Origin of the sequence: Actinacidiphila sp. bgisy167 (assembly GCF_965342175.1) — a bacterium.
Taxonomy (GTDB): Bacteria; Actinomycetota; Actinomycetes; order Streptomycetales; family Streptomycetaceae; genus Actinacidiphila.
The window spans coordinates 1-46770 of record NZ_CBDRBL010000053.1; the positions used below are offsets into that span (position 1 = coordinate 1).

At 73.6% G+C, this 46770-nt stretch carries 46 protein-coding genes; 21 read left to right on the top strand and 25 right to left on the bottom strand.

Annotation, left to right across the window (positions count from 1 at the left end; genetic code table 11):
* Nucleotides 1–267: 267 nt before the first annotated feature.
* Nucleotides 268–1050 carry a glucosamine-6-phosphate deaminase gene (gene nagB, locus ACRWND_RS20000; RefSeq protein WP_431951248.1) on the top strand — a complete coding sequence of 261 codons (783 nt, stop codon included), beginning with the start codon at nt 268–270 and terminating at the stop codon, nt 1048–1050.
* A 107-nt stretch (nt 1051–1157) separates the two neighbouring features.
* Here nagB and ACRWND_RS20005 read toward each other — a convergent pair whose 3' ends face one another.
* Nucleotides 1158–2219: an NAD(+)/NADH kinase gene (locus ACRWND_RS20005; RefSeq protein WP_431951250.1), complete on the bottom strand. Its 1062-nt coding sequence runs from the start codon at nt 2217–2219 to the stop codon at nt 1158–1160.
* A gap of 218 nt (nt 2220–2437) precedes the next feature.
* Here ACRWND_RS20005 and ACRWND_RS20010 point away from each other — a divergent pair, with 218 nt between their 5' ends.
* The gene (locus ACRWND_RS20010; protein WP_431951252.1) at nt 2438–2947 is read left to right on the top strand and encodes a cupin domain-containing protein; all 510 of its coding nucleotides are present in this window, start codon (nt 2438–2440) and stop codon (nt 2945–2947) included.
* A 79-nt stretch (nt 2948–3026) separates the two neighbouring features.
* Complete coding sequence (locus ACRWND_RS20015) at nt 3027–4406, top strand: hypothetical protein (RefSeq protein ID WP_431951254.1); 1380 nt, start codon at nt 3027–3029, stop codon at nt 4404–4406.
* A gap of 378 nt (nt 4407–4784) precedes the next feature.
* Here the strand turns inward: ACRWND_RS20015 and ACRWND_RS20020 are convergent, their stop codons facing one another.
* Entirely contained in the window at nt 4785–5066 is a 282-nt protein-coding gene (locus tag ACRWND_RS20020) for a helix-turn-helix domain-containing protein (protein ID WP_431951256.1), read from the bottom strand.
* A gap of 64 nt (nt 5067–5130) precedes the next feature.
* On the opposite strand from ACRWND_RS20020, the gene map reads away from it, so the two are divergent.
* Nucleotides 5131–5898 carry a type I methionyl aminopeptidase gene (gene map / locus ACRWND_RS20025; RefSeq protein WP_431951258.1) on the top strand — a complete coding sequence of 256 codons (768 nt, stop codon included), beginning with the start codon at nt 5131–5133 and terminating at the stop codon, nt 5896–5898.
* On the opposite strand, the gene ACRWND_RS20030 is transcribed toward map, so the two are convergent.
* The gene (locus ACRWND_RS20030; RefSeq protein WP_431951338.1) at nt 5885–6784 is read right to left on the bottom strand and encodes a MerR family transcriptional regulator; all 900 of its coding nucleotides are present in this window, start codon (nt 6782–6784) and stop codon (nt 5885–5887) included. The genes map and ACRWND_RS20030 overlap by 14 nt on opposite strands.
* Nucleotides 6785–6910: 126 nt before the next feature.
* On the opposite strand from ACRWND_RS20030, the gene ACRWND_RS20035 reads away from it, so the two are divergent.
* Nucleotides 6911–8434 (top strand): dienelactone hydrolase family protein, encoded by a 1524-nt coding sequence (locus tag ACRWND_RS20035; protein WP_431951260.1) that lies wholly within the window; start codon nt 6911–6913, stop codon nt 8432–8434.
* A gap of 3 nt (nt 8435–8437) precedes the next feature.
* Here the strand turns inward: ACRWND_RS20035 and ACRWND_RS20040 are convergent, their stop codons facing one another.
* The 5 genes from ACRWND_RS20040 to ACRWND_RS20060 all read right to left on the bottom strand — a co-directional run bounded on the left by ACRWND_RS20040 (nt 8438) and on the right by ACRWND_RS20060 (nt 14606).
* A complete protein-coding gene (locus ACRWND_RS20040) occupies nt 8438–8890 on the bottom strand; it encodes a universal stress protein (RefSeq protein ID WP_431951262.1) in 453 nt (150 codons plus the stop codon).
* A 644-nt stretch (nt 8891–9534) separates the two neighbouring features.
* On the bottom strand, nt 9535–11478 hold the full coding sequence (locus ACRWND_RS20045; RefSeq protein WP_431951264.1) for an amino acid transporter: 1944 nt from the start codon (nt 11476–11478) through the stop codon (nt 9535–9537).
* Nucleotides 11479–11647: 169 nt separating this feature from the next.
* Nucleotides 11648–12736 carry an alcohol dehydrogenase catalytic domain-containing protein gene (locus tag ACRWND_RS20050; RefSeq protein ID WP_431951266.1) on the bottom strand — a complete coding sequence of 363 codons (1089 nt, stop codon included), beginning with the start codon at nt 12734–12736 and terminating at the stop codon, nt 11648–11650.
* Between the two features lie 170 nt (nt 12737–12906).
* Nucleotides 12907–13713, bottom strand: a complete 807-nt coding sequence (gene ppk2, locus ACRWND_RS20055; protein ID WP_431951268.1) for a polyphosphate kinase 2 — start codon at nt 13711–13713, stop codon at nt 12907–12909.
* A gap of 92 nt (nt 13714–13805) precedes the next feature.
* Nucleotides 13806–14606 carry a hypothetical protein gene (locus tag ACRWND_RS20060; RefSeq protein ID WP_431951270.1) on the bottom strand — a complete coding sequence of 267 codons (801 nt, stop codon included), beginning with the start codon at nt 14604–14606 and terminating at the stop codon, nt 13806–13808.
* 389 nt (nt 14607–14995) lie between these two features.
* On the opposite strand from ACRWND_RS20060, the gene ACRWND_RS20065 reads away from it, so the two are divergent.
* On the top strand, nt 14996–15967 hold the full coding sequence (locus ACRWND_RS20065; RefSeq protein WP_431951272.1) for an aldo/keto reductase: 972 nt from the start codon (nt 14996–14998) through the stop codon (nt 15965–15967).
* Nucleotides 15968–16067: 100 nt separating this feature from the next.
* On the opposite strand, the gene ACRWND_RS20070 is transcribed toward ACRWND_RS20065, so the two are convergent.
* The 3 genes from ACRWND_RS20070 to ACRWND_RS20080 all read right to left on the bottom strand — a co-directional run bounded on the left by ACRWND_RS20070 (nt 16068) and on the right by ACRWND_RS20080 (nt 20150).
* On the bottom strand, nt 16068–16637 hold the full coding sequence (locus ACRWND_RS20070; RefSeq protein ID WP_431951274.1) for a hypothetical protein: 570 nt from the start codon (nt 16635–16637) through the stop codon (nt 16068–16070).
* Between the two features lie 1138 nt (nt 16638–17775).
* Nucleotides 17776–19173 (bottom strand): FAD-binding oxidoreductase, encoded by a 1398-nt coding sequence (locus ACRWND_RS20075; RefSeq protein ID WP_431951276.1) that lies wholly within the window; start codon nt 19171–19173, stop codon nt 17776–17778.
* Nucleotides 19174–19577: 404 nt separating this feature from the next.
* Complete coding sequence (locus ACRWND_RS20080; protein WP_431951278.1) at nt 19578–20150, bottom strand: dihydrofolate reductase family protein; 573 nt, start codon at nt 20148–20150, stop codon at nt 19578–19580.
* A 525-nt stretch (nt 20151–20675) separates the two neighbouring features.
* On the opposite strand from ACRWND_RS20080, the gene ACRWND_RS20085 reads away from it, so the two are divergent.
* From ACRWND_RS20085 to ACRWND_RS20120, 8 genes are all read left to right on the top strand, one after another.
* Complete coding sequence (locus ACRWND_RS20085; RefSeq protein ID WP_431951280.1) at nt 20676–21938, top strand: NAD(P)/FAD-dependent oxidoreductase; 1263 nt, start codon at nt 20676–20678, stop codon at nt 21936–21938.
* Between the two features lie 172 nt (nt 21939–22110).
* On the top strand, nt 22111–22710 hold the full coding sequence (locus ACRWND_RS20090) for a sulfite oxidase-like oxidoreductase (RefSeq protein WP_431951282.1): 600 nt from the start codon (nt 22111–22113) through the stop codon (nt 22708–22710).
* The gene (locus ACRWND_RS20095; RefSeq protein ID WP_431951284.1) at nt 22680–23435 is read left to right on the top strand and encodes a ferredoxin reductase; all 756 of its coding nucleotides are present in this window, start codon (nt 22680–22682) and stop codon (nt 23433–23435) included. Before ACRWND_RS20090 ends, ACRWND_RS20095 begins: the two co-directional genes overlap by 31 nt.
* A 206-nt stretch (nt 23436–23641) precedes the next feature.
* Entirely contained in the window at nt 23642–23797 is a 156-nt protein-coding gene (locus tag ACRWND_RS20100) for a hypothetical protein (RefSeq protein WP_431951286.1), read from the top strand.
* A gap of 24 nt (nt 23798–23821) precedes the next feature.
* The gene (locus tag ACRWND_RS20105; RefSeq protein ID WP_431951288.1) at nt 23822–23977 is read left to right on the top strand and encodes a hypothetical protein; all 156 of its coding nucleotides are present in this window, start codon (nt 23822–23824) and stop codon (nt 23975–23977) included.
* Nucleotides 23978–24125: 148 nt separating this feature from the next.
* On the top strand, nt 24126–25736 hold the full coding sequence (mdlC, locus tag ACRWND_RS20110) for a benzoylformate decarboxylase (RefSeq protein WP_431951290.1): 1611 nt from the start codon (nt 24126–24128) through the stop codon (nt 25734–25736).
* A gap of 22 nt (nt 25737–25758) precedes the next feature.
* A complete protein-coding gene (locus ACRWND_RS20115; RefSeq protein WP_431951292.1) occupies nt 25759–26499 on the top strand; it encodes an SDR family oxidoreductase in 741 nt (246 codons plus the stop codon).
* A 221-nt stretch (nt 26500–26720) separates the two neighbouring features.
* Nucleotides 26721–27236: a CGNR zinc finger domain-containing protein gene (locus ACRWND_RS20120; RefSeq protein ID WP_431951294.1), complete on the top strand. Its 516-nt coding sequence runs from the start codon at nt 26721–26723 to the stop codon at nt 27234–27236.
* Nucleotides 27237–27426: 190 nt separating this feature from the next.
* Here the strand turns inward: ACRWND_RS20120 and msrA are convergent, their stop codons facing one another.
* Together msrA and msrB are read right to left on the bottom strand one after the other, a co-directional pair.
* Nucleotides 27427–27939, bottom strand: a complete 513-nt coding sequence (gene msrA / locus ACRWND_RS20125) for a peptide-methionine (S)-S-oxide reductase MsrA (RefSeq protein WP_431951296.1) — start codon at nt 27937–27939, stop codon at nt 27427–27429.
* A gap of 1 nt (nt 27940) precedes the next feature.
* The gene (gene msrB, locus ACRWND_RS20130; RefSeq protein ID WP_431951298.1) at nt 27941–28408 is read right to left on the bottom strand and encodes a peptide-methionine (R)-S-oxide reductase MsrB; all 468 of its coding nucleotides are present in this window, start codon (nt 28406–28408) and stop codon (nt 27941–27943) included.
* A 168-nt stretch (nt 28409–28576) separates the two neighbouring features.
* Between msrB and ACRWND_RS20135 the strand changes: the two genes are divergently transcribed.
* From ACRWND_RS20135 to ACRWND_RS20145, 3 genes are all read left to right on the top strand, one after another.
* Nucleotides 28577–29254 (top strand): RNA polymerase sigma factor, encoded by a 678-nt coding sequence (locus ACRWND_RS20135; RefSeq protein WP_431951300.1) that lies wholly within the window; start codon nt 28577–28579, stop codon nt 29252–29254.
* Nucleotides 29251–29466 (top strand): hypothetical protein, encoded by a 216-nt coding sequence (locus tag ACRWND_RS20140; RefSeq protein ID WP_431951302.1) that lies wholly within the window; start codon nt 29251–29253, stop codon nt 29464–29466. Before ACRWND_RS20135 ends, ACRWND_RS20140 begins: the two co-directional genes overlap by 4 nt.
* Before the next feature lie 413 nt (nt 29467–29879).
* A complete protein-coding gene (locus ACRWND_RS20145; RefSeq protein WP_431951304.1) occupies nt 29880–30479 on the top strand; it encodes a GNAT family N-acetyltransferase in 600 nt (199 codons plus the stop codon).
* Nucleotides 30480–30599: 120 nt separating this feature from the next.
* Here ACRWND_RS20145 and ACRWND_RS20150 read toward each other — a convergent pair whose 3' ends face one another.
* On the bottom strand, nt 30600–31280 hold the full coding sequence (locus ACRWND_RS20150) for an LAETG motif-containing sortase-dependent surface protein (RefSeq protein ID WP_431951306.1): 681 nt from the start codon (nt 31278–31280) through the stop codon (nt 30600–30602).
* A 166-nt stretch (nt 31281–31446) separates the two neighbouring features.
* Here ACRWND_RS20150 and ACRWND_RS20155 point away from each other — a divergent pair, with 166 nt between their 5' ends.
* Complete coding sequence (locus tag ACRWND_RS20155) at nt 31447–32643, top strand: HEAT repeat domain-containing protein (protein ID WP_431951308.1); 1197 nt, start codon at nt 31447–31449, stop codon at nt 32641–32643.
* Here ACRWND_RS20155 and ACRWND_RS20160 read toward each other — a convergent pair.
* The 8 genes from ACRWND_RS20160 to ACRWND_RS20195 all read right to left on the bottom strand — a co-directional run bounded on the left by ACRWND_RS20160 (nt 32622) and on the right by ACRWND_RS20195 (nt 37723).
* A complete protein-coding gene (locus ACRWND_RS20160; RefSeq protein ID WP_431951310.1) occupies nt 32622–32837 on the bottom strand; it encodes a VOC family protein in 216 nt (71 codons plus the stop codon). The genes ACRWND_RS20155 and ACRWND_RS20160 overlap by 22 nt on opposite strands.
* The gene (locus ACRWND_RS20165) at nt 32834–33133 is read right to left on the bottom strand and encodes a hypothetical protein (protein WP_431951312.1); all 300 of its coding nucleotides are present in this window, start codon (nt 33131–33133) and stop codon (nt 32834–32836) included. Before ACRWND_RS20165 ends, ACRWND_RS20160 begins: the two co-directional genes overlap by 4 nt.
* 65 nt (nt 33134–33198) lie before the next feature.
* A complete protein-coding gene (locus ACRWND_RS20170) occupies nt 33199–33372 on the bottom strand; it encodes a hypothetical protein (RefSeq protein ID WP_431951314.1) in 174 nt (57 codons plus the stop codon).
* Nucleotides 33369–33539 carry a hypothetical protein gene (locus tag ACRWND_RS20175; protein WP_431951316.1) on the bottom strand — a complete coding sequence of 57 codons (171 nt, stop codon included), beginning with the start codon at nt 33537–33539 and terminating at the stop codon, nt 33369–33371. Before ACRWND_RS20175 ends, ACRWND_RS20170 begins: the two co-directional genes overlap by 4 nt.
* A 34-nt stretch (nt 33540–33573) precedes the next feature.
* Nucleotides 33574–34383: an ABC transporter ATP-binding protein gene (locus ACRWND_RS20180; protein ID WP_431951318.1), complete on the bottom strand. Its 810-nt coding sequence runs from the start codon at nt 34381–34383 to the stop codon at nt 33574–33576.
* Entirely contained in the window at nt 34380–35519 is a 1140-nt protein-coding gene (locus ACRWND_RS20185; protein WP_431951320.1) for a FecCD family ABC transporter permease, read from the bottom strand. Before ACRWND_RS20185 ends, ACRWND_RS20180 begins: the two co-directional genes overlap by 4 nt.
* Nucleotides 35516–36520 (bottom strand): FecCD family ABC transporter permease, encoded by a 1005-nt coding sequence (locus ACRWND_RS20190; RefSeq protein ID WP_431951322.1) that lies wholly within the window; start codon nt 36518–36520, stop codon nt 35516–35518. The genes ACRWND_RS20185 and ACRWND_RS20190 overlap by 4 nt, the downstream gene beginning before the upstream one ends.
* A 144-nt stretch (nt 36521–36664) precedes the next feature.
* Nucleotides 36665–37723: an ABC transporter substrate-binding protein gene (locus ACRWND_RS20195; RefSeq protein ID WP_431951324.1), complete on the bottom strand. Its 1059-nt coding sequence runs from the start codon at nt 37721–37723 to the stop codon at nt 36665–36667.
* A gap of 206 nt (nt 37724–37929) precedes the next feature.
* On the opposite strand from ACRWND_RS20195, the gene ACRWND_RS20200 reads away from it, so the two are divergent.
* The 3 genes from ACRWND_RS20200 to ACRWND_RS20210 are packed head-to-tail and all read left to right on the top strand — an operon-like array spanning nt 37930 to nt 40663.
* Nucleotides 37930–38379, top strand: a complete 450-nt coding sequence (locus tag ACRWND_RS20200) for a MarR family winged helix-turn-helix transcriptional regulator (RefSeq protein WP_431951326.1) — start codon at nt 37930–37932, stop codon at nt 38377–38379.
* Entirely contained in the window at nt 38376–40127 is a 1752-nt protein-coding gene (locus ACRWND_RS20205; protein WP_431951328.1) for an MFS transporter, read from the top strand. Before ACRWND_RS20200 ends, ACRWND_RS20205 begins: the two co-directional genes overlap by 4 nt.
* Nucleotides 40103–40663 (top strand): cysteine hydrolase family protein, encoded by a 561-nt coding sequence (locus tag ACRWND_RS20210; protein WP_431951330.1) that lies wholly within the window; start codon nt 40103–40105, stop codon nt 40661–40663. Before ACRWND_RS20205 ends, ACRWND_RS20210 begins: the two co-directional genes overlap by 25 nt.
* Here the strand turns inward: ACRWND_RS20210 and ACRWND_RS20215 are convergent.
* The 3 genes from ACRWND_RS20215 to ACRWND_RS20225 all read right to left on the bottom strand — a co-directional run bounded on the left by ACRWND_RS20215 (nt 40626) and on the right by ACRWND_RS20225 (nt 46220).
* On the bottom strand, nt 40626–41246 hold the full coding sequence (locus tag ACRWND_RS20215; RefSeq protein WP_431951332.1) for a hypothetical protein: 621 nt from the start codon (nt 41244–41246) through the stop codon (nt 40626–40628). The two genes, ACRWND_RS20210 and ACRWND_RS20215, sit on opposite strands and share 38 nt — an antisense overlap.
* Before the next feature lie 206 nt (nt 41247–41452).
* The gene (locus ACRWND_RS20220) at nt 41453–42040 is read right to left on the bottom strand and encodes an N-acetyltransferase family protein (RefSeq protein ID WP_431951334.1); all 588 of its coding nucleotides are present in this window, start codon (nt 42038–42040) and stop codon (nt 41453–41455) included.
* A 103-nt stretch (nt 42041–42143) separates the two neighbouring features.
* A complete protein-coding gene (locus ACRWND_RS20225) occupies nt 42144–46220 on the bottom strand; it encodes a discoidin domain-containing protein (RefSeq protein ID WP_431951336.1) in 4077 nt (1358 codons plus the stop codon).
* Nucleotides 46221–46770 lie beyond the last annotated feature (550 nt).

The window sequence follows — 46770 nt, forward strand, 5'->3', positions numbered from 1 at the left end:
GCCGGGCGGGCCCGCGCACCTCCCGGCGCCCCTCGCGGATACGGATCCGCCGTCCTTGGGACACCGTCCGCACCTCCGCTCGTGCCCCGCCGTACGCCCGCGTCCTGCGCGCCTGTCCCTGCTTGCTACCACCGGCGGCGCACCCGGCAACGCGGCGCGCCCGGCATTCGCCCGAAGGCACCTGGGCGGCGGTGGCTCCAGTGTGCGCGCGGCTGGTAAATTGGTCTAAACCAGTTAGGTACTTCTCACCAGATCGGCGGTCCTGAAGTGGAAGTCGTCATCGTCCCGGACGCCACGGCGGGTGGCGAACTCATCGCGGGCGCCATAGCGGACCTGCTGCGCCGCAAGCCCGACGCCCTGCTCGGCGTCGCCACCGGATCGACCCCGCTCCCGGTCTACCGAGCCCTGGCCGGACTGGCCGGACAGGGCGCGGTCGACGTCTCGCGCGCCCGGATCTGCCAGTTGGACGAGTACGTCGGCCTGCCCGCCGGGCACCCGGAGTCCTACCGCTCCGTCGTCCTGCGCGAGGTCGTCGAACCCCTCGGCCTCGCCGAGGAGTCCTTCATGGGACCCGACGGCACGGCGTCGGACATCGTCGAGGCGTGCGCGGCGTACGAGCGCACGCTGGCGGAGGCCGGGGGAGTCGACCTCCAGCTGCTCGGCATCGGCACCGACGGCCACATCGGCTTCAACGAGCCGTGCTCCTCCCTGGCCTCGCGTACCCGGATCAAGACGCTGACGGAGCAGACCCGCAAGGACAACGCCCGCTTCTTCGACCGCCCCGAGGAGGTGCCGCACCACGTCATCACGCAGGGCATCGGCACCATCCTGGAGGCCCGTCACCTCGTGCTGCTCGCCACGGGAGAGGCCAAGGCGGAGGCGGTCGCCCTCGCGGTCGAGGGCCCGCTGGCGTCGGTCGTCCCCGCCTCCGCGCTGCAGATGCACCCGCACGCGACCGTCGTCGTCGACGAGGCGGCCGCCTCCCGGCTGAAGCTGGCCGGATACTTCCGGGCCACCTATGCGGCCAAGCCCGCCTGGCAGGGACTGTGACCCCTCCCGGGCAGGGTCGGTGAGCCGCCGGGTCACGCGCCCGGCGCGTGCGCGGTCCCTGCCGGCGCCCGTCCACGGGCCGGTGGGGACGGCGCGCTGCTGCGGGCTCAGCGCCGGCCCGCAGGCGGCAGGCGCAGGTTCCGCAGGTCGGGCGGAACGGGGGCGGAGGGCCGGTACAGCGGTGGGGCCACCCCGTCGGCGACCGCGGCCGGCGCGTCACTGAGCCGGAAGCGGTCGCGCAGCCGCCCGTAGAAGTCGGTCGGCCCCAGCCGGATCAGTCGCAGCCGGTGCTGCGCCTTGTACACCGCGACCCAGTCGCCGGGATCGAGGACCCCCCTCAACTGGCCGTCGATGCTGACCGCGACACGTCCCGAACGGGGCAGCACGCGGACCGCCACGACCTCGTCGGGAGCCGCCACCAGGGTGCGGTCGAAGGCCATGTGCGGCGCGACCGGCGTGAAGACCAGCGCGTCCATGTGCGGGGAGAGCACCGGGCCCCCGGCGGCGAAGCTGTACGCGGTGGAGCCCGTCGGGGTGGCCGCCACGATCGCGTCCGCGGAGTAGCACGCGAACAACCGGCCCGCCAGATACACCGCGAGGCTGGCCTGACGGTCCCGGGCGAGCTTCTCGAAGACCACGTCGTTGACCGCGTTGACGGCCATCGGCACGCCCCAGCCCACGTCCTCGGGGTCGCTGGGCCGGACCCGGGGCGGCGGCAGCGCGGGCCCGCGCCCGTACCGCAGCAGTGAGTCGATGCCCTCGGGTATCTCCAGCGGCCGCGACGCCCGCATGGTGAGCGTCATGCGGTCCTCGACGGCGGCCCGGTCCTCGTGGACGCAGTCGAGCGCCCGCTCCACGTCCTCGGTGCACACCTCGGTCAGGAAGCCGACGCGCCCCAGGTCCACGCCCAGCACGGCCGCCCCGCACGCCGCGGCCACCCGCGCGCCGCGCAGGAAGGTCCCGTCGCCGCCCAGGGTCACGATCAGATCCGGATAGCCGGCGGCGGCCGCCTCCTCCCGGCCGCTGTACCGGGGCCGGTCCTTGCGCCATACGTCGATCTCCATCACGGGGACCCCGTGCCGGGCGCCCCACCGCTGCACCGCCGCGGCGGCCCCGCTCGCGTCCTCGCGCGCCCCGTGCACGACCATCCCGATCCGGCCCACTGGCATCCCGGCCTCCACGCGGCGTCCGCTCCGGCGTCCTGCACCTATCGTCCGCCTGCCCGGTGCGCGCGTCGCGGCGAGGGGACGGCTCCCCACGCCGCCCCGCCGCTCACGCCCCGCCGTGCGGGGGCACGCGCCGCGGAGTACGGTTCGGCTGTTCCACAGGAGCCGGGGAGTCAGGGAGCCAGGGGGCTCAGGGAGTCAGGGAGTCAGGGAGGACGAACGTGGAGACCAAGCCCGCGCCGGGTGTCCTCGCCCAAGTGGCGGACCTGATCGGCCGCACGCCCGTCGGACAGCGCGGAGCACTGTGGCGCCTCGGCGCGGACCGCCGCCAGCTCGACGCGAACGTCATCCGCCTTCCGGCGGGCACCGAGGTCCAGCCGCACGTCGAGGCGGACCTGGACGTCCTGCTGTACGTCGTCGACGGCGGCGGGCACCTCTCCGTCGACGGCGGCGGGCACCAGACGACCCTGGCGCCCGGCGCCCTGGTCTGGCTGCCCCGCGGCACCTGCCGCGCGCTGTACGCCGGCGCCGCGGGGCTGACCTACCTCACGGTGCACGCCCGCCGCCCCGGCCTGACCGTCTCCGCCCCGGCCCCGGCCCCGGCCCCCGCCACCGCCGAGGGCGACGCCGCATGCCTGCTGCATCGCGTGTGCCCGGAGTGCGGCCGCCTGTCCGGCGAGAGCGACGCGCTGTACTGCTCCCGCTGCGCCAGCGCCCTGCCGCCCCGCTGACCCGGGGCGCCGCGGGCGGCCGGGGACCGGCCGGCCGCCCGTTTCCCGCGTCCGCCCGATCTGGGTTAGCGTCGTAAGCATGAGGACCGTCCGGCGGCTCCTCCGCCTCATGCCGGTACTCGCCGTGATCTGCGGCGTCCTGAGCCTCGTCGTCGCGACGGGCCCCGGGGCACGGGCCGCGAGCGGCCTCGACACGGTGGCCGCGGCCCTGCGCGAGGGACCCGTCTACGTCGACCCCCGGGCACGTGACGTGCTGCCGCCGGCCGAGGCGACCGCCCTCGCCGCACGCATCGAGAAGGCGGACAAACCGGTTTTCGTCGCCGTCCTCCCCGACACCGAGCAGTTCCCCGCCGCCACCCTGCTGACGGACCTGCGGACCAAGGTCGGCATCACCGGCGTGTACGCTGTCGCGCTCGGCGACCGCTTCGACGCGGGTGCGGATCCCGTCGTGATGCCGCGCAACGCCGTCGAGAACCTGGCCGCCGCCGTGCGCCGTTCCGATCCCGGCGATCCCGCTTCGATGGTCACCGCCTTCGTGGACCAGGCGCTGCCGCAGGCCTCCGGCCGTGCCCCGGCCTCATGGGGCGACGGTTCCGTCGGCGACGGCCAGGGCGGCGGGGCCGGTGTGCTGGTGGCGCTGGCCGTCCTCGTCCTGGTCGGGGCCGGCGGGGCCGTTCTGATGTCGCGGCGGGCCAGGCGGCGCCGGGAGGAGCAGGACCGGGCCCGGCTCGACCAACTGCGCCCGGTGGTGGACGAGGACATCACCGCCTTCGGCGAGGAGCTGAGCCGGATCGGCTTCGACCCGGGCGGCGCGGCTGCCGACGACGCCATGCGCGAGGACTACGCGCGGGCCCTGGACGCCTACGACGCCGCGAAGACCGCCATGGACCGCGCGCGTTCCCCCGACGATGTGGAGCGGGTCAGCCGGGCCCTGGAGGAGGGGCGCTTCGCGCTCGCGACCCTGGACGCGCGGATGACGGGCGGGCCGTTGCCCGAGCGCCGTCCTCCGTGCTTCTTCGACCCCCGGCACGGACCCTCGGTCGAGGACGCGCCGTGGACCCCCGAGGGCGGCGGGTCCGAGCGGATCGTACCGGTGTGCGCGGCCGACGCGGCCCGGCTCGCGGACGGCCTGGAGCCCATGGCGCGCCAGGTCGGCACACCCCGCGGCCCCCGTCCGTACTGGGAGGCGGGCCCGGCCTACGCCCCCTGGGCCCAGGGCTACTTCGGAGGCGGGATGCTGCCCGGCATCCTCCTGGGGACCCTGCTCGGCAGCTCCTGGGGAGGCCAGGCCCCCTACGCGTACGGCGACGGCCATGCGGGCGGATACGGCGGCGGGCCGGACGGCCAGGGCGGCGACTACTCGGGCGCCGACTTCGACCCCGGCGACTTCGGCGGGGGCTTCGGTGACGGCGGCGGGTTCGGCGGGTTCGGCGACGGCGGGGGCTTTGGGGGCAACTGAGCGCGGCGCCACGCGAGGCAGTGCCGGGCTGGTTGCGTCAGGCGGTCGAAAGGCGTCCTGCGGCCGCCGGGCGACTGACGGCCGACCGGTGGTGGCCGAGAAGACGGGCCGGGGTCAGCCGCGAGTGCCTTGCCGACTCCCACCGGCCGCCATGCGCTCCCACCCCGGCGGAGTGTGTCACCGCAGGCGTCGACCGGTGCGCGCGGTGCCCGGCGATGTGAGTCAGCGCCGCGAATGCCGAGGTGCGGGGGGCCCCGGCTGAAGGCTTGGGGCCCGCCCCGGCGCGGCACCGCCCCGCCGCACGGTGCGGGGCCGGCACCGACCGCGCCGGTGGACGGGCCCCGGGGTCCCCACCCGGGAGTGGAGCCCCAGCGCGACCTACGCGGACAGGGCCCCGACCTCGACCGCGGCGTCGGCCTCCGGGACGCAGGCGAAGGCGAGGTCGTCCAGGGAGATGTCCAGGGCCGCGGCGAGGGCGGCCACGGTGAAGAAGGCCGGGGTGGGAGCGCGGCCCGTCTCGATCTTGCGCAGGGTCTCGGCGGAGACGCCGGCCGCTGAGGCGACCTCCACCATGCTGCGGTCGCCGCGGGCCTGTCGCAGCAGCGCACCGAAGCGCTCGCCGCGTCGCCGTTCCCAGGGGGTCAGAGGAGTGCGCACCATGTCCGTGATACTAATACCGGTATAAGAATTGGGTGCCCTCAGGGGGCGGGACGGAGCCATGGGCATGGTGGAGATCAAGACGGAAGCCGCGCTCGCGGCCATGCGCGAGGCGGGGCGGGTCGTGGCTCGTGCGCTCGCCGCCGCCCGCGAGGCGGCGCGCGTCGGTGTGTCGCTGCGGGAACTGGACGAGGCGGCCCGCGCCGTCCTGGACGCGGCGGGCGCGCGGTCGCCCTTCCTCGGCTACCGGCCGTCGTTCGCCCCCACGCCGTTCCCCGCCGTGATCTGCACCTCGGTCAACGACGCCGTCGTGCACGGCGTCCCGACCGCCTACCGGCTGCGCGACGGCGACCTGGTGAGCGTCGACTGCGGCGCCGAACTGGACGGCTGGACCGGCGACGCCGCCATCAGCTTCACCGTCGGCACGCCCCGGCCCGCCGACCTGCGCCTCATCGAGGCCACGCGCAGGGCCCTCGACGCGGGGATCGCCGCCGCGACCGTCGGCAACCGCGTGGGCGACATCTCGCACGCCATCGGCACCGTGGCCCGCGCGGCCCGGTGCGGCATGCCCGGGGACTTCGGCGGGCACGGCATCGGCCGCCGGATGCACGAGGACCCCGATGTGCCCAACCAGGGCCGGCCGGGCCGCGGCTACCGCCTGCGGCACGGGCTGACCCTCGCCATCGAGCCGATGTTGATGGCCGGGGGACGCGGCGACTACCGCACGGCCCCCGACGGCTGGACGCTGCACACCCAAGACGGCAGCCGCGCCGCCCACTTCGAGCACACCGTCGCCGTCACGGAGGAGGGCCCGCGCATCCTCACCGCGCTGTGACCTGTCGCTCGAGCGCGCCGCGCAGCCAGGTGTGAGCGGCGCCCGGGGTGGGCCGCCCCGGGCCCCTCAGCTCCCCCACGAGCTGCCAGTAGCGGTCGATCCGGGGCTCCGCGGCGAGCAGGCCGCTCAGCCGACGGCGGAAGTCGGGCGTGTCACGCGCGCCGAACGACCGCGCGTGGGCGCTGACGAAGCAGTCCAGCGCCTCGCCCGCACCGGGTTCGCGACCGGCCAGGACGTCCGGCGCGGCGAGTTCGTACGCCTCCTCGAGGCCCTCGTACAGCACGGCCGGACGGGGGCCCGCGTCAGGCCGGTGCGCCGCCAGCCCCCGCAGGGCGCCCGGCGGGCAGGAGGCCGAGGCGAAGGCGTGCAGCCGGGCGAAGGCCAGCACCTGCGCCGGGGCGGGCTCGTCCGGCGGCGGTGGCACGGCGAGTTCGAGGATCCGGCCCAGCAGGGGGGCCGGCAGCCGCGCGGGCTGCAGCCAGCGGCGCCAGAAGCGGGCCATCGCGTCCGTGGTGGGCGGTGCGGAGACGGCCCCGACGAGCTCCAGCCGCTCGGCCCGCTCCTCGGCCGTGCAGTCCTGCAGCAGCCGCACGGCTGCCTCCCGCCAGCGCAGGGCGGCCAGTTGAGAGCCGAGGGTCCGCAAGTGGCCCGCGACGACGTCCTCCAGGGCGTCCTCCCGATCCAGGGCCCGCCCCACGTCGGACACCGGCAGGTCCAGGGCACGCAGGGAGCGGATCAGGCGGAGTCGTTGGAGCGCCTCGGGGGAGTAGCGGCGGTGGCCGCCCGCGCTGCGGGCCGACTCGGGCAGCAGCCCGCGGTCCGAGTAGAAGCGGGCGGTCTTGACGGAGACACCGGCCCGCTCGGCCAGCTCACCGATGCTCAGCATGTCCTCGCTCGACCTGTCGTCGGCTTCCACGGCTTGAACCTCCCTTTGGGGGAGCTCCTACCGTAGCGGCGAGCGCGGACGGCCGACCCGGCCGTGCCGCGGACCACCGCGTGCGGGGAGGCATGCATGACCGTTTTTGTACTCGTCCCCGAGGCCCACACGGGCGGCTGGGTGTGGGAGGACGTCGCCGGCCTGCTGACGGAGGCCGGCGCCGGCGTCCGTCCGGTGACGCTCACCGGCATGGCGGGTTCCGGCCGCCCGGCAGGGCCCGGCACCGACCTGGAGACCCATGTCGAGGACGTCCTCCGGGTCGTCGACTCCCTGGACACGGCGGACGTGGTGCTCGTCGGCCACGGCTACGGCATCCACCCGGTGGTCGCCGCCGCCGACCGGCGGCCCGGACGCGTCGCCCGGGTCGTCCACCTGGACGCGGGCATGCCCCGGGACGGCGACGCGCCGCTGCAACTGGTGCCCGACCAGGAGCTGCGCGCCCGCCTGACGGCATCGGTCACCACGGCCGCACCCGGCGGGGACGCGGGGCCCGTCGCCCCGCCACCGCTCGGTGCGTGGGAGCGCTGGGGCAGCACCGCGGGCGTGCCCGCCGCCGCGCTCGCCCGCCTCGCCGCGGACGCCGCGCCCCAGCCCATCGGGACGCTCACCCGGCCGCTGCGCCTCACCGGGGCGCCCGCCGGCCTGCCGACGACCGGCGTCCTGTGCACCGGCAACGGCTCGAGCATCGCCATGGTGGAGGCGCTGGTGGGCATGGGGCACCCCGAGCTCCAGGTGCTCACCGACCCCCGCGTCACCTTCTTCGAACTCGCCACCGGGCACTGGCCGATGCTCTCCGCCCCGGGCGAACTCGCCGACGTCCTGCTGAAGGCCGCCGCCGGGGACGGTCACCGGATCGCCACGACGGGCGAGTTGCCCGCGCACCTGCGGCCGTTCCTGCTCGACCTGCCCGAACGGCCCCGCGAGCGCCGCGAGCGGGTCGACCTGCACCTCCCGGAGCCGGCCGCCGGCGGCGCGCCCCGCCCCGCCGTGGTGCTCGTCCACGGGGGCCCGGTGCCGGCCGGGGCCCGGCCGGCACCGCGCGACTGGCCGGCCTTCGTCGGTTACGGCCGCCTCGCGGCGGCCATGGGAGCGGTCGGTGCGGTCGTCGACCACCGGCTGCACTCCCTCGGCGACTTCCCGCGCGCCGCCGAGGACCTCGTCGAGGCGGTCGAACTCGTCCGCGCCGATCCGCGGGTCGACGCCGACCGCGTCGCGCTGTGGTTCTTCTCCGCCGGCGGTGTGCTGACCGCGGACTGGTTGGCGGCGCCCCCGCACTGGCTGCGCTGTGTGGCGGCCACCTATCCCGTCCTGGCGCCGCTCCCCAACTGGGGCCTGGCCGAGTCCCGTTTCCGGCCGGCGGCCGCGGTGCGCGGCACGGGGGCGCCGCCCGTCGTCCTGACCCGGGTGGGACGGGAGCGGACGGAGATCGCGGCAACGGTCGACGAGTTCCTCTCGGCCGCCAAGGACGCGGGCGCGGACGTGGAAGTGATCGAGGTGCCCGACGGCACCCACGGCTTCGAGACGACCGATCGCGGCCCGGCGGCGCGCGAGGCCGTGGAGCGCGCCATGCGCACCGTCCTCGCGCACCTGCGGCGCTGAGGCTCAGAGCCCGGCGGGCAGCCGGGACGGCGGTACGACGAGCACCGGGCAGGCCGCGTGCGCGACGCAGTAACGTGCCACCGAACCGCGCAGCGCACGCGGCAGCACGCCGCGCGACCCGGTGCCGACGACCAGCAGGTCCTCGCCGCGGGCGGCGGCCTTCACCAGCACGTGCCCGGCGGGCCCGCGCCCGGTCCCGGCGCGGAAGTCCGGCATCCCGGGCGGAGCGTCGGCGCCGAGGGCCTCCTCCAACGCGATGCGCAGGCGCTGACGCGCATCCTGCTCCCAGTCGAAGGGCGGCCGGGGCGGAAGCGGCGCCCGGCGGTACTCACATCCCTCGGGGGGCGGCTGCCAGGCCAGGACCGCCACGAGCCCTGCCGACCGGGACCGGGCCTCCGCGACCGCCCGGTGCAACGCGGCCAGACTGCCGGGGGAACCGCTCAGGCCAACGACCACGCGCCCGCCCGTGCCGCCGGGGGCGCCCCGATGGGGCGACTCGATCACCGACTGCCTCGTCTCTCGCCGTACGACCAGGTGCGGCGGCCCAGGGGTCGGCGGCCGGCCGGCGCGTCCCGGCCGCATCGGGCGCCGCGCCCCGCGGCGCCGCCGATCGGCCCGCCGAGCCGGGCCCCCACACGTACCCTCCCGGAACGCGTGACGGCGGGGCGGGCGCGACGCGCACCCGCTCCTGGGACGCGAGTGCGGCGCCCCAGCCACCGCCCGTGGGCGTCCCGCGGCATCAGCCGCCGGGACACAGCAGGGGACGCGGGGACCGGCCGCCCGTTTCCCGCGGTCGTCCCGTCCGGGCGCGGCACGAGCACGGCCGGGGCCGGCCGCAGCGCCGCACGCCTTGGGGAGAGCGTGCCCGGGGCCGCGTTTCGGGCAGCACCGCCAGGCACACGAAGGCGGTGGTCCGACCCGGCTCGCGCCATGGGGCGGACAAGCCGATGGCGCCCACCGGGTGTGCCCCGCCGCCCGGGCCGGGGAGTCGTTCGCCGTTCCATGGAGCCGACCGTAGGCGGCGCGGCACCCGCCGGGCGCGGCCCTGACGTTCTCCTGACGCCTGCGGGCGGCGTCCTTTCGCGCCTTTGACCCGGCGGTCAGCCGACGTGGACGCGGGGTCTGCGGCCGCGGTCGGGCTCCGCCTCGCGCAGCACCTCGCGTGTGACCGGGGCGACCTCGCCCTGCCCGAAGAGGAAGAAGCGCAGGAAGTTGGCGAAGGGGGTGCCCTCGGTCCACTCGAAGTAGATGTGCGGGCGCTGCCCGGTGGTGTCGCGGACGTGCAGCAGGAACGCCGCGAGCGCGTTCGGGACGGACGAGCTCTCCAGGGTCAGCACGCGGTAGCGGCCGTGCAGCACCTCGCCGCGCACTATCAGGCCCGCCTCGAACTCGGACGGGTCGGCGACGGTCACCTCGACGAAGACGAAGTCCTCCTCGGCCGGCAGGTCGTTGTCGGACCGGATCTGCTTGATCTTGTCCCGGTACTCGGCGGCGTCCCGCCGGTCGGGCTCGTTGGCGATGAACCGGATCGTGCGGTGGGAGACGTCCCGCACGAAACGCTCGGCCATGTCGTCCACGCTGATGCCGGTGATGCGCAGTTCGAAGGCGCGGGCGAGCCGCGACAGCAGCGAGATCACCATGATGCCGACGATGAAGCAGGCGCCGATCTTCACGCCGTCCGGACGCTCGAAGACGTTCACGACCGTCGTGTAGAGGAAGACGGCGGAGATCACCCCGAAACCGATCGTCCAGTTGCGCTGACCCGCCTTGCGGGCGGCGATGGTCACCGCGATCGCCGCGGAGGAGATGAGCACCAGGACACCGGTCGCGTACGCGCCGCCCTGGGCGTCGACATCGGCGTCGAAGATCCACGTGACCAGGAAGGCGACGAGGGTGAAGACCAGCACCATCGGCCGCACCGCCCGCGCCCAGTGCGGCGCCATGCCGTAGCGCGGCAGGTAGCGGGGCATGAGGTTGAGGAGGCCGGCCATCGCCGAGGCGCCGGCGAACCACAGGATGCAGATCGTCGACACGTCGTAGACGGTGCCGAAGGCGTTGCCCAGGTATTCGTGCGCGAGGTAGGCCAGCGCGCGGCCGTTGGCCTTGCCCCCCGCCTCGAACTCGTCGGCGGGGATCAGCAGGGTGGTGATGAAGCTGGTCGTGATCAGGAAGCAGCTCATGATGACGGCGGCCGTGGTCAGCAGCTTCTTGGTGCCGCGGACGCGTCCCGCGGGGCGCTCCTCGGTGTCGGAGGGGTCGCCCTTGACGTGCGGCATCACCGCCACACCGGTCTCGAAGCCGGACAGGCCCAGTGCGAGCTTCGGGAAGACCAGCAGCGCCACGCCGACCATCACCGCGACGTTCCCGTGCTCGGCGGTCAGGGCATGCGACCAGTCGGTCACCACGTGCCCGGCCGTGGCCACGTGCCACAGACCGACGGCCACGACGGCCGCGTTGAGTACGAGGTAGACGCCGACCAGGGCGACCGCGACTCCGATCGCCTCCAGGAAGCCCTTCATGAAGACCGCGCCCAGCAGCGCGACCAGCAGCAGGGTGATCAGCATCTGCTTGCCCTGCAGCGCGCTCGCCAGGTGCGGGTTCTCGACCAGGTGGGTGGAGGCGTCGGCCGCCGACAGCGTGATCGTGATGAGGAAGTCGGTTGCCGCGAAGCCCAGCAGCGTCAGGACGAAGAGCTTGCCCTTCCAGAACGACAGCAGCCGCTCCAGCATGGCTATGGAGCCTTCGCCGCGCGGGCTCTCCTCGGCCACCCGGCGGTAGACGGGCAGGGCGCCGGCCAGCGTCACGACCACCAGCACGACCGTGGCCACCGGTGAGAGCAGGCCGGCCGCCAGGGCCGCGATGCCGGGCTGGTAGCCGAGGGTGGAGAAGTAGTCGACGCCGGTCAGGCACATCACCCGCCACCAGCGCTGCCCGTGGCCTGGCCGTTCCGGGGCCGCCTGTCCGCCCTGCTGGTGCCGGGCCATGTCGGACAGACCCTCGAGCATCCACGCACGCAGGCGGCCCGCAGGGACGGGGGAGGTCATCGGGGCTCCTGACGTACGCGACTGGTTCCGGCCACCACGAGATGGCCTGGTCAGCGTACGCACGGGCCGGCGCCCCATCTCCCGTGAAGCCGTCCGGACGCCGTCAGGATTTCGTCAAGACTGGCGGCCGCGTCCCTGACGTTCTTCTGACGCGTCCGTTACGCCTCCCTTATGCCGCGCTTCGCGCGGAACCCGCCCACGGCACGATGACGTCGTGGTGGGGTCCGCCCAGAACGACCTTGAGCGCGCCGGTGTCGGCCGCCGACGCGAAGACGTCGTAGGCCTCGGCGATCTCGTGCAGTTCGAAGGTGTGCGTGACGAACGCACCGGTCGGCAGCTTCCGGGCCTCCAGCAGACGCAGCAGGGTGGGCGTGGAGTACGTGTCGACCAGACCCGTGGTGATGGTGATGTTGCGGCTCCACAGCTCCTCCAGGTGGAGGGTGACCGGCTCGCCGTGCACCCCCGCGTTCGCCACCCGGCCGCCGGGCCGGACCATCCGGGCGCACATCCGGAAGGTCTCCGGCAGCCCCACCGCCTCGATCACCACGTCCGCGCCGAGCCCTCCCGTGAGGTCGGCGACCAACTGCTCCGGCTGCTCGCTCGCCATGACCACGGCGTCCGCGCCCAGGTTCTTCGCCGCCTGCAGCCGGGCCGCCGCCACGTCCACGGCGATCACGGTGTGCGGGGAGCACAGCTGGGCGGTCGCGACGGCGGCCAGCCCGATCGGGCCGCACCCGACCACGGCGACGGTGTCCCCTGGCCGGACCCGTCCGTTGAGCACGCCCACCTCGTAGGCGGTGGGGAAGACGTCCGACAGCAGGACCGCGTCGTGCCCGTGCACGTTGTGCGGGAGCGGGTACAGCGAGGTGTCGGCGTACGGCACGCGCACGTACTCCGCCTGCGCGCCGTCGATGAGATGTCCGAGCACCCAGCCGCCACCGTCCAGGCACTGCCCGTAGGCCTGCTCACGGCAGAACCGGCAGCGTCCGCACCCGGAGACGCAGCTGACGAGGACCCGGTCGCCGGGCCGGACGCAGTCCACGTCCGCGCCCGTCTCGACGACCTCGCCCACGGCCTCGTGGCCGAGCACCGTTCCGGGGGCGACGTCCGGCACATCGCCCTTGAGGATGTGCAGGTCGGTGCCGCATACCGCGGCGGTGTCGACACGGACGATGGCGTCGCCCGTGTCCTGCAGGACCGGATCGGCCACCTCCTGCCAGGCGGCCTGTCCCGGACCCTGGAAGACCCATGCCTTCATGGCGTTCCGCTCCTTCTGGCTGAAAGGTGTCCCCCTCCCAGCGTGAGCGCGGCCTGCGGCCCGCGCACCCGGCGCCGTGGACTTCTGCCTCGGCGCCGGTGCGGGTGCGGGGTGCCTGGGCCGTCCGGAGTGGTTCGTTCGAGTCCTTCGGGCGCGGTCCGGGGGCGGCGTCAGCGCAGGTCCGCCGTGTGGTCCGGGACGTAGGTCTGCTGGTCGCGGGGTGGGCGCCGGTAGCCGGTCGACTCGGGGCGGGGCGGGAGCTCGACGGCCGGGAGCGGGACCTCCTCGTACGGGATGCTCGAGAGGAGGTGGGCGATCATGTTGATGCGGGCGGCGCGCTTGTCGTCGCTCGGGACGACGAACCAGGGGGCCTCGGGGATGTCGGTGTGCACGAACATCTGGTCCTTGGCCTGCGAGTACGCCTCCCACCGGGTGATGGACTCCAGGTCCATCCCCGACAGCTTCCACCGGCGGGTCGGGTCCTGCAGTCGGGCCCTGAACCGCTGCTCCTGGACGGCGTCGCTGACGGAGAACCAGTACTTGCGCAGGATGATGCCGTCCTCGATGAGCAGCCGCTCGAAGATCGGGCATTGGTGCAGGAACCGCACGTGCTCCTCGGGGGTGCAGAAGCCCATCACGTGCTCGACGCCGGCGCGGTTGTACCAGCTCCGGTCGAACAGCACGATCTCCCCGCCGGCCGGCAGGTGGTCGACGTAGCGCTGGAAGTACCACTGGGTGCGCTCGCGTTCGGTCGGCGCCGGGAGCGCGGCGATGCGTGCGACGCGCGGGTTGAGGTGCTCGGTCACCCGCTTGATCGTGCTGCCCTTGCCGGCCGCGTCGCGGCCCTCGAAGACGACGACGAGCCGGTGCCCGCCGGCCCGCACCCACTCCTGCAGCTTGACCAGCTCGACCTGCAGCCGCAGCAGTTCGCGCTCGTACACGCCGCGCGGCAGGCGGTCCCGCTTCGTGTCACCCATGCCCGGCGCCCTCGCTTCCCTAGGACGCCCACGGTACGGCTCCCGGGCCGGCCCGACACGGCGGGCGGCCCACACGGGCGGTGCCCGGCGGCTCAGCGGGCCGGGGCTGCGCCCCCCGGGGCTCCGGCTGTGTGCCCCGGAGCGGTCGCGGGGAACGGCAGCCAGGGGGCGAGGGCGTGCCCGCCGCCTTCCCCCTGGGGGAGGAATCCGGAGGGCCGCGGCTGCCCGGCGTCGGCTCGGTGCGGCGCGGTCCGCGGGGCGGAGCTCGCCGGGCTCTCCGCGGCCTCGGCGCCCGGAGGCGCGGAGGTGTGCGGTGCGCTCGTCGTGGGGGTCGGGGTGGGGGGCGGGGTGGTCGCCGGAGGGGTGGGGTCCGGTGTGTGCGGCGGCGGTGGCGTGGTGGGTGCGGTCGGCGGGGTGACGGTGTGGGTGGGCTTCGGGGTCGGCGTGCTCGCGGGCGGCTTCGGATGGGCCGGTTCGATGTGAGGCGGCTTCGCGGCGGTCTTCGTCGGCTTCGGATCGGGCTTCGGCTTCGGTTGCGGCTTCCGCGTCTCGGTCCCGGGCCCGGTCTTCGGCTGCGCGGTCGCCTTCGACGGCGTCTTCGCCGGGGCCGGGCGCTTCGCGGGCGCCGTCCCGGCGTCCTTCTTCTTCGCCTCGGGAGCCGCGTCGCGGTGGCCGCTGTCGGCCTCGAGCAGTCCGTGGTCCGGTTGCGCGGAGGCGCTCGGGACGGTGGAGGCGACATGGGCCGGGGACGAGCCGGACGAGCCGGCGGTGTCCGACCCGGACTGCTGGAGTGCCCATGCGGTCCCGGCGAAGGCCGCTGCGGAGGCGACGGCCGTCGCGGACAGCTTGAGCCGCAGGGAACGCCCACGGCGGTGCTTGGCCTGGCTGCGCATGTGAGACGAGGACCCTTTCGGCTAGCCCCGCCCGGAATGCCGGCTGCCGCGCTGCGCGGCCGGGGCCGGATACGTGGACTCTGCGCGAGCATTCCCGCCCGCGCAAGGGCCTGACCGGCGCAGTCATAGGAAGCGGAACTCGAGGTTCCGGGAAGTTGCAGGTCAGGGCCATGGCGCATGGGCGCAAAACCGGTCATGTGACATCGCACACGCTGCTTATGGGACTGAAGTCCCATAAGGGGCATACCGGACTCCATCCACTTGGATGCACAATGCAAGTATGTGGTGTGCGTCGCACGAGGATCCGTCGACGTGAAGATCCACAAACTTGCATACTCAGAACGCCGTACGGCAACCGAACCACCACACCAGCACGCGGAGGCATGGACGTGGAGTACACGAAACTCGGCAAGACCGGTCTGGACGTCTCGCGGATCTGTCTGGGGTGCATGAGCTACGGCACGCCGGACCGCGGCAACCACCCATGGACGCTGGACGAGGACGCCGCCCGCCCGCTCATCCGCCGAGCCGTGGAGGCCGGCATCAACTTCTTCGACACCGCCAACGTCTACTCCGACGGCACCAGTGAGGAGATCGTCGGCCGGGCCCTCGCCGAGTACGCGTCCCGCGAGGAGATCGTGCTGGCCACCAAGGTGCACGGCCGCATGCGTTCCGGCGCCAACGGGGCGGGCCTGTCCCGCAAGGCCATCCTCACCGAGATCGACGCGAGCCTGCGCCGCCTGGGGACGGACTACGTGGACCTCTACATCATCCACCGCTGGGACCCGCACACCCCGATCGAGGAGACGATGGAGGCCCTGCACGACGTGGTGCGCGCGGGTAAGGCGCGGTACATCGGCGCGTCCTCCATGTACGCCTGGCAGTTCTCCAAGGCCCAGTACACGGCCGAGCGCCACGGCTGGACCAGGTTCGTCAGCATGCAGAACCACTACAACCTCCTCCACCGCGAGGAGGAGCGGGAGATGCTGCCGCTCTGCGCGGACCAGGGCGTCGGGGTCACCCCCTGGAGCCCTCTCGCCCGGGGGCGGCTGACCCGCGACTGGGACGCCGGCAGCGCCCGGCAGGACACCGACGGGTTCGGCAACACCCTCTATCTCGAGGAGGACCGGGTGATCGTCGACGCCGTGGCGTCGATCGCGGCCCGGCGCGGGGTGCCGCGGGCGCAGGTCGCCCTGGCCTGGGTGCTGGGCAAGTCCGTGGTCACGGCGCCCATCGTCGGCGTCGGCAAGGAGTCGCACCTGGAGGACGCGGTCGCCGCGCTGGATGTGCGCCTCACCGACGCGGAGGTGAAGGAGCTGGAGAGTCCGTACCGGCCGCACGCCGTCGTGGGCTTCTCCTGACAGGCCGCGGGCACGCGCCTGTCAGCTCGGGCGCCGGGTGCCCGAGCGGACAGGGCAGGGCCCGGCACACCGAGGTGCGCCGGGCCCTGCCCTGTCGCAGCTACCACCAGATGACGACGTATCCGTTGCCGCCGGTCTCGCCGACGCCGCCCGCACCGCCCGAGCCTCCGGTGCCCGCGGCCGTCGGGGCCGTCGAGGCCGGTTGGACGATGCCGTCGACCGCCGGTTCGCCTCCCGGTCCCGCCGGAGCGGTCCCGGGCGTGCCGCCGGCTCCACCGCCGGCGCCCTGCCGGGTCGTGCCCAGCCCGGGGCAGATGCCCGGGCCGCCGGCGCCGCCGGCCAGGACCTGCCCGCCCGCACCGCCGGACGCGGTCACCACATCGCCGAGGCCGTTGTCCACGGTGGTGCTCGTCCCCGCCGCCCCGGGCCCGGGCGCGGGCGCTCCCGCACCTCCCGTGCCGACGTTCACCGTGACCTGGGTGAGCGGCTGGACGGGGAGGACGCACCAGGCGAAGCCGCCACCGCCACCACCGGATCCACTGGTGATGGTGTCGCCACCCGAACCGCCTCCGCCGGCGCCCCACGCCTGGACGAAGACCGAGGTGACCCCTGGGGGCGGTACGAACAGGCCCTCGGTGACGAAGTCCACCAGGCCGTGTTCCGGAGCCACTCCGGGAGGTCCGGGAGGTCCGGCGGGACCGGGGGCGCCCGGTGCACCGGGGTCGCCCTGCGGTCCGGCGGGACCGGGGGCACCCGGTGCGCCGGGGTCGCCCTGCGGTCCGGGAGGCCCGGCGGGACCGGGGGCACCTGGTGTGCCGGGAGGCCCGGCGGGTCCGGCCGGCCCCTGCGGACCGGCAGGCCCGGGCGGGCCGGGCGGACCGGGGATCACCGGGCCGCCGTGGTGATGGTGGCCGGGGCGGCTGGGGCAGTACCCGGGGAAGGAGGGGAAGCGGAAGCACGGGTCGGAAAGACCGGTTTCCTTGCCGGGGTTCACGGCGGCGGACTCGCCGCCTTCGGCGCCTCCCGCGTACGCGGCACCTGTCAGGGCACTGGACGCCAGGGCCATGCTTGCGGCCACCGTCCACATCCGCATCCCGCCTCGACGCCGCTCACGCACCGCCTGAGGCACGGCTATTCGGGACAACACGTCACCTCCTAGAAGGGGCCCGCCGGGGGCGGCAGACGCCGCTCACCAAAGGAAAGGGCTGTCGGAGACAGCGGCGAGCCCACAGCAAGAATCGCCCTGTGTAGCGAAGTGTGCACATTGAGTAGCCGAGCGGGTGACGTCAGTCCTCCCGGGCGCCCCGGTTCGCCCGCGGCAGGCCGGAGTCCGACTCGGCGCGCCGCGGCGTGTCCCAGCGCGTGCTCTTGTTCCGTACCCTGTCCCGGCGCCTGCGCCGTCCCGGCGCCTGCGCCGTCCCGGCGCGGCCCGATCACACCTCGTGCAGCCGGCGGCGCGGCGCAGCCCAGGCACCGGCACTCTCGGCGCCGCGGCCCTGGGCGGACCCGTTCGGCTTCCGCAGGGCATGCACCTCGCCCCGCAGGACGTGCATCTCGCGGCGCGTGTCGGCACCGGCCCGCGGGGGCCACCGTGTTCCCGGTGATCGGCAGGTCGTGGGACTCACCGTGGTCGATCTCGACCCGCTCGCCGGTGAAGCCGAGCAGGACGGGGCGGTCGGCGAACCACTCGTTGTCCTGGACGTCCAGGACCAGCCGGACAGGGGTCGATACGGGTCAACGGACGGCCGACGAGGGCACGCGGTCGTCCCTCGATCCCGAAGCCGGACACCCCTGGTGTTCTCAGAAGGTCACGAGACGGCGGGTGGGATGTTCTGGTTGGCGCGGAAGAAGTTGTGAGGGTCGTACGTCTCCTTGACCGCGGCCAGCCTGTCGTAGTGATCTCGGTAGGTGCCCTCGACTCGGCCGGCGGTCTCGTTCTCGCCGAGGAAGTTGATGTAGGCGCCGCCCATGGAGTGGGGGTGCAGGTCGGTCCAGTAGTCGACGCTCCATTGCCGGATGAGGCCCGCGTTGGCGGGCTCGGGGTCGATGCCGGCAATGACGCCGGACCACACGGCGTCCCGGTAGGCCCAGGCCGTGTCGTCGGAGTCGACGCGGCGTGCCGCCCCGTCCACCGGGTAGAGGTGCATGGTGGTGAGCCCGGTGGGCAGGTTCGGGCCGAACTTCTCGTGTACGGCGATGGCCTCGTCCGTGATGGCGTCGAAGAAGTCGCCTCGCCAGTACCACTGCAGCCCCTTGGGCATCAGTCCGTCGAACATGCTCTGCAGGGACGGGTAGGGCATGGGCGTGGTGAAGTGGAACGCCGGCGGCCCTGGTTCGTCGACGACGGTCAGGGTCTCCTCCAGACGGTCCCCATCGAGGTCGCCCGTGAAGCACCACACCACGCCGCACACCTTCCTCCCGTGGATCTGCTCGGGGAAGGGCGGTACGGGCGGCACGGTCAGCAAGGCGAAGAAGCCGGAGAGGGTTTCGGGTGCGGCGGGCAGGAACTCCCGGTACCACTGGAGTACTTCGCGCGTGTGGTCGACGGGCCACAGGGTCAGCGCGACGCCCACGGTGTCCACGGGGTGCAGCCGGAAGGTGAACGTGGTGACCACACCGAAGTTGCCCCCGCCGCCGCGCAGCGCCCAGAACAGGTCGGGATGTTCGTGCTGCGACGCGGTGACGTAGGTGCCGTCCGCGAGGACCACGTCGGCGGAGAGCAGGTTGTCGATGCTCAGCCCGTACCGGCGGGTCAGATGTCCGTGGCCGCCGCCGAGGGTGAGACCGCCGATTCCGGTGGTCGATATGGTCCCGGTGGGAGTGGCCAGGCCGAAGGCGTGGGCCGCGTGGTCGAGGTCGCCCTGCCGGCTTCCGCCGCCCACGCGCGCGGTGCGCGTCGCGGGGTCGACGTGCACCCAGCGCATCGGGGTCAGGTCGAGGGTGATTCCGTCGTCGAGCACACACAGCCCCGGACCGCTGTGACCGCCGCCGCGCACCGCGAGTTCGAGCCCGGTGTCCTTAGCGAAGGCCAGGACGGTCCGGACGTCCGCCACGTCGACACAGCCGGCGATCGCCGCCGGGCGCCGGTCGATCATGGCGTTGTAGACACGGCGGGCCTCTTCGTAGCCGGGGTCCCCCGCCACGGCGACGGGCCCGCGCAGCGTCTCTCGCAGGCCTTGGAGAGCCTGCCCGTTGATACCGCCCATGACCAACACCCTCACTGATGCGTGTGCGGGGCTGACGGGGATCGCGACGCGAGCGGCCGACGGGGAGCGCGACGCGCGCCTGTGGGCGCCTGCGCCACGGACTGGCACGGTGCGTCAACTCCGCTGGTTCCATTGTTCGCCTGCCCCGCACCCCCCGCATGTCGGGTTCCGGCCCGGACGATGTGTCGGGCCGTGGAGCTCACCCTCGGTGACGCCTGGGGTACGGACTGTCCGGGCGTCGGTGTTTTCGGTCTCACCTCCTGGACCGCGCAGACACGGCGGTGTGACAAAGAGGCAAGGGATGTGCCCGATCGGCAAGGAGCCCAGGTCCGGCGCCGGGTCCATGCCCCCGTGGACGCGGCCCGTGGCTCACGTCGGCAGGGACCCGGGGGCGGGCGCGTCCGTCAGCGGACGACGTCGAAGACGTTCTTCTGCAGGCCGTTGGCGTAGGCCTCGTGTTCGACCAGCCTCAGCTTCTGGGCGTCCTTGTCCGTGGTGCTGAACAGACGTGTGCCCGCGCCGAGCAGGAGCGGGAAGACGAGCAGGTGGTAGCGGTCGATCAGGCCGGCGTCGGAAAGCGCTCGGTTCAGGGCGGCGCTGCCGTGGACGATGATCGGCCCGCCCTCGGTGTCCTTCAACGCGGCCACGTCGTCGAGCGATCGCAGGATCGTCGTCTCGCCCCAGTTCGGCACGAGGTCGTCCTCGGTGAGACTGGTGGAGACGACGTATTTCGGCATGATCTTGTAGTCGGCGAACTCCGCCATGTCCGGCCACACGGGGCTGAACGCCTCGTAGCTGACGCGGCCCATCAGCATGGCGGCGGCCTCCTTCTGCTCCCGCCCCTTGATCTCGAAGGCCTCGGGCAGGAACTCGATGTTCTTGAAGGTCCAGCCGGAGTTCCGGTAACCGCTCTCGCCACCCGGGGCCTCCACCACGCCGTCGAGCGACATGAAAGCGGTGCTGATCAGAGTGCGCATCGTCGTCTTCCCTCGGTGTCTCGTGTCAGGTTCTCGGCGATCGGTCCGTGCTACGCCGTCACGGTCGCGTCGCGGCGTGCTCGCCATCATGGCTGACTGCCGGTCGCGCGGGAACTCATCGGCCGCGCGCCGCAGGATTCGACGGGAGCGGTGTTCCGACGGCACGGACCGCCGTCGGGGCGTCGGCCGAGGGCAGGCCGCAGGTGGCGACCTGACGGGGGTTCACGCCGTGCGCCGCCACGAGAACGTCTCGCGAGACCCGCGGAACTCGACCGGTGGCGGGCGGCCCTGCCGCCCGCGGTGGCGGCGAGCGAGCGCTGGGTGATGCTCCGGCGGGCGCCGGGCGGGATCCGGAACGTCGTGCGGAAGCGAAGAGGCGCGAGCGCAACCGCAGGATGTCTGGCCCCGGCCCGGCGCGGGGCGCCCCTTCGGCGGTGTGTTGCGGGGGGCGTTCCGGGGCGCCAGCCGCGTAGCGTGAGGGCGGTCGGCCCGTATCAGGGTGTACGCGGACGAAAGGCATGGACCATGCTGCAGGAACGCGGTGGCCGCTGCGACGTGATCGTGGTCGGGGCGGGCGCCGCCGGGCTGGCGTGCGCGGCGGACCTCGCCGTTGCCGGGTTGGCGGTGCGGGTGCTGGAGGCCTCGGACGCCGTCGGTGGCCGGATGCGCACCGACCGGCACCGCGGCTTCCTCCTCGACCGCGGCTTCCAGGTTTTCAACACCTCCTACCCGCAGGTGAAACGGCGCCTTGAGCTGGCGCCGCTGCGGCTGCGGCCGTTCACCCCGGGTGTCCTGGTGCACACCTCCCGGGGGAGGCTGCGCTTCGCGGACCCGACCCGGCCGCCGTACGCGTTGGCAGATCTGCTCCCCGGTCGGCTCGCGTCGGGACGCGACCTGGCCGCCCTGGCCGTCCTGAGCGCCCGCGACATGGTGCTTCCCGCCGCACGGCTGCGCGCGGGCCCCGACACCACGACGCTGACCGCGCTGGCCGCCGCGGGCATCTCGTCCGAGCTGGTGGAGACCCTGTTCCGGCCTTTCCTGTCCGGGGTCTTTCTCGAGGACCAACTGGAGACCTCCAGCCGCTTCTTCCACTTCGTCTGGCGCAGCATGCTGCGCGGCACCCTCGCCCTGCCCGCCGAGGGGATCGGCGCCGTGCCCGCGCAGCTGGCCGGGCGGCTGCCGGAGGGCACGGTGTCCACGCAGGCCCCGGTGCGCGAGCTGACCGGTGACGGGGTGCTGCTGGAGGACGGCACGGATCTCGCCGCGCCCGTCGTGGTGGTGGCCACCGGACCTGGGGCGGCGGTGAGGCTCCTGCCCGGGCTCACTGCGCCGCCGACGAGGACGGTGACGACCTTCTACCACGCCGCGAACCGGTCGCCCCTCGCCGAGCCGACGCTGATGGTGGACGAGCGCCGGCGCTTCCTGAACACCGTGGTCCTCACCGAGGTGCAGCCCGGGCTGTCCCCGGACGGCCGCGCCCTTGTGGCGACCTCGGTGCTCGGAGTGCCAGGAACCGACGACGAGCCCGCGCTGACCGCGGCGCTGTCGGAGGCGTACGGCACGGACGCCGCCGCCTGGGAGCCGTTGCACCGCCGCACCGTGCGGGAGGCCCTGCCGGCGATGCCGGCGCCGCTCGCGATGACCCGCACGACCCGCTTCGCGCCGGGGCGCCATGTCTGCGGCGACCACCGGGCGACCGGGTCGCTCCAGGGCGCGCTGGCCTCGGGCACGCGGGCCGCCCGGGAAGTGCTGGCGGACCGCCGCCGGGCGGCGACGCGGCTGCGCTGAGCGCGGGGGTCGCGCCGCGCGGCGCGCCCCGCTCGCGGGGACCGGGCGCCAGGCCCGCCGGCTCCGGTGGACCGGACGGCGCCGGTCCGCGATGCTGAAGTTCCGCATGTTCCGCACGTTCCGCGTCCACGGGCGAGCCGGGGGCCGGCGAGAAGAAGAAGGGCGGCGCGGCATGCCGATCATCTCGCGCGGATTCCACGGCCGGCGTCCCACCTCGGGCAACAAGCTCCCGCCGGGACAGTACGAGACCTTCGACTTCCCCGTCCTGTCGGCCGGCCCCACCCCGCGGATCACCCATGAGGACTGGGAGTTCACCGTCACCACCGAGGACGGCACCCGCCACCGGTGGAACTGGGCGCAGCTGACGGCGCTGCCCGCGCAGACCCCGACGGTCGACCTGCACTGCGTGACCAAGTGGTCGAAGTTCGGCACCCACTGGCGCGGCGTGTCCCTGGACACGCTGCTGGCCGAGGTGGAGACCGCCGCCGAGTACGCGCTCGTCCACTCCTACGGCGGCTACACCACCAACCTGCCCCTGGAGGACCTGCTCGACGGACAGGCGTGGATCGCCTACGAGTACGACGGCGAGGAGCTCGACCCCGAGCACGGGGGCCCGGCCCGGTTGCTGGTCCCGCACCTGTACCTGTGGAAGTCGGCGAAATGGGTCCGCGGCCTCCGGCTGCTGCTGGACGACGAGCCGGGCTTCTGGGAGAGCGTCGGCTACCACGACTACGGAGACCCATGGCGCGAACAGCGGTACCAAGGCGACTAGGCGACCGTCTGCGCTGGCTCGCCGCCGAACTGGTGGCACGGCGCCACGAGTCCGCGGCCGCGCGGACGCTGGTGTTCGACGTGCCCGGCTGGCCGGGCCACCTGCCCGGCCAGCACGTCGACGTCCGGCTCACCGCGGAGGACGGCTACAGCACCCAGCGCAGCTACTCCCTGGCGTCCACGGCCGACGGCGACCGGATCGAACTGACCGTCCAGCGGGTCGAGGAGGGCGAGGTGTCGCCCTATCTGACCGACGACCTCGCCGTCGGGGACGCGATCGAGCTGCGCGGGCCGGTCGGCGGCTGGTTCGTGTGGCGCCCCGAGCAGACCGAACCGGTGCTGCTGGTCGCGGGCGGTTCCGGGCTGGTCCCGCTCATGGCGATGGTGCGCGCCCGCGCCGCGGCGGGCAGCCGAGCGCCGTTCCGCCTGCTGTACTCCGTGCGCACGCCCGAGGACCGGTTCTACACAGACGAGATGGAGCGTGGCGCGCCCGGCCTCGACACGACGTACCTCTACACCCGGTCGGCACCGGACGGCGGTGCCCGCCCCGCGGGCCGGATCCAGGCGCGCGATCTGGCCGAGTGGGGCTGGCCCGCGGACTTCGAACCCGCCTGCTACGTGTGCGGACCCACCGGCTTCGTCGAGACGGCCGCGGGACTGCTGGTGGCCCTCGGCCACCACCCGGACCGGATCCGCACCGAGCGCTTCGGTCCCAGCGGGGGGTGACCCCGGGGCGGCGCCGTCGGCCCCGAGCGCGCCCGGCCCCGCGCGTCGCGTTCGCAGGGCCGCTGGGTGGTAATCCCGTTCCCAGGTCCACCTGGGCCCGCCGGGTCTGCGATGAGGGGCGGTGCGCCCGCTGTTCCAACGGATCGAAGGGCGGCGGTCCGGGACACGGCCCCCGCGCAGACCAGGAACGAGGAGAGCGCTTTCCGATGCTTGCCACCGTCGCCCCCGAGGACCGATGGTTCGTGGGATTGCGGTTCCGTACGGCCCAGGGGGCCGTGCGCAGCCACTACTACGTGGTCGGCGAGGCCGCCGACGCCGAGGACGCGGTGCGGACCGCGTCGGACCGCGCCGCCGACGCGTAGGAGCGCGCGGCGCGGGAGAATGCGGTGATCGACGGCGTCGAGGTGCGCCGGCTGCGCTGGAACCCCCTGGGCTGGGCTTACCTCACCGCCTCGGACAGGGACGCCGGCGCCTCGCTGCGCCTGGCGCGCGAAGGGTGGCGGACCGCTGAGTCCGGGGGCACGCACCACCCGTTGGGATGATCGGACAGTGCGACATGTCCGATGTGCCGGGTGGGCGCGAGGGAAGCGTCTAGCGTCACGGAGACGGCGACGTGTGAGATCCCGCGACCGGTGGGCGCCGTCCGCTTCGGACCCGAACCCAACCCTGTCCACGGGAGCAGTGCGCACCATGAGCGAGCGGTCCACCGTCCACGACGTGACCTACGATCTGCTGCGGTCACTGCGGCTGACCACGGTCTTCGGCAACCCCGGATCGACCGAGGAGCCGTTCCTCCAGGACTTCCCCGACGACTTCACCTATGTGCTGGCTCTCCAGGAGGCCTCCGTCATCGCCATGGCGGACGCCTACGCCCAGACGACCCGCCGCCCGGCGCTGGTCAACGTGCACTCGTCGGCCGGCCTGGGGAACAGCGTCGGCAATCTGGTCGCCGCCTACCACGGACACACCCCGCTGATCGTCACCGCGGGCCAGCAGCACCGCGAACTGGTCATCGGCGAGCCCTATCTGGCCAACCGCGAGGCGACGACTCTGCCCAGGCCGTGGGTGAAGTGGTCGTACGAGCCCCTGCGGGCCGAGGACGTGCCCGAGGCCTTCATGCGCGCCTACGCCACGGCGCTGCAGCCGCCCGCGGGACCGGTGTTCCTCTCCGTCCCGCTCGACGACTGGAACCGGCCCCTGACCGGCCCCGCGGTCGTGCGCGGGGTCAGCACGGCGTACGCGCCGGACCCGGAGCGGCTGCGGGCCTTCGCCGCCCGCATCACGGCGAGCCGGCGACCGGCGCTGGTCTTCGGGCCCGAGGTGGACCGCGCCGGCGGGTGGCACGCCGCGGTGGCGCTCGCCGAGCGGTTGCGGTGCGCGGTCTACAGCCCCCCGCTCGCGGACCGCGCGTCCTTCCCCGAGGACCACCCGCTCCACCAGGGTGCGCTCGGCATGTCGGTGCGGGCCATCGGCGAACGGCTCACCGGCCACGACCTGGTCGTGGTCGTCGGGGCCGACGTCTTCCGGTACTACCCCCACGTCCCGGGCGAGATCCTGCCGCCCGGGACCGAACTGCTGCACCTCACGTGCGACCCGGCGGTCGCCGCGGCGGCCCGGGTCGGGGACAGCCTGCTGGGCGACACGCGGATGTCGCTCGAACTGCTCACCGAGGCGGTCGCGGACGGCGCCGACCGCGAGCCGCCCGAGCCCATGCCGCGCCACCGGAAGCCGGCGCCGACTCCGAGCGGCCCGCCGACGCCCGCCGAGGTCTACGCGGCACTCGCCGAGGTCCGCCCGGAGCACGCCGTGTTCGTCAACGAGTCCACCTCGACCATGGCCGAGCACGCCGCGTGGCTGCCCGCCGTGGAGCCCGAGTCGTTCTACGCCACGCCCAGCGGCGGCATCGGCTGGGCCCTGCCGGCGGCCGTGGGCGTCGCTCTCGGCGACCGGGACCGCGGGGTCAGGCGCCCGGTGGTGGCGCTGATCGGGGACGGCTCCTTCCAGTACTCGGTGCAGGGGCTGTGGACGGCCGTGCAGCAGGGGCTGCCCGTCGTCTACGTCGCGATGCGCAACGGCGAATACGCGATCCTGAAGTCCTTCGCCGACCTGGAGGAGACCCCGGGCGTGCCCGGGCTGGACCTGCCGGGTCTGGACATCGCCTCGGTCGCGCGGGGCTTCGGCTGCCGGGCGGCCGAGGTGACGAGCACCGCGGAGCTCGCACGGGAGTTCACGGCCGCTCTGGAGGCCGGGGTCGCCTCCGTCATCGTGGTGACCACCCGGCCGCAGAAGATCACCTTTTGACGAGCCGGGAAGGGACGCCGCGATGGATCTGGGATTCCGGGACCACGTCTACGTGCTGACCGGAGGCACCCGGGGACTCGGCCGTGCCGTCGCGGAGGTGCTGACCGCCGAGGGCGCCCGGGTGGTGGTCACCGGGCGCAGCGCCGCCTCGGTCGCCGAGGCGGCCCGGGACCTCGGCGGTGACGCCCGCGCCCTCGGCGTGGTCGCGGACAACGCCGAGCCGGGGTCCGCCGTCCAGGTCGTGGGGGCGGCGCTCCGGCACTTCGGCCGACTGGACGGCGCCCTCGTCAGCGTGGGCGGGCCGCCCGTGGGCACGGTGATGGAGGTCGACGACCAGGTGTGGCGGGACGTCTTCGAGACGACGTTCCTGGGCGCGGTGCGCATGGCCCGGGCCGCCGCGCGCGCGTTCACCGGCGCGGGTTCGATCGCCTTCGTCCTGTCGTCCTCGGTCCGCGAACCGATCCCCGGGCTGGCCCTCTCCAACGGCCTGCGGCCGGGGCTCGCCATGGTGGCCAAGACGCTCGCCGGCGAACTGGGCGGGTCGGGCACCAGGGTGAACGGGCTGCTGCCCGCGCACATCGACACCGAACGCGCCAGGGAAGTGGCCGCGCTGACCGGTGGCGGCAGCCCGGAGAACGCGCTGCGCCGCACGGGACGGCCCCTGGAGTTCGCGACGGCCGCGGCTTTCCTCCTCTCGCCGGCCGCGAGCTACCTCACCGGCGTGATGCTGCCCGTCGACGGCGGCCAGCTGCGTGCGCTGTGACCTCCCCGCCGACCGCGGCGCGGGGTGGGGTGCCCGATGATCCGGGCGTGGCCTGTGGGAAGGAAGCGGGTGCGGGCGGGGGCCGGGGCTCCGCGCCTCACACGGCCCCGCGCGGCGGCGCTCGACCTCGCCCGGGACCGCGGTCGCGCACTGCCGTCACGCGCGGGCGTAACCTGCCAAGGTGTGATGACAGGTTACCCAAGGGAGGGTGGGGTGCCGGCATGGCGGACGATACGGCGGACGACGATCTCCTGCTGGAGCTGCTCAACACGACCCCGGTCGCCGACGGGACCCAGGTGGACGAACTCGCCGACCCCGAGGCCGGCCGCCGCTGGCTGCGCGCCCACGGCGGCTCGGGAACGGCGCAGGAGCTACGCCACCTCCTGGAGGCGCGCGACGCGCTGCAGCGCGTCGTACGCGGGGACGGGCAGCCCGCCGACCTGCAGAAACTGTTGGCGGGGGTCGCCCGGACGCCGAGGGTGGCTCCGCACGGCATCGACTGGGTGCTGGAGGCACCCAGTGACCGCGTGCCCGCCGTCCGGGCCGTTACGGCCTGGGGTGTGCTCCAGGAGAGCAGGCCCGGACGCCTGCGGCCCTGCGCCAACGACGAGTGCCGGCTGTTCCTGCTCGACCGCAGCAAGGCCAACACCGCGCGATGGTGCTCCATGGCCGCCTGCGGCAACCGGATGAAGGCCCGGCGCCACCACCGGCGCGCCCGCGCCGCGGCCGCCGGCTGACATACCCCGGCTCACGTACCGCCGGCTCACGTACCCCGCCTGACGTACCCCGGCTCACGTACGCCAGCTGACGCGTGACGGCTGGAACACCTCGGCCGTCACGCGACGGCGGCCCGGGGCCGTGGACCCCTGGCCGCCGAGGGCCGCCGCACCGCCCGAGCCCGTCGCCAGGGCGGCGCGACCGGGCAGGTCAGCCCTTCGCGCGGACGGGCAGCCGCCAGTTCGGCCGCGGGAAGTGGCAGGTGTACCCCTCCGGGTAGCGCTCCAGGTAGTCCTGGTGCTCCGGCTCGGCCTCCCAGAACGGCCCGGCGGGCTCGACCTCGGTGACGACCTTGCCGGGCCACAGGCCCGAGGCGTCGACGTCGGCGATGGTGTCCTCCGCGACGTGCTTCTGCTCGTCGTCCACGTAGAAGATCGCCGAGCGGTAGCTCATGCCGATGTCGTTGCCCTGGCGGTTCCTCGTCGTCGGGTCGTGGATCTGGAAGAAGAACTCCAGCAGCGCCCGGTAGTCCGTCTTCTCGGGGTCGAAGAGGATCTCGATCGCCTCGGCGTGGGTGCCGTGGTTGCGATAGGTCGCGTTGGGCACGTCGCCGCCCGTGTAGCCGACGCGGGTCGCGACCACTCCGGGCTGCTTGCGGATCAGGTCCTGCATGCCCCAGAAGCAGCCGCCCGCGAGCACGGCCCTCTGTGTCTGTCCTGCCATGTCAATCCTCCGAATCGGTCCTGTCACCATTGTCGAACAACCCGAGGTAGGCCCCGTAACCTTCCCGCTCCAGGTCGTCGGCGTGGACGAAGCGCAGCGAGGCGGAATTGATGCAGTAGCGCAGGCCGCCGGTCTGCCGGGGGCCGTCGGGGAAGACGTGCCCCAGGTGGCTGTCGCCCACGGCCGAGCGGACCTCAGTGGCCGACAGCCCGTAGCCCGGGTCCGGCCGCTCCACGACGTGGGTCCGGTCCAGCGGCCGGGTGAAGCTCGGCCAGCCGCTGCGGCTGTCGTACTTGTCGACGGAGGCGAACAGCGGCTCCCCGGAGACCACGTCGACGTAGATCCCGGGCTCCTTGTTGTCCAGGTAGGCGCCCGTGAAGGGGCGCTCGGTGCCGTTCTCCTGTGTCACCCGGTACTGCTCCGGTGACAGTCGCGAGACGGCCTCCGGATTCCTGTGGTAGCCGGTCACGGTCCCTCCTTGCTCGCGGCTCTCTGTTTTCCGTACGCCCATTGGTGACGGGGGACGCGCGGGTCTTACCTCCCGTACACGGCCGGTTTCCCGGGGCCGGGGACCGGGCCGGTCGGGGCCGGCGCGGCCGTGGGGGTGGGGGCGGGGGGCCGCGTCTAGGATCGCTGCATGGGTCCCGCGGAGAACGACGGCCGGGCCGGCGAAGGCCGCCGGGGCGACCGGCCCATGGACGCGGAGTCCGCGCAGTGGGTTCGGGCGCTGTCGGCGGACGGCGAGGCGTACGAGGAGGCGGCCGCCCGGCTGCACGCGCTGCTGCTGCGGATCGCGTACGCGGAACTGCAGCGGCGCGGGTCGCGGCACGGCATCGCCGGGCCGGAGCTGGACGACATCGCCCACCAGGCCGCGGCTGACGCCGTGCTGTCGATCACGCGGAAGATCGGCGCTTTTCGCGGTGACAGCCGCTTCACGACCTGGGCCTACAAGTTCGTCGTGAACGAGGTGTCGAGCAAGCTCGGCCGGCACTTCTGGCGGACGGCCGGCGTGCGGCTCGACCCCGAGGCGTGGGAGCGGCTTCCGGACCGGCTCGGTGTCGATCCCGTGCGGCGGAGCGAGGCCCGGGAGCTCGTCGAGGCCCTGCGCGAGGCCGTGGAGGAGGAGCTCACCGAGCGCCAGCGCCGGGTGTTCACCGCGCTCGCGGTGAACGGCGTGGACGCCGACGCCCTCGCGGCCGAACTCGGGACGAACCGCAACGCGCTCTACAAGACGATGTTCGACGCGCGACGTAAGCTCCGCGCCCGGCTCGCCGCTCATGGACATCTGCCCCTGACGACAGCGAGGCGCTCATGAACGAATGGCAGGGCCTTGACGACCTCCTCAGCCCCGACCCGCTGGATCCCGGCTGCGACGGGGCGTTCGACCTGATGGACGTCTACCTGGAACTGTTCCTGGCCGACGCGGCGCCGGAGCGGCGCTATCCCGGGGTCGCGGCACATCTGCGCGGCTGCCCGGCCTGCGAGGAGGACTTCCGCGGGCTGCTGGCCGCGGTGACCGGGGGCTGACCGGGGGCCGGCCGGGGCGGGCCGGTGAGCGGCGGGCCCACGCGGCGCGCGGCCTCCCGCACGACGGCGCCCCGTCGCTGCACACGCGGAGCGAGCCGGGCCTGTGCGGACGCGGGGGCGTCGGCGGGGCCCGCCTCCCGGTAGAAGAGCCGGTGCCCCTCGACGTCGGCGTAGTGGTGGTGCACGTCAGGCACGCCTCACCCCATGGATCCGTATCGACGGTTACGTGCAAACGCAGGGAAGGTAACCTGTCGAATTTTTCATGGTGGTTAGTTCGGCGCCGTCGGGCGACGGTCCGGAGGTGGGCGGGAAGCGACGGTGGCCATCCGGTGTTGTTCGAGGCCACAGGGGACTTCGGGCACCCGCCCGGCGTAGGGCCGGCGACGGGCCCGCGACAGGGACGGAAGACGCAGATGACTGGTACCGGCGCGGCGCGGCGCGCGAGGGGCAACGAGGAGACCCGGATCGTCACCCCCCGGCTGGTACTGCGGCCGTGGCGCCCCGAGGACGCGGAGGCGGCGCTGACCGTCTACGGGACGGACGACGTGACGCGCTGGCTGGCCCCGGCGATGACCCGGCAGCCCGACGCGGCGTCCATGCGGGAGCTGCTGCGTTCCTGGGTGGAGGAATGCGACGCCCTGGAACGGCCGGCCGGACGCTGGGCGATCGAACTGCGCGAGACCGGCGAACTCGTCGGCGGAGCCGCCGTCCTGCCGCTCCCGCCGCACGGCGTCGACCTGGAGATGGGCATGCAACTGGCTCAGCCGTCGTGGGGCATGGGCCTGGCCGCCGAGGCCGGGCACGGCCTGGCGCGGTACGCCTTCGCCTCGGGCGTCGACGAACTCTTCGCTGTGGTCCGCCCGCGGAACGAGCGCGGGGTCGCGACCGCCCGCAGCGTCGGCATGGAATGGGTCGGGGAGACCGAGAAGTACTACGGCATGCGGCTGCAGGTGTACCGGCTGCGCAAGGGGGAGTTCGAGGCCTCCCACCGCATCGGGTCAGCGGCCTCCTGACGTGGGGCGTCCCCCTCTCCGGGGCGCGGCGCGAAAGCCGGGTGCCGGACCGTACGGAGCACGGTCCGGCACCCTTGGGTCATGCATGGCGCGTCACCGCGCCGCCGTCAGTGACCGGGGTCAGTGACGGGCAGCGGCGCGGCGCTTGCGGTTCGCGAAGAGCAGACCGCCGCCGGCGAGCAGCGCGACCGCCGCACCGCCCGCGAGGAGCGGGGTGGAGCTGGAGGCACCGGTCTCGGCGAGGTCGCCGGCCGGGGACTCGTCGGTGGAGGGGGTCGAGGCCACAGCGGTGGGGGCCACGCTGGCCGCCTCGCTCGGCGCCTCGCTGGCCGCCTCGCTCGGCGCCTCGCTCGGCGCCTGGCTGGGCGTCTCGCTGGGCGCGGGAGACTCGGTGTCGGCCTCCGACTGCGTGGGGGTGGGCGTCGGCGTGGCCTCGCCCGAGCCCTCGCAGACGGGGGCGGTCTTGTCGCCCTCGAACGAGTAGCGCTGGCCGTCGCCGGCCTTCACGCTGAGGTGCAGCTGCATCTCAGCGCTGTGGGCCGGCAGCTCGACGGTGTCCTTGAACGAGGCGTCGAAGGTCTCGGACAGCAGTACCTTGCCGTCGGCGGTGAGGGTCACCGTGTTCGTGACCTTCGCGTTGTACGCCGTCAGGTTGATGTCCACCGTGGAGCAGTCAGCGCTCCAGCGAGGCGTGTGGGCGGACGCCGGGGTGGCGCACAGGCCGAGGCCGATGACGCCGGTCGCGGCGGCCGCTATCAGGGTGCCGGGGCGGTGCCAGGCACGGCGGGGGGATACGGTCACTGGTTCTCCAGGCTGTTGCTGAATCAGATGCCAATGGCAGCCGCAATCTACTCTCCCGCTTCACATCGTCCACTGCCGCCCCACAGCTAACGCGGAAACGGGGGTGAAAGGCCGGATTCGCCTGATGCGCAGGGCCGTTGTCAGACCCATGCCGGAGACTGCGGCCATGTCCGCGAACGACGCCACCGCCGCCCTGCCCGAACCGGCCGCCTTGTTGCTGGAGACCGACTGGTCCGATCTCGCCCACGCCTACGGGCCCGCCGACGGCACACCTGACGACCTGCTCGGCCTCCTGCACGACGATCCGGAGGTGCAGGCGGAGTCGCTCGGCCGGCTGGAGATGTCCGTACTGCACCAAGGGTCGTTGTACTCCGCCACCCCACCGGCCGCGCTGTTCGTCGCGGGCATCCTGAGCGACCCCCGCACACTCGCCGTTCACGAGGGCTTCTTCCCCTGGGACGACCGGGTCGGGCCGCTGCGCGCCGCGCTACTGGAATGGCTGGGCGAACTCGCCGAGTCCGCGGCGTACGAGGACGAGGAGGAGGACGATGAGGACGACGGCGAGGAGTGGGCCGAGGAGATCGCGGCGACCGAGGCCTGCCGTGCCGTCCGCCCGCAGCTGTTCGACGCGGTCGCGCTCTGGCTGGACGACGCCGACGGCACCGTCAGGGAGGCGGCCCTCGGCGCGGTGACACATCTGCTCCGGGCACCCGAACTCGCCGACCGCTTACCGGCCGCGGCCGATCGCCTGGAGCGGATCGCCAGAGGCGGCGGCGACCGCCGCGAACGGGCGGGCGCCCTCCTGTCGCTCGGCGCCTGGGGCCATGACACGGTCGGCTTCCTGACGGACCCCGACCCGGCGGTACGCGCCTGCGCCGCCCTGGGCACCACCGGCCCCGGCGCCGTGCCGGCCCTGCTCGACGCGCTCGGCGACCCCGCGGCCGCCGACGCGTGGTTCGGCGAGCCGCTGCCCCAGTTCGACGGCTGGTTCCGGTTCACCCTGCTCCGCGGACTGCTCGACCGCGCCCAGGACTTCGAGCAAGTCCTCCCGGCCGCCCTCGCGCTGGTCCCGATGTGCAGCCAGTACACTGTCGACAGTGACTGGGGCCCGCTCCTCGCCTCCGCCTTCCCCCTCCCGTACGCCCCCGGCCGCCCCCTGACGGGCGCCCAGCGCGCCTTCCTGCAGGCCCTGTCCGACCAGGACGACTGCTGGGGGAACGTCGCCAACCGCGTCTCCTGGCTCCGGTCCGCGGGACTCCCCACGGAGCGCGACCCGCTGCGAGCCCTCCTCGTCGCCGCGCCGACCGTCACGGGCGGAGAGCGCCGGACGGTCGTCCCTGATCAGCCGCCGTCGCGCAGGTAGCTCGCGCGTCCGTCGTCGTCGAGGTCGAACGGCCCCTCGGGGACGACGCAGAACTCGTTCCCCTCAGGGTCGGCCATGACCAGGAACCCGCCCTCCGCGTACTCCCCGAGCACCTGCCCGCCCAGCGCCTCGATCCGCGCCCGCTGCGCGGCCGGATCGGGCGAGGCCACGTCGAAATGGACGCGGTTCTTCACGGACTTGGACCCGTCCGTCCGGGGATGCCCAGGCCCGGACCCTCGCCCCGCGCGAGCCAGACGTACGGGCCGATCCTCGCCACGACCTCCCGGCCCAGCAGCTCACCCCGAAACGCGGCCAGGCGCTCCGGATCCGCGGAGTCGAGGCCCGGACCCTCGCCCCGCGCGAGCCAGACGTACGGGCCGATCCTCGCCACGACCTCCCGGCCCAGCAGCTCACCCCGAAACGCGGCCAGGCGCTCCGGATCCGCGGAGTCGACGACGATGTCCTTGACGGTCAGACGGGTTCCGCTCATGACGCGATGCTGCCAGACAGCGCCGCGCCGGCGCCCGGCGGATCGTCGGCGGACGCGGTGCCGCCTCAGCTCCCTCCGAGGGGGAGCGACGCCGCGAACTCCGCCAGGGCGGCGGCCCGCGGCGGCATCCGGCGGGGGAGGAAACGCCGGTAGTGGTCGGCGACGAGGCGGCGTAGTTCAGCCTCGTCGGGTGGGGCGCCGCTGCGTTCGAGCGAGACACGGTGGGGCTCGCCCGTCATGCGGGGTGGGCGTGCGCGTCGAATCCGCAGGTGTACTCCTCCGGCAGTTCCCAGAAGTCCTCGGCGTGGGCGACGTCCTTCAGCACGTTCCTGTGGAAGTCGTCGTCGAAGACGATCACGGGGCCGACCGGTCCGGTGCGTTCACCCGGACAGTATGTCCGAGGCATGTGGCCTCCGCAGTGCCGTTCGGCGGGGGAGGGGTCACCCGGCGGCAGCGGGCTGCCAGGGCACCCCGGGGACGACGAGGGGGCTGCCCGTGACCGGGTCGGGGACGACGACCGACGACAGGCCGAAGACCTCGTGGACGAGTTCCGCCGTGACGACGTCGCGGGGTGCGCCCTGGGCGACGATCCGTCCGGCCTTCATGGCGATGAGGTGGTCGGCGTAGCGGGCCGCCTGGTTGAGGTCGTGGAGCACGGCGACGACCGTGCGCCCGCGCCGGTGGTTGAGGCGGCGGACCAGGTCCAGCACCTCCACCTGGTGGGCGATGTCGAGGTAGGTCGTCGGTTCGTCCAGCAGCAGCAGGTCCGTCTCCTGCGCGAGGGCCATGGCGATCCACACCCGCTGGCGCTGGCCGCCGGAGAGCTCGTCCACCGGCCGGTCCGCGAGGTCCGCGGTGCCGGTGTGCTCCAGGGCCTCGGCGACGGCGCGTTCGTCGGCCTCGGACCACTGCTGCCACCACCTCTGGTGCGGTTGGCGCCCGCGCGCCACGAGGTCGGCGACGGTGATGCCGTCCGGCGGGGTGGGGCTCTGCGGCAGTACGCCGACGGTCCGGGCGATCTGGCGGCCGGGCAGACGGGAGAGCTCTTCGCCGTCCAGCAGGACCGTGCCGGAGCGCGGCTTGAGGAGCCGGCCCAGCGCGCGCAGCAGCGTGGACTTGCCGCAGGCGTTGGGGCCGACGATGACGGTGACGCTGCCGTCGGGGATCTCCAGGTCCAGGCCGTCGACGACGGTGCGGTCCTCGTACGCCAGGGTCAGTTCCCGGGCGGCGAGTCGGCTGGTACGGCTCATGAGGTGGTGCCTCCGGAACGGCTGCGGGTGCGGGCGATCAGCCACATCAGGTACGGGGCGCCCACCGCTGCGGTGAGGACGCCGACGGGGAGCTCGACGGGGGAGAACAGGCGCCGGGCCAGCAGGTCGGCGACGACGACCACGAGCGCGCCGGTCAGCGCCGAGGACAGCAGCGGGACTTGCGCCGTACGGGTCAGCCGGCGCGCGATCTGGGGGGCGAGGAGGGCGACGAAGTCGATCGGTCCGGCGGCCCCGGTCGCCACGGACGCCAGGACGATGCCGAGCGCGGTCAGGCCGAGCCGGACGCGGTCCAGGCGGATGCCGAGGGCCACGGCGGTGTCGTCGTCGAAGGACACCCCGCGCTGGGCCCAGGCAGCCCACAGCACCGCGGGGATCGCCAGGAGCAGCACCGTAGCCAAAGGCGCGGCCTGGTCGTAGCCGCGGCTGTTGAGCGAGCCCGTCAGCCAGACCTTGGCCTGCTGTGCGACGAGGAAGTCGCCCTTGGTGAGGAAGAGCTGGGTCAGCGAGCCCAGGGCGACCGAGACGCCGATGCCGACGAGGACGAACCGCGAGGCGTGCAGCCCGCGGCGCCAGGCGAAGACGTAGACCACCAGCGCCGCGCCGAGCCCGCCGGCGATCGACACATACGGCAGGGTGGTGTGCGAGACGAGGCCGAAGCTCATCGCGGCGACCGTCGCGGCGCCCGCGCCATGGGTCACCCCGATGACGTCGGGGCTCGCGAGCGGGTTGCGCGCGACCGTCTGCACCAGCGCCCCGGCGATGCCGAAGGCGAGTCCGGCGAGCATCCCGACGACCAGTCGCGGCAGCCGCAGTGTGCCGACGACCAGTCGGTCGGGGCTGGGCCGGCCGAGGAGGACGTCGACGACCTCCACCGGGGAGACCAAGGACTCGCCGACGCAGAGGTAGACCACGACGGCTGCCGCCAGCAGCACGGCGAGGACGGCGGCGACCAGGACGGCCCGGCGGTGGAGCAGGAAGCTGCTCCCACCTCGGCGCAGCACGGTGTGGCCCGCCGGGCGCACGGACCGGGCGGCACTCCCGGCGGCCGTCGCGGCGGGGGGAACGGCGCCCTGACCCGTGGCCGGCGCGGTCCGCGTGCGACTCGTGCCGCTCATGCGGCGACCACCGTCCGGCGCCGGACCAGCGCGATGAGGAACGGCACGCCGAGCAGCGCGGTCATGACGGCCACCGGGACCTCCGAGGGCGGGAAGACGATACGGCCGAGCACGTCGGAGGCGAGGATCATCACCGGCCCGAGGAGGACGGCCACCGGCAGCACCCAGCGGTGCGCCGCGCCGACCAGGGCCCGGGCGATGTGCGGCACGGCCAGGCCCGTGAAGGCGATCGGGCCGACCGCGGCGACGGCGGCGCCGGTGAGCACGGTCGCCCCGACCGCGCCGAGGACGCGCAGCCGCGCCACGTTGTGGCCGAGGCCCTTGGCCGCGTCGTCGCCGAGCGCCAGCGCGTCCAGGCCCCGCGCCATGGCCGCGACGAGCAGCAGGCCGGCCGCGACGAACGGCCAGATCTGGCCGATGACGTCGCTGCCGCGGCCGCTGATGGAACCGACCTGCCAGAAGCGGAACTCGTCCAGCGCGTGGGCGTCGGTGGTGACGATCCCGGAGACCACGGAGGCGAGGAAGGCGTTCATGGCCGCGCCCGCGAGCGCCAGCTTCACGGGAGAGGCGCCGCGGTAGCCGCCCGCCGCGACGGCGTAGACGGCGACGGCGGCGACCGCCGCGCCCACGAAGGCGAACCAGACGTACCCGGTGAGCGTGTGCACGCCCAGGAACGCGATCGCGCACACCACGCCGACGGAGGCGCCCTGGCTGACGCCGAGGATGCCGGGTTCGGCGATCGGGTTGCGGGTGATGCCCTGCATCACCGTCCCGGCGACGGCGAGGGCGGCGCCGGCCAGCACCCCGATGACGGTGCGCGGTACGCGCAGCGCCCGCACCACCTGGGCGTCGTCACTGGTGCCGCCGTGCAGCAGGGCCTGGACCACCTCGCCGGGGGCGATCTGGCGGCTGCCGACGGCCAGGCTCAGCAGGACGGCGATCAGCAGCATCACCGCGCACCCCACCAGCCAGGCGATACGGCGACGGGTCGATCGCGCCATGCGCCGCGCTCACTCTCTCTTTCCGGGTCGCGTGTCGTGTCCGGTCGTGTGCCGGTCTCGTGCCGGGTGTCGTACGGGCGCCGGACGCCGGCGGGCACGGCGGCCCGCCGGCGCCCGGCACTCGGCACTCGGCGCCTCACCGGCTCAGGCGGTGAGGTACTTCTCCAGGTCGTCGAGGACCGCGTTGGCCGCGGTGACCCCGAGCCCGAGGTACCAGGTCTCGTCCGGCACGTCGAAGGCGTGCCCGTCCTTGACCGCCTTCAGGTTCTTCCACAGCGGGTTCCCCTGGGCCTTGGACTTGTCGGTGGCCTTCGGGTCACCGTAGACGCCGGTGAAGATGTAGTCCGCGTCGGCCTGGTCGATGTTCTCCGAGCTGATCTCCGCGGCAAGGTCGTCGATGTCCTGGTTCTTCGGCCGCGGGATGCCGACGTCCTTGAGGATGGTGCCGATGAAGGAGTTGTTCGCGTAGAGGCGGATCTTGCCCTCGGGCATGAAGCGCACCATCGAGACGGTCGGCTTGCGGTCGCCCAGCTTGACGCCGAGGTCCTTCGCCTTCCTCTCGTACGCGGCCAGGTTCGCCTCGGCCTGCGCGGTCTTGTCCAGCGCGGCGGCGTTGAGGAGGTAGTTCTGCTTCCACGTGAAGCCGGGGCGGATGGAGAAGACGGTCGGCGCGATCTGCGACAGCTCGTCGTAGGAGTCGGCGGCGCGCAGCTGGCTGCCCAGGATCAGGTCCGGCTTGAGCGCGGCGATCGCCTCGAGGTTGAGGCTGTTGATCGTGCCGATGTTCGCGGGATCCCCGGCCTCGCCCTTGAGGTAGGAGGGGAGTTCCGGCGAGCCCTCGGTGGGTGCGAGGCCGACCGGCTTGATGCCGAGCGAGACGACGTTGTCGAGCTCGCCCACGTCCAGGACGACGACGCGCTTCGGCTGCGCCTTGAGGACGGTGGTCCCCATGGCGTGCGTGACGGTGCGGGGCCACTCGCCGGGCTTGGCGGTGGTGCCCATGGCCGCGGTCTTCTCCGCGGCGTCGGCGAAGTCCTTGCCGCCCTTGGCGACGGACTTGGAGTCCTTGGACCCCCCCGCGGCGGCGGAGGCGGCCGCGCCGGCTTCCTTCCCGTCGCCGCCGGACCCGCCGCAGGCCGCGAGCGACAGCGCGGCGGCTATGACGACGGCGACGGCGGCTGTGCCGCGGCGGCGAAGAGACATGCGCAGACTCCTGTACGTGGTTCGCCTTTGAAGTATTAGGCGAGCCTAACCTTATGCGCTGCCCACGGGCCCCGCGCAAGCGGGGTCCCCGCACGCTCCCGCCGGGGGATGGCGGCTCGGTGCGGCGCGCCGCGGGGCGCATCCTTGGCCTGGTCTTGACCAGAGCTGGATCGTTACATCGGATTGATCAACCTACTGTTATCACCATGGACGAGAAGGCACTCGGGGCCGGTGCCCCGACCGAGGCGGCGGCCGCCTTGTGGCTGAGTGTGGGGCGGATCGCGCGGCGGCTGCGCCAGGCGCACACCGTGGGGGACGTCACCCTGTCGGAAGTGTCGGTGATCGCCCGGCTCGACGGGGACGGCCCGGACTCGCCGGGGTCGCTGGCCGAACTGGAGCGGGTGCGCCCGCAGGCCATGGCGACGACGCTGGCCGGTCTCGAGGAACGCGGGCTGGTGAGCCGCAGCCCGGACGCCGCCGACCGGCGGCGCGTGGTGATGACGGTCACGGAGGCGGGCCGGAAGGTCCTCGCGGACCGGCGCTCGGAGTCGGTGCGGCGGCTGGCCGCGGTGCTGGACGGGCGGTTCACCGCCGAGGAGCGGCGGCAGCTCGTCGACGCGCTGCCGCTGCTCGACCGGCTGGCGGAGCAGCTGTGACCGCCGTGCCGGTCGACGACAGCGGCCGCTACAAGTGGGTGGCGCTGTCCAACACGACGCTCGGAGTGCTGATCGCGACCATCGACGCCTCGATAGTGATCATCTCCCTGCCGGCCATCTTCCGGGGCATCGGCCTCGACCCTCTCGCGCCCGGCAACATCGGCTACCTGCTCTGGATGATCCTCGGCTACCTGCTGGTCTCCGCCGTGCTGGTGGTCGTGCTCGGCCGGCTCGGCGACATGTTCGGCCGGGTCCGCATGTACAACATGGGGTTCGCGATCTTCGCCTGCGCGTCGCTCGCGCTCTCCCTCGACCCGCTGCGGGGCGGCGGCGGCGCCCTGTGGCTGATCGGCTTCCGCATCGTGCAGGCGGTCGGCGGGTCGATGCTCACGGCGAACTCGGCGGCCATCCTGACCGACGCCTTCCCCGCCCGGCAGCGCGGCATGGCGCTGGGCGTCAATCAGATCACCGCGCTCGCGGGCCAGTTCCTCGGGCTGATCGCCGGCGGGCTGCTGGCCACCGTCGACTGGCGCGCGGTGTTCTGGGTGAGCGTGCCCATAGGCGTCGTCGGCACCGTCTGGTCGTACCGCAGTCTGCGGGAGACCGGTGCGCGCAAACCGGGACGCGTGGACTGGGTCGGCAACCTCACCTTCACCGCCGGGGCCGGGGGCCTGCTCGCCGCCATCACCTACGGCATCCAGCCCTACGGGGGCCATCCCACAGGCTGGACCAACCCCTGGGTGCTCGGCGGCCTCGCGGCGGGAGTGCTGCTGCTCGTGGCGTTCTGCGTCGCCCAGACCCGGGTCGCGGAACCGATGTTCCAGCTCGGGCTGTTCCGCATCAGGGCGTTCGCCGCCGGCAATCTCGCGGCGCTGCTCACTGCGATCGCCCGTGGCGGCCTGCAGTTCACCCTCATCATCTGGCTGCAGGGCATCTGGCTGCCGCTGCGCGGCTACGACTTCGAGCAGACGCCGCTGTGGGCGGGCATCTTCATGCTGCCGCTGACCGTCGGCTTCCTGGTGGCGGGGCCGGTGTCCGGAACCCTGTCGGACCGCTTCGGCGCCAGGCTGTTCTCCACCACCGGACTCGTCCTCGTCGCCGCCTCGTTCGTGGGCCTGCTCGCGCTCCCCGTCGACTTCCCCTACCCCGCCTTCGCGGCCCTGCTGCTGGTGAGCGGCATCGGGCAGGGCATGTTCTCGGCCCCCAACACCTCGGCCATCATGGGCAGTGTCGCGCCGGACCAGCGCGGCGTCGCCTCCGGCATGCGCTCCACCTTCCAGAACTCCGGGACGGCGCTCTCCATCGGCCTGTGCTTCTCGCTGATGATCGCCGGACTTGCCGGGTCGCTGCCGCGGACCCTGGCGAGCGGGCTGCAGGCCAACGGCGTGCCCGCCGGCACCGCCGAGCAGGTCGCCGGACTGCCGCCGGTGAGCACCCTGTTCGCCACCTTCCTCGGCGACAACCCCATCGGCCACCTCCTCGGACCCAGCGGGGTCCTGACCACCCTGCCCGAGCACCAGGTCCACATCCTGACCGGCACGGCGTTCTTCCCCGCCCTCGTCGCAGGCCCCTTCCACCACGGACTCGTCACCGTCTTCGGCGCGGCCGCCGTCATGGCCCTGGTCGCCGCGCTCGCCTCGGCGCTGCGCGGCCGCCGGCCCGGCGGCGCGAGCGACCCGAACGGCGGCGACACCCCGAACGGCACGAGCAAAGGACAGCAAGAATGGCGAACAGCGCAATCCTCGTGATGGACGTCCAGCGCGGGATCACCGATCGCTTCACCGGGGACGACGGCTACCTGCCCCGATTGCGGGACGCGGTGGCCGCCGCGCGCACCGCGGGCATCCCCGTCCTGTACGTCGTCATCGGGTTCCGCGCCGGACATCCCGAGATCAGCCCCCGAAACAAGGGCTTCAGCGCCCTCGCGCAGGCGGGCGGCTTCGCCGCGGGCGACCCGGGCGCCGAGATCCACCCCGAGGTGGCGCCGGAGCCCGGCGATGTCGTCGTCACCAAGAAGCGCGTCAGCGCCTTCGCGGGCAGCGACCTCGAGATGGTCCTGCGGGCGCGGGGCATCGACAGCCTCGTGCTGACCGGCATAGCCACCTCCGGCGTGGTGCTCTCCACGCTGCGCCAGGCGGCCGACCTCGACTACGGCCTGACCGTCCTGTCCGACGGATGCCTGGACTCCGATCCCGAGGTGCACCGCGTGCTCACGGAAAAGGTGTTCCCGCGGCAGGCGGAGGTCGTCACCGTGAAGGAATGGGGCACGTCGCTCGCGAACTGACTCCAGTGGACGGCTCCCCGTGCCCACCGAGGGCGCGGGCGAGCCGTTCCCCCTGTGCGGGGGTCACGCCGAGGCCAGGCAACGGCACATCTCCAGGCCCCTCGTGGCCCTCCGGGGGACGGGGAGCGCCGCCGCTGAGCGGCGAGCCCCACGCCGGGTCGTGCCAGACCTCGTCCGCCGTCCCGTGGACCAGGCACCGGGCCGCGAGCGCCACCGTCTCCTCCGGCGCCCCGACCGCCCGGAGCGCACCGGCGATCCGGGGCACGGCCTGCCGCGCGTGCCGCTGGCCGTCGTCGAGCAGGGGCAGCAGGAGCAGCAGTCGGACGTCAGGGTCCGACAGGCCCTCGTCCGGCCCGGCATCCGGCCCCGTCTCGGCGACGTGCAGCAGCCGGCGCCAGCCGAGACCGGGGCCGCGGCGCTCGCCGTCGTACGAGAGCAGGGTCTCGGCACGGGCCCAGCCGGGATGGGTGAGCAGGAAGTCCAGCCCGGCATCATCGGCGAAGTTGCGGAAGACCACGACGACGCCGTGCCCGTCCCCGAAAGGCACCCGGAGGACCGGCCAGGACCCCTCCTCGTACAGCACCTCGGGGAGGGCGTCGGCGTCGGCGCCGTCGTCCCCGAACCACTCCGGCGCGGGACGCTCGCCGTCCGGCCCGGCCGCGCACCACTCCAGGAGGCGGTTCGCCCAGAAGCCGGGTCGGGCCGCCAGCGGCTCACCGGCCGTCAGCGGCCCGCCCTCTACCGGTAACCCTTGATCAGCACGCCGCAGACAATGCCACGCGGCGCGCGTCAGACCTGCGGCAGGGACGCGCCCGACGACGCGGCGGCGGACGCGGCGGACGCGGCGGTCGCACGGTCGCGCAGGTCGAGCCGGAGCCGCAGGAAGTCGATGCCACCCGGGCCGGGGCGGCGGTGGCCGTCCGGGACCCAGCCGCGGAGCGTGTAGAAGGCGAGAGCACGGGTGTTGTGCTCCCAGGCGTCCAACAGCCCCGTCCCCAAGGCCGACTCCTGAAGGAATCGGATGAACTCCGCGTGCAACCGCCCCCCGACCCCGCGGCCCCAGCGGTCCGGGCGCACATGGATCCGGTGCAGCTGACCGCACGCCGGCGCAGCCTGTGCGCCTTCCTTCGGCGGCCCCATGGCCGCCACACCGACCACCTCGGTGTCCTCGACGGCGCACAGCACCGTCATCGCGCTGGACTGGACGGCGTGCGCCCAGAACGCGCGGCGGCGCGCCCACCCGTCGGGACTGTCGATCTCGGAGCCGGGCAGGCCGCCCGCCTGGTAGTACGCGGCACGCGCCTGCGTGTGCACGTCCACGATGGCCGCCAGGTCGCCGAACCGCGCCGGGCGCATCAGGGAGGGAGAAGTCGTCACCTCCTGTCAGACGTCCGCGCTGGGGGACGGGTTCCCGGCACGCCGAACCGGTGTGGGGGCCACCCGGCGGACGGCCCCCACACCTCCATGCCCGCGCGACCGGTTACGGCTTCACGGCGACCTGCGGCACGTTGTACCCGTCGACCCGCAGCGTCGGCCGCTTGGAGGACAGGGCCCCCGCGGGCCAGGACAACGTGACCGTGCGGCTCTCACCCGGCAGCAGCCACAGGTAGTTGTCGCTGTACAGGGTGGGCAGCACCCGGTCGCCGGTACGGGAGTCCAGCAGGGAGAGCCGGACCAGGGCGGCCACCGAGGACCCGCGGTTGCTCAGCCGAGCCGTCAGCCCGTGGCGGTCGCCCGTGAGGTCGGTGTCCGTGACCTCGGCGGAGACCCGGGTCCGGGCTGCCTTGTTGAGCTCCTGCATGTGTTCGGGCTTGCGGTAGCGCCAATAGATGTTCTCGGACAGCACCTCGCCGCTACGGTACGTCAGGCGCAGCCGCAGCAGGTGGAAGTCCGGCAGGTCGTCCGTCCAGGCCACCGTGAGGGCGTCGGCCTTCGCCGACGCCGCCACGTCCACCGCCGCGTGCCGCTCCGCGGACAGCGGACGGCCGGTCAGGTCGTACAGGCGCGCGGACACCTGCGCGCCCTTCAGGGCCCGGGGCGTGTGGTTGACCGCCACGACCCTCCCGCTGACGGGGTCGGCCTGCACGTGGACGGGCTCGGAGGCCTTGCGGACCCCGTAGTAGGCGCCGTTGACGTCGAAGTCGTAGTCGTAGGTCTGCCACACGGTGCTGTACCAGGCGGGGTGCGACATCCACAGCATCAGACCGGAGGCGTCCTCCCACAGCCGGCCGTTCCAGGCCTCGAACATGGCGCGGAAGTTCTCGTAGTTGACGAACTGCGCCTTGCGGCAGAAGTCCTCCAGGTCCTTCGCGGTGCCGAGCCGGGCCTCGATGGCCGCACGGTAGTTCTGCGGCGCCTGGTTGCCGCGGGTGCTCCAGTCGTGGTGGTACCAGACGCCGCCGACCGGCCACGCGGGCTCCTCGCCCGCCATGCGCCGCATGGTCTCGGCGGTCGACACGACGGGCATGCCGATCTCGGTGTGGAAGCCGAAGACGCCGCCGCCGTAGGTGGAGGCGGAGTAGTACCGCTCGGGCTCGACCCAGCCGTACGGGCCGCCGCCCGAGACGATGCCGCCGGCCGAGTTGTTCTGGTAGAGCAGGGCGGGCGCCTCCGCGCGCACCGCGGCGCGCATCCCGTCGTCGACCGGACCCGGAGGGTTGCCCTCGTTGGCGCCGCACCACACCACGACGCTGGGGTGGATGCGGTAGCGCCGCACGGTGTCCTGCGCCAGGTCGAGGAAGGCCTGGCGGTTCGGCGGGTCCATCGCCCAGGCGTTGGGGAAGTCGTTCCACACCAGCAGGCCGTGCTTGTCGCAACTGGCGTAGAACTCCTCGCGGTTGCTGCTGGCGACCCAGTTGCGGATCATCGTGAAGTTCATGTCGCGGTGCATGCGCACGGCCGCGTCCATACGCTCCGCGGGCATGCGGCGCAGCAGCTCGTCCCAGCCCCAGTTGCCGCCGCGGGCGAAGACGCGGACGCCGTTGACGCTGATCTTCAGCGGCACGGTGGAGTTGTCGACGGACTTCACGTCCGTCCACTGCTCTCCGTCGTCGGAGACCTGGACGGTGAAGGTCTTGGCGTACGCCTGCTCCCAGGTGATGGCGACGCGGTCGAAGCGCACCGGGGCGCCCAGGTCCACCCGGATCCACTGCTCGTCCTCGTACGTGGAGGACCAGCGGGTGCCCGGCTTGCCGTCCACCGCGTTGGCCGGCTCACTGCCCTCGCCCTCGAAGGACGATGCGGTGGCCTCCTTGCGCAGCGCGAGGTCGACGCCCGGCGTGCCGCTGTCGACCACCGACAGGCCCCACATGGACGAGCCCCAGCTGGTCGCCCGCGTGTGGCACAGGATCCGCACGTGGCGCGCCGTGGTGGCGGAGAAGTCGACGTTCTGCAGGCTCGCCGAGCCCCCGGTCTGGAAGGGCAGGGGGACGGCGGAGTTGTCCACGGAGGCGACGTCGGTCCAGTCCTCGCCGTCGTCGGAGACCTGGATGGTGTACGTCTCGGCGTATGCCTGCTCCCAGGTGACGACGACGCGGTCGAAGGACACCGCGGAGCCCAGGTCCACCCGGATGAACTGGTCGTCCTTGAACTCCGACGACCACCGCGTGTCCGGGTTCCCGTCCGTGGCGTTGCCCGGCTGGTTGGCGGGGTCGTCGGTCGAGGAGGCGTAGGCGTCCTTGTGCAGGGCCAGGTCGACGCCGGGCGCGGAGCTGTCGGCCACCGTCAGGCTCCACATGGACGAGCCCCAGTCGGTCGCCCGCGTGTGGCACAGGATCCGCACGTGACGGGCGGTCGTGCGGGCGAACGTCACCGTCTGTGCGTACGCGTCGGAGCCCGACTGGAACGTCAGGGGGACGTCGTACTCGTAGCCGAACTGGCGCATGCCGAAGCGTGTGGTACGCCGGTCGCTCTCCTGCCCGGACACGGAAACGGTGAGGGTGAGCCGGTGCAGTTCCGGCTCGCCGTAGCCGTTGGGCCACCACAGCTTCGGGTCGCGCACCCGCAGCTTCGGGTGCGAGGCCGGGTCGAAGACGACGTCCACGCTTCCGCCCCCGGGCACGCTGACCGTCCGCTGCACGCGCACGTCGTCGAACGCGGCGGTGACGGTGACGGACCTGGCCTCGCTTGCGGCGTTGCGGACCGGGACGACGAGGGTGACCTCGGCGGTGCCGGTGTCGGGCAGGTCGGGCAGCACGGTGTCGACGCGGGGGTCGCCGAGGACGGCGTCACCGGTCGAGCGCAGCCGGACGTGGTTCCAGATGCCGGCGGCACGGTCGCGCACGGCGGGCATCCAGTCCCAGCCGGAGGAGGCCAGGTAGGTGGGCGAGTTGCGGTTCATCATGTTCGCGCCGGCGTCGACGAAGGCGAGCCCGGCAGGGCCCTTGTCGGTGGGGCTGCCGGGGAACGGCATGGGGCTGATCTTCACCGCGAGGGCCTGCGGGCCATCGGCGGTCAGCAGCTCCGTCACGTCGTAGGCGGCGCGCGCGAAGGGGAAGGTGAGGGTGCCGACCTGCTTGCCGTTGAGCCAGATGTCGGCCTCGTGGTTGACCCCGTCGAATTCCAGCCAGACGCGCCGGCCGGCCCCGGTGCGCAGGCCCTTGGGCAGGCGGAACTCGCGGCGGTACCACCAGGAGTGGCGGGAGAGCGCCTCGGGGATGTGCAGGTTGGCGAAGCCTGCGACCGGGTCGGGTAGGTGCCCCTCGGCCACGAGGGAGGAGAGCACGGTACCGGGCACCACGGCCGGCAGCCAGGCGCTGGTGTCCACGGACGGCGCCGACAGCTCCGCGGCGCTGCCTCCCGCCCAGTCGTCCATGGTCAGGTCCCAGCCGGACTCCAGCGGCACCGTACCGTCGTCGGCGACCTCGAGGGCCGGGGGCGTGCGGTGGTGGGTGCCCCAGTCGGTCCAGCCGGTGGCCTCGGGCCGGTGGCCGGGCGCGGTGCCGTACACCTGGAAGCCGTTGAGGCCCAGTGGGTTGGCGTTGGAGCGCTTGGTGACGGTCATCCGCACATGCCGGGCGGTGACGGGCTTCGGCAAGGCGATCTCCACGACCCCGCCCTTGCCGTCGTCGGTGCGGTGCACGACGGTCCACGACTGCCCGTCACGGGAGGTCTCGATGACGAAGGCGACCGCGCAACTGGACAGGATCTCCTGGCCGGTGGTGTTGTCACGCGGACTGCCGCTGGTCGAGGGGGTGAACGGCGGGTCGTCGGCGGTCGCCTCGAAGACGAGGCGCACGGACTCCACCTCGCACAGCGCCTGGAGGTCGACGGCTATCCACTGGGGGTCGCCGGCCGCTGCGCGCCAGCCGGAGCCCCGCACGCCGACCTGGTCGAGGCTGTCGACGGCGAACTCGGCGGGGGTGGGGGCGTAGTCGGTGGAGGACACCGTGACCGGGCGGTACGCGGCGAGCTCGCCGCGGGCGCCGCCCGGCTTCGAGGTCAGGGTGTGCGCCGCGGCGGCGGACGGGAAGGCCATGCCGAGCCCGAACCCCGCGAGCAGGGTGGAACCGGTGGTGAGTACGGCACGTCGGGAGGGCTGAGGGGACTGGTCCGGCATGGACAACGGCTCCGTTCAGGGATGTTCAACGAGGAGGCGGCCTGGCATCATCGAGGGGATGACAACGTTGCCATCGCGATGACAACGTTGCCGAACATGCACCTACCGGGAGGAGCCTGTCAAGGTCTTGCACTCGCCGCGTTTCGTGATTTCCACGAAAGAGCCCCACATGCCGACGTCCGGCCGGGCGTGTCCCCGGGCTGGTCTCCCCGGCCTTCGACGCCTACGGGAAGGACGAGTTCACACGGGCGGCGCCGAGTCCGCGGACGAGGGCCGTGTCCGCGCCGCTGCTCGCGCGTCCGCGCCACCGCGCACGTCGGGAACGGGAACGCAGCCGAGAAAGGATCCCGGCCGGTCGACGGACGGTTCGGACGCGGGCCGCGCGGCTTCGGGGAGCCGGCCGGGGCCGGCGCGCTACCCGGAAGCGGGGCGCCCGCGTCGGAGGGGCGGGCCGGTGAGGTGGACCGGAAGCGCCGCGTGGCGACTGGTGCGCGGTATGACGCGCGCGCGGACGTCCGCGCGCGGGGGGGGGGGGGGAAAAGAGAAAACA

What these genes read in the sequence shown, in the direction of transcription:
- ACRWND_RS20060 (WP_431951270.1), bottom strand. Translation starts at nt 14,606, where the DNA reads ATGCGCAGCCAGGCCAAGCACCGCCGTGGGCGTTCCCTGCGGCTCAAG.
- ACRWND_RS20145 (WP_431951304.1), top strand. Translation starts at nt 29,880, where the DNA reads ATGACTGGTACCGGCGCGGCGCGGCGCGCGAGGGGCAACGAGGAGACC.
- ACRWND_RS20100 (WP_431951286.1), top strand. Translation starts at nt 23,642, where the DNA reads ATGCTTGCCACCGTCGCCCCCGAGGACCGATGGTTCGTGGGATTGCGG.
- ACRWND_RS20045 (WP_431951264.1), bottom strand. Translation starts at nt 11,478, where the DNA reads ATGACCTCCCCCGTCCCTGCGGGCCGCCTGCGTGCGTGGATGCTCGAG.
- ACRWND_RS20135 (WP_431951300.1), top strand. Translation starts at nt 28,577, where the DNA reads ATGGGTCCCGCGGAGAACGACGGCCGGGCCGGCGAAGGCCGCCGGGGC.
- ACRWND_RS20165 (WP_431951312.1), bottom strand. Translation starts at nt 33,133, where the DNA reads ATGAGCGGAACCCGTCTGACCGTCAAGGACATCGTCGTCGACTCCGCG.
- ACRWND_RS20085 (WP_431951280.1), top strand. Translation starts at nt 20,676, where the DNA reads ATGCTGCAGGAACGCGGTGGCCGCTGCGACGTGATCGTGGTCGGGGCG.
- map (WP_431951258.1), top strand. Translation starts at nt 5,131, where the DNA reads ATGGTGGAGATCAAGACGGAAGCCGCGCTCGCGGCCATGCGCGAGGCG.
- ACRWND_RS20195 (WP_431951324.1), bottom strand. Translation starts at nt 37,723, where the DNA reads ATGTCTCTTCGCCGCCGCGGCACAGCCGCCGTCGCCGTCGTCATAGCC.
- ACRWND_RS20185 (WP_431951320.1), bottom strand. Translation starts at nt 35,519, where the DNA reads ATGAGCGGCACGAGTCGCACGCGGACCGCGCCGGCCACGGGTCAGGGC.
- ACRWND_RS20190 (WP_431951322.1), bottom strand. Translation starts at nt 36,520, where the DNA reads ATGGCGCGATCGACCCGTCGCCGTATCGCCTGGCTGGTGGGGTGCGCG.
- ACRWND_RS20080 (WP_431951278.1), bottom strand. Translation starts at nt 20,150, where the DNA reads ATGCGCACTCTGATCAGCACCGCTTTCATGTCGCTCGACGGCGTGGTG.
- ACRWND_RS20155 (WP_431951308.1), top strand. Translation starts at nt 31,447, where the DNA reads ATGTCCGCGAACGACGCCACCGCCGCCCTGCCCGAACCGGCCGCCTTG.
- ACRWND_RS20170 (WP_431951314.1), bottom strand. Translation starts at nt 33,372, where the DNA reads ATGACGGGCGAGCCCCACCGTGTCTCGCTCGAACGCAGCGGCGCCCCA.
- ppk2 (WP_431951268.1), bottom strand. Translation starts at nt 13,713, where the DNA reads ATGGGTGACACGAAGCGGGACCGCCTGCCGCGCGGCGTGTACGAGCGC.
- ACRWND_RS20015 (WP_431951254.1), top strand. Translation starts at nt 3,027, where the DNA reads ATGAGGACCGTCCGGCGGCTCCTCCGCCTCATGCCGGTACTCGCCGTG.
- ACRWND_RS20180 (WP_431951318.1), bottom strand. Translation starts at nt 34,383, where the DNA reads ATGAGCCGTACCAGCCGACTCGCCGCCCGGGAACTGACCCTGGCGTAC.
- mdlC (WP_431951290.1), top strand. Translation starts at nt 24,126, where the DNA reads ATGAGCGAGCGGTCCACCGTCCACGACGTGACCTACGATCTGCTGCGG.
- ACRWND_RS20020 (WP_431951256.1), bottom strand. Translation starts at nt 5,066, where the DNA reads ATGGTGCGCACTCCTCTGACCCCCTGGGAACGGCGACGCGGCGAGCGC.
- msrA (WP_431951296.1), bottom strand. Translation starts at nt 27,939, where the DNA reads ATGGCAGGACAGACACAGAGGGCCGTGCTCGCGGGCGGCTGCTTCTGG.
- ACRWND_RS20210 (WP_431951330.1), top strand. Translation starts at nt 40,103, where the DNA reads ATGGCGAACAGCGCAATCCTCGTGATGGACGTCCAGCGCGGGATCACC.
- ACRWND_RS20005 (WP_431951250.1), bottom strand. Translation starts at nt 2,219, where the DNA reads ATGCCAGTGGGCCGGATCGGGATGGTCGTGCACGGGGCGCGCGAGGAC.
- ACRWND_RS20175 (WP_431951316.1), bottom strand. Translation starts at nt 33,539, where the DNA reads ATGCCTCGGACATACTGTCCGGGTGAACGCACCGGACCGGTCGGCCCC.
- ACRWND_RS20030 (WP_431951338.1), bottom strand. Translation starts at nt 6,784, where the DNA reads ATGCTGAGCATCGGTGAGCTGGCCGAGCGGGCCGGTGTCTCCGTCAAG.
- ACRWND_RS20075 (WP_431951276.1), bottom strand. Translation starts at nt 19,173, where the DNA reads ATGGGCGGTATCAACGGGCAGGCTCTCCAAGGCCTGCGAGAGACGCTG.
- ACRWND_RS20140 (WP_431951302.1), top strand. Translation starts at nt 29,251, where the DNA reads ATGAACGAATGGCAGGGCCTTGACGACCTCCTCAGCCCCGACCCGCTG.
- ACRWND_RS20120 (WP_431951294.1), top strand. Translation starts at nt 26,721, where the DNA reads ATGGCGGACGATACGGCGGACGACGATCTCCTGCTGGAGCTGCTCAAC.
- ACRWND_RS20095 (WP_431951284.1), top strand. Translation starts at nt 22,680, where the DNA reads ATGGCGCGAACAGCGGTACCAAGGCGACTAGGCGACCGTCTGCGCTGG.
- ACRWND_RS20115 (WP_431951292.1), top strand. Translation starts at nt 25,759, where the DNA reads ATGGATCTGGGATTCCGGGACCACGTCTACGTGCTGACCGGAGGCACC.
- ACRWND_RS20050 (WP_431951266.1), bottom strand. Translation starts at nt 12,736, where the DNA reads ATGAAGGCATGGGTCTTCCAGGGTCCGGGACAGGCCGCCTGGCAGGAG.
- ACRWND_RS20035 (WP_431951260.1), top strand. Translation starts at nt 6,911, where the DNA reads ATGACCGTTTTTGTACTCGTCCCCGAGGCCCACACGGGCGGCTGGGTG.
- ACRWND_RS20200 (WP_431951326.1), top strand. Translation starts at nt 37,930, where the DNA reads ATGGACGAGAAGGCACTCGGGGCCGGTGCCCCGACCGAGGCGGCGGCC.
- ACRWND_RS20225 (WP_431951336.1), bottom strand. Translation starts at nt 46,220, where the DNA reads ATGCCGGACCAGTCCCCTCAGCCCTCCCGACGTGCCGTACTCACCACC.
- ACRWND_RS20090 (WP_431951282.1), top strand. Translation starts at nt 22,111, where the DNA reads ATGCCGATCATCTCGCGCGGATTCCACGGCCGGCGTCCCACCTCGGGC.